The sequence below is a fragment of the Pseudomonadota bacterium genome, assembly GCA_039028155.1.
Lineage (GTDB): Bacteria > Pseudomonadota > Alphaproteobacteria > SP197 > SP197 > JANQGO01.
Map to the genome: position 1 here is coordinate 1 of JBCCIS010000042.1, position 44,458 is coordinate 44,458.

Below are 44,458 nucleotides of genomic sequence, written 5' to 3' on the forward strand. Positions count from 1 at the left end.
CCGATCGCGCTTACGTTGGGAACCAGGTCGACGACCTTGTCGATCATCAGGAACGGATAGCGGTGCGGGATCATCTGCATGATCCGCTCGACATCGATGGTCTCGATCGTGTCGCCTGTCTGTGGATTGATGTCCTTGGCCGGCTGCTTGTTCATGCCCCCATTCACCCTCTTTTCGTCAGGCGCCTGACGGCGGCGACCTGACGCCAGAAATCCTTGATCGGGATCGCCGGCTGCCCAAGATACGTACCGCCCGCCGCGAGGTCCTCGCTAGCCCCCGACAAAGCCCCGATCCGCACGCCATCGCCGATCTTAACATGGTTGGCGACACCCACCTTACCACCCAGCATGGCAAAGTCGCCGACCTGAACGCTCCCTGCCACGCCGACCTGGCCGGCCAGAATACAGCCACGCCCTATCTTCACGTTATGGGCGATCTGCACCTGATTATCAATCATCGTGCCGCGCCCGATCACCGTATCGCCGGTGGTGCCGCGATCGACGGTCGAGTTGGCGCCAATCTCGACATCATCCTCGACAATGACGCGGCCGGTATGGGGGATCCGGACCGGCCCCTCCGGTCCGACCGCAAAACCGAAGCCCTCGGTACCGACACGGGCGCCAGCATAAATGTTAACCCTGTTTCCAATCAGGCAACATTCCAGCGTCGCGCTCTGACCAACCCGGCAATCATCACCGAGCTTGACGCCCGGGCCCACATAGGCACCCACCCCGACATGACATCGCGCGCCCAGTTGGGCGCCGGAGGAGATGACCGCGAAGTGATCGATACGGCAGTCTTCGGGCACCGCGCAGCCGGGTTCGACGACCGCGGTCGGTGCAACACCGGGCTCAGGCGGCGCCGGCGCATAGAACATGCGCGCGGCAAGCGCGAAGCTCAGATAGGGCTCGCGGCACAGCACCAGGGCTGTCCCCGCTGGCGCCCGCTCGGCCATGGCGGGCGCAATCAGGCACGCACCGGCCGACGTCTCGGCAAGATCATCAAGGTATTTCTTGTTGTCCAGGAAGCTCAGATTGTCAGAGCCTGCCTCGTCAAGCGGCGCGATGTCCGCGATCATCAGCTCGCCGGCCGCACCATCGGCAAGTTCGCCACCAACCGCTTCGGCTATCTGGGACAACGAAAACGGTCCGGCACGCTCGAAGAACCGCGGATCGGACAAATCAGTTCTCTTCGACGCTGATGGTGATGGTCGGGACGCGCTGGTCCAGTTCGGACAACACATCATTCGTGATGTCTAGTTCCCGGCTTCCCACCAGGATCTGTGCCTGAGGCAAGATCAGATCATAGCCGCGCTCTTCGACCATCTGCTGCAGTATCTCGATGATCGCCACGCGGATCTGATCGAGTCCCTCGCCATAGGCTTCGTCCAGGGTGCGCTGGCGCTCGCGGACGTCACGCTGAAACTCGATTACCTCTTCCTCGAAGGCGCGCCGTCGCTCGGCAAACGTCTCCGGCGCCAGGATCGCGGACTGTTCCTGAAGCTCCTGTTCCTGCTGACGCAGCGCCTGCTCGCGCTCCGCCACCACGGCGGCGAGCGATGACCGCAGTTCCGTGAGCTGGCGCTCCAAACTCGCGCCCGCCGTTGACTCGCGCAACAGGCGTTGCACATCGGCGATGGCGATCACCGTGGGTTCGGCTTCCTGCGCCTGGGCAGACATAGTCACGGTGCCGGCGGCCAAGACAGCGCACACGATCACGAGACTGCAGGACTTCATGATCCTGGTCACCCGGGACATCAGAACGAGGTTCCGAAGCTGAACCTGAAGAATTCGGTCTTGTCATAGGGTTCGTCGACAACCGCTTGGGCAAAATCGAGGCGCAACGGGCCGAATGGAGATTGGTAGGCCAGGCCGACGCCGACGGAGCCGCGGACAGACTTGTCGTCGGCGACCTCAGGACCGGTCGAATCCGAATCATAAAGCGTGCCCCAGTCGGTGAAGACGCTTCCGGAGAGACCCAGTTCCTTGGGCAGTCCCAGCGGTACGGTCAGCTCCAGGGAGCCCGTCCAGAAGAAGTTACCGCCCAGGGCGTCGTCGGTTGTCAGGTCGCGAGGACCGATACCCGCCGGCTCAAAGCCACGCAGGCTGGCGCCACCGACAAAGAAACGATCGGTGATCCTGACATCTTCATCGTCCAAGCCGAAGATGTAGCCCGTTTCGGTCTTCACAATGCCCGTCCAGTCGACGGCGAACGGGTAGTAATACGTGAAGCCCAAGCGATTGCGTAGGTACTTCACATCGCCGCCTAGACCGGCGAGGTCCGTGCCTTGCTGCAACAGGTAGCCGCTAGTCGGATTCAACGGATCGTTGCGCCGGTCGTAGTCAAGCTGCTGGCCGATGGCCGATGTCAGCGCCGTGCCTTCCTGCTCGCGGATAAGGCGCGATGCGTCGGGCTCGACATCCTCGATCGTCACCTCGTTCAGCGTGTAGTACCAGGTGTTGTCCAGGTGTTCGGTGATCGGGAACTTCGTACGCAGAACGAAACCCAGGTTTTCCTGTGTGAACGACGCCTCGTCCTGCAGATCCAACCGGCGCCGGAAGATATCGAAGCCGGCCTCCAGTTCGCGATCCAGGAAGTAGGGCTCGGTGAAACTAAGATCGATATCTTGGCGGCGACCGGACAGCGCCAACGACAAGACGAGCGTCTGGCCTTCGCCCAGAAGGTTGCGTTCGCGCAGCGAGGCATTGAACAGCAGGTTATCGAACGTCGAGAAGCCCGCGCCCAGTGTCAGGTCACCAGTCGACTTTTCGACAACCTCGGTGTTGATGATCACCGTGTCGGGCTGCGTGCCCGGTTCGGTCGTGACGATGACTTCACTGAAGAAGTCCAGACCACGCACGCGGGTCTCAGAGCGGCGCAGGCGCGCAACGTTGAAGGCGTCGCCTTCGGCCAGTTTGAATTCGCGGCGGATGACCTCATCGTGCGTGCGCACATTGCCGAAGATGTTGATCCGCTCGACATATATGCGCGATCCCTCGCGAATCAGGTATTCGACGTCGATCAGCAGGTTCTCGCGATCACGTTCGGCGCGCGGCACGACGTCGACGAATGCGAAGCCCTTGGTGCCCAGGTCTTCCGTGATGCTGTCGACGACCTGTTCGACCTCATCGGCATCGTACCAGTCGCCGGGGTCGGTATCGACAAGGCCATCGACATCCTCGGCCTCGACACCACGCAGCTCACTCACCACCGTAACCTCGCCGAATTCGTAGCGGGGCCCCTCCTCGATCGTAAAGGTGATGAAGAAGTCCTCGCGGTCGGGAGTCAGATCGGCGACTACGGAGACGACGCGGAAATCGGCGAAACCCTCAGACAGGTAGAAACGACGCAAAAGCTCGCGGTCAAATGCCAGACGATCGGGATCATAGGTGTCGTCGCTCGACAGGAAACGGTACCACGCCGATTCCTTGGTGATGATCTGCTCGCGCAGCGTGCCGTCGGAGTACTCGTTGTTGCCGATGAAGTTGATCTCACGGATCAGCGTCGGCTCGCCCTCGTCGATCTCAAAGACCAGGTCCACGCGGTTCTGGTCCTGACGAATGACCTTGGGCTCGACCGTTGCGGAGAACCGGCCGTCGCGGCGATAGACCTCAAGAATACGCGCGACGTCGTTCTGGACCTTGGTCCGCGTATAGACCGTACGCGGACGCAGCTGGATTTCGGCTTCCAGCTCTTCGGAATCGATCGACTGATTTCCTTCAAAGGCGATGCGGTTGATGATCGGATTCTCAACCACGCGAACGACCAGATCGTTGCCTTCGCGGCGGATATTAATGTCGGCGAACAGACCGGTGGCGAACAGGCTTTTCAGGGATTCATCAATCCGGCGCAGATCGAATGGGTCGCCGGCCTGGATCGTCATGTAGCCGGCAATGGTCTCCGGCTCGATACGCTGGTTACCCTCAACGACCACCTGTTCGATGATCTGCGACGTCTGCGCGTTCGCGCCCATCGGCGCGGTGCCGGCCAAGACCAGCAGCGCCACGACCAGGCACAAGGCGCCTCGCAGAAATGATCCCCTCACCACGGCGAAAACCTAAGACACCAGATTGGCGAGGTAATCAACTAGGCCGAAGCGCGTCAGGTCGTTGAAGGTGACAAAAAGGAACAGGGCCCCAACCAGTCCTATACCCACCATAAAACCGTACTCCTGCGCTCGTTCACTAAGTGGCCGCCCCCTTACGGCCTCGATGATGTAGAACAGCAAATGGCCGCCGTCGAGCATCGGAATCGGAAATAGATTAATCAGACCCAGATTCACCGACAAAATGGCCATGAACATCACAAGATTAACAAACCCATACTCGGCCACCGTACCCGACATCTGCGCGATGCCCAGGGGCCCGGCCAGGTCTTGGGAGCTTTGATTGCCCGTGATCACCTGGCCCAGAAAATCAAAGATGCGGGAGACCCAGCGGATCGTTTCCTCAACACCGCCCCAGATCGCCTCGCCCAAGGGCACCTTCTCATAGATGACACTGGTGGTGCTGATGCCCAATCGGCCGACTTCGCGCTCGTTGCCCAGGTTATCAACCTCGATCACCGCGTCGGGCACGACCTCCAGCATCTGGGTTTCGCCGTCACGCAGGATCTCGACACTCAGCGGCACGCCTGGACGCGTGCTGATCACATATTGCAGGTCATCGAACCGCTCGATCGTCTGACCATCGATGGCGACGATCAGATCGCCGGCCTGGATGCCGGCACGCTCGGCCGCGCTGTCTTCCAGCACGACGCTTGCTTCAGGCAAGGTTTCGCTCTTGCCGACAAAGGCGAAGATTGCGGCGAACAAGACGATGGCGAGGATGAAATTGGCAAGTGGACCGCCCAAAACGACCCAAAAGCGCTGCATCACCGTTTTGTTCGGGAAGGCTTCGGCCTTTTGCTCGTCGGTCCACTCCTCAGAGCCGTCGCCGTCGGGGCCGACATCGCTTTGGCCAAACATCTTGACGTAGCCGCCTAGCGGCAGCAGCGCGACCTTCCAGCGCGTGCCGTGGCTGTCGGTCCAGCCGAACAGTTCACGTCCGAAGCCGATCGAGAACACCTCGACCCGAACGCCGTTCAGCCGCGCGAACAGATAGTGGCCGAGTTCGTGGAAGAACACGATGACCGTGATGACCACGATAAAGGGAACGGCGTATGACCAAACGGCCTCAAAGAGCTCCATCGTGAACCGCCGTTACCTTCAGTTTCACCGTCAACAACGTTTGCCGATTAGGGACCGCGCTACGCACCGTGCTTCTGCGTCGACCTCGCCCACATCGTCCAGAGATTCAAGGGGGCGAACACTCACACGCTCCAAGGTCTGGCTGACAATACTGATAATGTCCAGAAATCCTATGTTTCCCGCCAGAAATCCAGCCACCGCCACTTCATCAGCCGCGTTCAGGATAGTAGGAGCCGACCCCCCCAATTGCAAGGCTTGGCGCGCCAGCGACAAAGCGGGGAATCGTTCAATATCAGGTACTTCGAAAGTCAAGCTACCAATCTGAGCGAAATTGAGGCGCTCGCTCGGCCCCACCATGCGGGCCGGCCAGGCAAGCGTATAGGCGATCGGCGTGCGCATATCTGGCGTGCCGAGTTGCGCCAGCACCGAACCGTCGACGTAGCTGACCATGCTGTGGATAACTGACTGCGGATGCACGACAATCTCGATCTGGCGTTCGTCGACCGGAAACAGGTGATAGGCCTCGATCAGTTCCAGGCCCTTGTTCATCAGGGTCGCTGAGTCGACCGATATCTTGGCACCCATCTTCCAGTTTGGATGGGCGACCGCCTGTTCGGGCGTCGCGTCTTTCATTGCCTCCACGGTCCAGGTGCGGAACGGTCCGCCGGACGCAGTCAGGATCAAGGCATCGACCTTGGCGGTCTGGTCGAAATCAAAGACCTGATAGATCGCGTTGTGTTCTGAATCTACGGGTAGAAGGCGCGCGCCTGACGCAGCAACCTCGTCCATGACCAAATCGCCGGCACAAATCAGCGCTTCCTTGTTCGCCAGGGCAACAATGGCGCCCCGCCTGATCGCCGTCAGAAGCGGATCGAGCCCGGCGGCGCCGCTGATCGCGCCCATCAGCCAGTCAGAGGGTCGGTCTGCGGCCTCGACAATGGCCTCGGGTCCGGCCATCGCCTCGATACCCGACCCTTCCAAGGCGTCGCACAGGGGACCATAAAGCTCGCTCTTGCCGATCACGGCACAGCGGGCACCCAAATCGCGCGCCATCGACGCCAGTTCATTGACGCTCTCGTTGGCCGTCACGGCCTCGACGGTGAAGCGGTCGCGGTCACGTAGGATCAGATCGGCCGTGTTGCGGCCGACCGAGCCCGTCACGCCCAGTATCGTGACGCTGCGCCCCTCGCCCGTCATGGCGCCCCCGCAGCGGCGACCAAACTTGGGCTGAACGCGATAACGATGGCCAGGACCGGCGCCGCGGCGACCAGTCCGTCGACACGATCCATGACACCGCCGTGGCCAGGAATCAGCGTGCCGGAGTCTTTCTTGTCGAACCGGCGCTTGAACCATGACTCCGCCAGGTCGCCACACTGCGCGACGACCGACAGCGCAGCGGCCAGCAGCACGGCGTCCGTGCTCTCCATGGCCAGCATGTAGGGCGTCGCGAAGACCGCGACGACGACGGCGCCAATCAAGCCGCCAAGCGCGCCGGCCCAAGTCTTGCCGGGGCTGATCGCCGGCGCGAGCTTAGGCCCACCGATCAACCGGCCCGCTGTATAGGCCGCGATATCCGTCACCCAAACGACGACAAGAAGCCAAAGCACCACCCAGCTTCCGTTTGGCGTTTCGATCAACCAGATAAGCGCCACCATGGGAATCGAGATGTAGGCCAGGCCTATGGCCACCCACTTGGCCACCTCTTCACCACCGCGCACCAGGCAGATGAACGCGCTGCCAATGGATCCCATGATCAACAGGTAGATCGACAGGGCGACGCTGCCATGGGCAGCAATGGCAACCCAGATCGCGATGAGCGCCGCCGTGGCCGCCCACAGGGCCTTGGCGCCGGTCACACCGAACCATTCGTAGAGCATCATCGCGCTGATGATCAAAATCGCGCCGGCGAACCACCAACTGCCCAACAGCACGACGGCCACGGCCAACGGAATCAGAATCAGGGCAGAGATGATGCGTTTGAGGAGCACCGAAGCGATCGTCAGGCCGTGACCGCGCCATAGCGGCGCTCACGGCGTTGATACTCGTCGATGGCGCTCTTCAGAGCCTCTTGATCAAAATCCGGCCACATGACCTGGCTGAACACAAGCTCCGAATAGGCCGCCTGCCACAGCAAAAAGTTGCTCAGCCTCTGCTCGCCACTGGTCCTGATGATCAGGTCGGGATCGGGCATGCCCACCGTGTCGAGGCGCCGCGCAATAGCGTCTTCGTCAACATCACCAGGAGCCATGGTGCCATCGGCAACGTCCTTTGCGATCGACCGCGCGGCCCTGGCGAGTTCATCCCGGCTGCCGTAGTTCAACGCGACGGTAAGGATCAAGCTGTGGTTGTCGCGGGTAGCGCGTTCGGTATCGCGAATGAGTTTCAGAATGTCGTCGGGCAGACCAACATCGGCGCCGATAAAACGTATCGACACGCCCTGGCGGCCGAGTTCGTCGACTTCCTTGCGAATGTAAAACCGCAGGAGTCCCATCAGGTCGTCGACCTCGTCGGCCGGTCGTTTCCAGTTCTCCGATGAAAATGCGAAGAGTGTCAGGTGCGAAACACCGAGCACGCGGCAAGCCTTGATGGTCCGGCGCACCGCCTCGGCGCCAGCCTTGTGACCGGCTATCCGCGGCAAGCCGCGCGAACGTGCCCACCGGCCATTGCCATCCATGATGATGGCCACGTGCGCCGGGGCTTGGGTCTCCTCGCCGAGTTGGTGGACAGACTCCATGGTGACGATCAGACCTGCATGATCTCAGCTTGTTTGGTCTCCAGCAGACCGTCGACCTTCTCGGCTTCCTTGTCGGTGAGCTGTTGGATCTCGTCGGACCACAGATGGTGCTCGTCCTTCGACATCTCACCGTCCTTTTCCATGCGCTTCAGCAGGTCCATACCGTCGCGGCGCACGTTACGGATCGCGATCTTGGCCTGCTCGGCATACTTGGCGGCGACCTTCGACAGATCGCCACGTCGCTCCTCGTCAAGCTGGGGAATGGGGATGCGGACCAACTGGCCATCGGTCTGGGGGTTAAGGCCAAGATCGGAGTTGCGGATCGCGTTCTCAACTTTCTTGACCAAGTCCTTGTCCCACACCTGGACCGTCAGCAGGCGCGGTTCTGGCACACCGATGTTGCCGACCTGATTGATCGGCATTTCGCTGCCATAGGCCTCGACGGTTATCGGTTCCAACAGGCTGGCGGAAGCGCGCCCGGTTCGTAAGCCGGCGAACTCCCGCTTCAGTACCTCGACCGCGCCATCCATGCGTCGCTTCAGGTCTTTCAGATCAGGATCAGCCACCGTCTCCTCCCTCGGTAATCAAGGTATGGCGCCCGCTGCCGGTCAAGGCGTCGGCCAGGGCGCCGGATTCATGAATCGAAAAGACCACCACGGGCAGATGATTTTCTCGCGCCAGCGAAATCGCCGTCGCATCCATGACCTTCAGATCGCGGGTCAGCACCTCATGATAGGTTAGCCGGTCGAACCGCTCCGCCTGCGGGTTTTTCTTGGGGTCGTCAGAATAGACGCCATCGACCTGTGTCGCCTTCAAAAAGACGTCACAGTTGGTTTCAACAGCGCGTAGCGCTGCTGCCGTGTCGGTCGTGAAGAACGGATTTCCGGTGCCCGCCGCGAAGATCACGACGCGCCCGCTTTCCATGTGTTTGAGGGCACGGGGCCGGACGTAGGGTTCGCATACGGTGGGCATCGGAATCGCCGACTGGACACGGGCGTCCAGGCCAGCGCGCTCCAGCGCGTTTTCCAGGGCCAGCGCGTTGATCACGGTCGCCAGCATGCCCATGTAGTCGGCGGTCGAGCGCTCCATGCCCTGGGCCGCGCCGGCGACACCGCGAAAGATGTTGCCGCCGCCGACTACAAGCGCGACCTGGACACCCAGATCGCACGCCTTGGCCACGTCGGCCGCGATGCGGTCAGCCTGGGCCGTATCGACCCCATAGGGCTGATCGCCCATCAGAGCCTCGCCCGAAATCTTTATCAGCGCACGGCGATAGTCAGCGCCCACCCGCAGCCTCATTGTCCCATTGGTGACCCACAGGCCCGACCGTCGCGGCATAGCCGGAACGGCCAGGCGGGGCTGACCTTAACCGAATCGGACGTCGCCGCCTAGTTGGCAACCCCCATACGAGAATGGCGCTGGTCCTCGGGCTGGCAGGCTCAGGAACCGCTCGCCATCGCCGCCACTTCGGCGGCGAAATCGTCTTCTTTCTTGTCGATGCCCTCGCCCAGGCCGAAGCGCATGAATCCGGCGACTTTGACCGGCCCGCCGACGTCCTTGGCCGCGCCTTCCAGCACCTTGGCGATGCGGGTCTCGCCGTCGATGACGAAGGTCTGCTCGGCCAGCACTACTTCTTCGTAAAACTTCCTCAAGCGGCCCTCGACCATCTTGGCGATGATCTCTTCGGGCTTGCCGGACTCGCGCGCCTGCTCCGATAGGACGTTCCTCTCGCGCTCGACAAGTTCCTGATTCAGATCCTCGACACTCACCGCTTCCGGCTTGGTGGCGGCAACATGCATGGCGAGCTGCTTCCCGAGCGCGGCGAGTTTTTCGGGATCGCCGGTCGACTCAAGCGCGACCAGAACGCCGATCTTGCCGATACCGGGTGCCGCAGCCGAATGCATATAGCTGGCGACCACGCCGTTATCGACGCTGAGTGCACCGGCGCGGCGAAGCTGCATGTTCTCGCCGATCGTCGCGACCAGGTTGACCAGGTGATCCTGGACCGTGCCGTCGCCGCCCGGATAGGCCATGCCACCCAGGCGGTCGATGTCGCCGCCGCTCTCAAGCGCGAGCGTGGCGCACTGGCTGACGAACGCCTGGAATGTGTCGTTGCGGGCGACGAAGTCGGTCTCGGCGTTGATTTCGATCAGCGCGCCGGACTTGGCGTCATCGCTGACCGCGACGCCAACCAGCCCCTCGGATGCGACGCGGCCAGCCTTCTTCGCGGCTGCCGCCAGACCCTTGGTGCGCAGCCAGTCGACGGCGGCGTCGATGTCGCCATCGTTCTCGGCCAGCGCCTTCTTGCAATCCATCATTCCAGCGCCGGTCTTGTCGCGAAGTTGCTTGACCAGCGCAGCCGTAATCTCTGCCATCGGTATTCTCCGTTATCGTCGGGTTGGCGGTTCCCGGCCTGCACGAAAGGCGGCGGGATGGCCCGCCGACATCAGTCCTTCTTTTCTTCTTCCGCCGCTGCGGGGGCAGCTTCCGCTTCGGGCGCAGCCTCTTCAGCGGGAGCCGGCGCTTCTTCGGGAGCGGCCTCCGCCGCCTCTGCTGGCGCCTCAGGCGCCGCATCGGCTGCAGGCTGTTCAGCCGCCTCACTCGCGGCCGCCGCTTCGCCTTCAGCCTCCAGGGCCGGTTCGGCCACGGCGTCCAGTTCGCCCAGATCCGCGCCCGACTGCGACAGTTCTTCCTGGATGCCGTCGAGCACCGCATCGGCAATCAGATCGCAGTATAGGTTGATGGCGCGGATCGCATCGTCGTTGCCGGGGATCGGCAGTGCGATCCCATCCGGATCGGAGTTGCTGTCGATGATCGCCGCGATCGGAATGCCCAGCTTGTTGGCTTCCGCAATCGCGATGTCTTCCTTGTTCGTGTCGATCACGAACAGGATATCGGGCAGACCGCCCATGTCCTTGATGCCACCCAGCGCGCGCTCCAACTTGTCGCGTTCGCGGGTCATTTTCAGAATTTCTTTCTTGGTCAAGCCGGCGAGGTCGCCGTCAAGCTGCTCTTCCAGATCGCGCAGACGCTTGATCGAGTGCGAGATGGTTTTCCAGTTCGTCATCATGCCACCGAGCCAGCGATGGTTGACGAAGTACTGGCTGCAGCGTCGCGCGGAATCGGCGATCGGATCCTGGGCCTGGCGCTTGGTGCCGACGAACAGCACGCGGCCGCCGCCGGCCACCACGTCGCGGATGGTCTGCAGGGTGTGACGCAGCATCGGCACGGTCTGCTGCAGATCGATAATGTGGACGTCGTTGCGTTCGCCAAAGATGAACTGCTCCATCTTCGGGTTCCAACGGCGGGTCTGGTGTCCGAAATGCACGCCTGCTTCCAAAAGCTGGCGCATAGAAAATTGCGGCATCGCCATGGATGTCGTCTCCTTTACCGGTTGGGCCTCCGCGGACAGAACCGGCCGAAGCCGGCACCGGATGGCTGGGGCAAAGCCCTGGAGCCTTAGGTCCGCGTGCGGTTTAAGGCGCGGCTTTTAGCGCGCCGCGCCCGAGGTTTCAAGGGTTTGATGATCTCCGCGCCAGGCGGAATGCCAGCGCCCGGCGGGCTTTTCCTGGTCGATCACCTCACCGACGCCGTTTAGCGCCTCGATGGAGTTCCGAAGGCCCGGCGAAAGCGCATACCGGTCCGGCAAGGCGACCTCGATTTGGCGCGAATCCTGCCGGATCACCAGCAAAATGCGGCCTTGCCCGGAATCCGCGGTTTCCAGGAAGGTTTTGAGGCGCGGCAAGGCGCATGGATCGGTCACGCACACCCGAAACGCCGCCGAAGCACTGGCAGCAGCCCGATCGAGCGGCTCCAGCCGGTTGGCGGAGAACTTCACCGTATCGCCGTCGACCCTGGCGCTGGCGTCGATCAATACCGGCTTTTGGTCGTCCAGAAGGTCGCGGCTGGCGGAAAGAACCTCCGAAAACAGCACGATTTCATGGGATCCGCTGGTATCCGAAATCATCGCGAAGGCAAAGCGAGAGCCCTTCCCGCTGGTCCGCTCACGCCGCGACACCGGCACACCCGCCAGCTTGAAAACTGTGGCGCCCTGGTTTAGCGCGCGCTCTGTGGCCTGGAGAAAGGTCACCACGCCCATCCGGTCGAGCGCCTCAGCATAGGGTTCCAGGGGATGCGCCGTCAGGTGGAACCCGATCGCCTCGAACTCCTCGCGCAGCTGGTCACTCGGTAGCCAGTCCTCGACGTCCGCCAGGTTCGGCAGCGCGGGGCCCTCACCGCCGCCACCGCCGAAAAGGCTCTCCTGCTGGCTTTCGCGTTCCTCCGCTGCCACCGTGTTGAAGCGGACCAAGAGGTCGACATTGCCGACCACCTTGGCCCGGCGCGGCTCCAGACGGTCGAAGGCGCCGGCGCGCGCCAGGTTCTCGATCTGGCGCTTGTTCATGACCCGGCTTTCCAAGCGCTGGGCAAAGTCGAACAGATCGGTGAAGGGCCCATTGGCCTCGCGCTCGGCGACCAGATCCGCCATCGCCTGGGCGCCGACATTCTTGATCGCCGCCAGCGCATAACGCACGGCCCTGGTGCCATCCTCGCGCCGCTCCACCGTGAAGTCGACGCCAGATGCGTTGACGTCCGGCGGCAGCAGCTCGATCTCCAAACGGGTCAGTTCCTGGCGGAAGATGTTGAGCTTGTCGGTGTTGCCCATGTCGAGCGTCATCGACGCGGCCAGAAACTCGACGGGATGGTTGGCCTTCAGATAGGCCGTTTGATAGGCGATCAACGCGTAGGCGGCCGCATGGCTCTTGTTGAAGCCGTAACCCGCGAACTTGGCGACCAGATCGAAGATATAGCTTGCCTTGGACTCCTTGAGGTCGCGCTCCAGCGCGCCGGATACGAAACGCTCGCGCTGGGCGTCCATCTCCGCCTTGATCTTCTTGCCCATGGCGCGGCGCAACAGGTCGGCGTCGCCCAGGCTGTAGCCCGACAGGATCTTGGCGATCTCCATCACCTGTTCCTGATAGATGATGACGCCGTAGGTCTCGGTCAGCATCTCCTTCAGGCGCGGTTCCAGATAGTCGACCTCCTCGTCGCCATGCTTGCGGGCGATAAAGCTTGGGATGTTGTCCATCGGGCCCGGCCGGTAGAGCGCGACCATGGCGATGATGTCTTCAATCTTGTCGGCCTTGAGCTGGCGCAGCGCGTCACGCATGCCCTGGCCTTCCAGCTGGAAGATGCCGACCGTCTCGGCGCGGCCCAGCACCTCATAGGACGCCTGGTCATCCAATGGCAGGTTCGCGAGGTCGAGATCAAAGCCGCCCTCAGCCAGATAGCGGACCGCATATTGCAGGACCGTCAGCGTCTTGAGCCCCAGGAAGTCGAACTTGACCAGACCGGCCTTCTCGACATCTTTCATGTGGAACTGGGTGACCGGCATGTCCGAACGCGGATCGCGGTAGAGCGGCACCAGTTCGTCGAGCGGTCGGTCGCCGATCACGACACCGGCCGCATGGGTACTGGCGTGCCGATAGAGGCCTTCCAACTTCAAGGCGATATCGAGCAGTCGGGCGACCTGTTCGTCGCTGTCGCGCGCTTCCTGCAACTGCGGTTCGCCGGCGATCGCGTCAGCCAGCTTGACCGGGTTGGCCGGATTCGCCGGCACCAGCTTGGCCAACCGGTCGACCTGGCCATAGGGCATCTCCAACACACGGCCGACATCGCGCACCACGGCGCGCGCCTGCAAGGTGCCGAAGGTAATGATCTGGGCGACCTGGTCGTGGCCGTAGCGTTCCTGGACATAGCGGATGACCTCGTCGCGCCGGTCCTGGCAGAAGTCGATGTCGAAGTCCGGCATCGAGACGCGTTCGGGGTTCAAAAACCGCTCGAACAACAGGCCGAACCGAATGGGATCGAGATCAGTGATGGTGAGCGACCAGGCGACCACCGATCCGGCGCCCGAGCCACGCCCCGGCCCGACGGGGATATCCTGGTGCTTCGCCCACTTGATGAAGTCGGCAACGATCAGGAAATAGCCGGGGAACTCCATGCCGACGATGACGTCGAGCTCGTACTCCAGGCGCTCGCGGTAGACCGCCACGAGCTCCTCGCGCTTTGCTTCATCAAGCGCGCCGGTCGCGAAACAGGCGGCGAGCCTGTCGTCGAGCCCTTCGCGCGCCTGGTTGCGCAGTTCGTCGGCCTCGCTGATGCCATCGGCTGTCGGGAAACGCGGAAGGATGGGGTTGCGCTTGGGCGCCATCACGCCACAGCGCCGCGCGATCGCCAGCGTGTTCGCTGCTGCCTCCGGCAGGTCGGCGAAGCGGTGACACATCTCCTCCGCAGACTTGAAGTACTGCTGGGGCGAGGCATGGCGGCGCTGGGGCTGGTTCACGGTCGTGCCGCCGGCGATACACATCAAGGCGTCATGGGCCTGGTGCATGGCGACGTCCTTGAACATGACGTCGTTGGTGGCGACCAGCGGCAGGTCCCGCTCATAGGCGATCGCGACCAGGTCGGCCTCGGCCTGACGCTCGACTGCCAACTCGTGGCGCTGCAACTCGATATAGAGACGGTCCGGGAACATGGCCTGAAGCTGGGCAACCCGCTCGCGCGCCGCATCGAGCTGGCCGTTGACAATCAGGTTGTTGATCGGGCCGCCCGGGCCACCAGTCAGCGCGATGATCCCGCCGCTGTGCTCACCCAGGACCGCCCAGGAGACATGCGCGGTGTCGCCTGGTTCGCTCTCCAGGTACGACCGGCTGACCAGCTTCAAGAGGTTGGCATAACCGCTGTCGTCCTGGGCCAGCAGGAGGATCCGTTCGTCAGGCGCGTTGTGCGGCTGGTCGCCGTCGCTTAACGCCAGCAGCAGACCAATAATGGGCTGCACGCCCGCCTCCGCGCATTTGGCGGAGAACTCCAGCACGCCGAACATGTTGCCGGTATCCGTGATCGCCATGGCCGGCATGTCATGCCGGCCCGCCAAATCAACCAGTTCGGGTATCTTGACCGCGCCTTCCAACAGGGAATACGGGCTATGGACCCTCAGATGGATGAAGTCAGCGACCATGGCTTAGGATTCCATGTGGCCGCGGCCGCGCCAAGGAAAAGGCGCGGTCATGTCTTGTGGAAAACGCGGTCAACCCGCGTGCAGGACCCCGTCTTCGAGCCGAACGATGCGGTCCATGCTGGCGGCGAGCTCCAGGTTGTGGGTCGCGACCAGGGCCGCCAGGCCGCGTTCCTGGACCTGGCGGGCCAACACTGCCATGACCTCGAGCGCCGTTTCATGATCCAGATTGCCGGTCGGCTCGTCGGCCAGCAGCACGGCCGGGTTGTTGGCGAGCGCGCGGGCGATGGCGACGCGCTGCTGTTCGCCGCCTGATAGTTGGGCCGGGCGATGGGTTTCGCGCGCTTTGAGGCCCATTGACTCCAGCAGCCCGCGCGCCTGCTTGCGCGCTGCCCGCTTGCCGCTGCCGGCAATCATCTGCGGCAAGACGACGTTCTCCAGGGCGGAAAACTCCGGCAGCAAATGATGGAACTGGTAGACAAAGCCCAGATAGCGTCGGCGCAGTGCGGTGCGGGCGTCGTCGCGCATCACGTTGCAGACGTCGCCCGCGATGATGATCTCCCCGGCATCCGGGCGCTCCAGCAGGCCGGCGATATAGAGCAGGGTCGATTTGCCGGCCCCAGACGGGCCGACCAGGGCGGCGATCTCGCCCCGCTTCAGGGTCAGGTTCAGGCCGCGCAGCACATGCAGGTCCTGGCCGCCCTGATGAAACGTCCGCTCGATCCCTTTGAGCTGAAGTGCCGCGTCACTCATAGCGCAGCGCCTCCGCCGGATCGACGCGCGCGGCGCGCCACGCCGGATAGAGTGTCGCCAGGAAGGTCAGCACCAGCGCCATGACGACGATCGAGACAACCTCGACCCATTCGACGCGGGCCGGCAGCTGCGCCAGGAAGTAGACCTCCGCCGGGAACAGCTCTGTGCTGGTCAGGACCTGGATGAACTGGCGAATGCTTTCGATGTTGAGGCAGAAAATGATGCCGATGATCAGGCCGAGCGCCGTGCCGATGATGCCGATACTGGCCCCGGTCAGGAGGAAGATCCTGAGCAGCGCGCCGCGCGTCGCCCCCATGGTGCGCATGATGGCAATGTCGGCATTCTTGTCCTTCACCAGCATGATCAGGCTGGAGATGATGTTGAAAGCCGCAACCAGGATGATCAGGGTCAGGATCAAGAACATCACGTTGCGCTCGACCTGCAGCGCGCCATAGAGGTGCCGGTTGGTCTGCTGCCAGTCGACCACATAGAACGGGTTGGCGACCTGCTGGGCCTCGCGCCTGACGGCGAACGGTTCGTTCGGCGTATCGATGTTCAGCTCGACCTGGGTGACGGCCTCATCCAGGCGGAAATAGACCTGCGCCTGGTCGAGCGGCATGAAGACAACGCTGCTGTCGAACTCGTACATTCCGACTTCGAAGACACCAACGACCGGGTAAGAGACCGAGCGCGGCACAGTGCCGAAGGCGGTCGGCACGCCCTTAGGCGATATCAACGTGATGTTGTCGCCGTAGTTGAGGCCCAGTCGGTGCAGGAGTTGGGCGCCGACGATGACACCGGGTTCAGCGCCAAAGTCATCGACCGAACCGATCTTCACGCTGTCGGCGATCAATGTCTGCTGTTTGAAGTCCTCTGGCGTCAGGCCTCGCACGACGGCGCCGGTCTGCGCATTCGGCGATGTCGCCAGAACCTGCCCTTGGATCATCGGTGTCGCCATGACGACGCCGTCGATCTCACTGAGACGTATCGCAAGCTCGTCATAGTTGCCGATATTGAGGCCGCCCGTGCCGAGCACGGTGACATGGCCGTTGAAGCCCAGGATGCGCGTGATCAGTTCGTGGCGGAACCCGTTCATCACCGACATGACGATGATCAGCGCCGCCACGCCGAGGCAAATCCCGAGCAGCGAGAACGCCGCGGTGACGGAGATAAAGCCCTCCTGGCGCCGGGAGCGCAGGTAGCGGAACGCGACGGTGCGCTCGAAACCAGAGATCATAGGGCGCTGTCGATGATTTCAGCCAAAGCGGCGTCGGCCGCCAGTTCGCGCGATTCGCCGGTGGCGCGGCGCTTCAGCTCGACGACATTGTTCTTCAAGCCGCGCGGCCCGACCGTTAACTGCCAGGGCAAACCGATCAGATCCATCTCGGCGAACTTGACCCCTGCCCGCTCCTCGCGGTCGTCATACAGCACCTCGACGCCGGCGTCGTTGAGCTGGTTATAGAGATCATCGGCGGCCGCATCGCATTCCGGGCTGCCGGTCTTCAGGTTGATCAGGCCCACTGCGAACGGCGCGACGGCGTCGGGCCAGATGATGCCGGCGTCATCGTGGCTGGCCTCGATGATGGCGCCGACCAGGCGCGACACGCCGATGCCGTACGAACCGCCATGGATCGGCACACGCGCACCGTCGGGCAACGTGACCAAGCAGTTCATCGGTTCGGAGTACTTGGTGCCGAAATAGAATATCTGTCCGACCTCGATGCCACGGGCCTGAACAAGCTGGCTTTCATCGACCGGACACTGGGCGGGGTCGTGCTTCTCGTCGGTCGCGGCGTAACGCATTGTCCACGACCGCACGACCTCGTCGAGGTCGGCGTCCAAGTCGATCTCCTCGGCCATGGGATCGCGGTCGAGCAAGGCCTGCTCAGCAAAGACGCCGGTCTCGCCGGTATCGGCCAACACGATGAACTCGTGGCTGAGGTCACCGCCGATCGGTCCGGTATCGGCCGCCATCGGAATCGCGCGGATGCCCATGCGCGCGAAGGTCCGCAGGTAAGTCACAAACATGATGTTGTAGGAGCGCTTCGACGCCTCGAAGTCCAGATCGAAGGAATACGCATCCTTCATGTAGAACTCGCGCCCGCGCATGATGCCGAAACGCGGCCTGACCTCGTCTCGGAACTTCCACTGGATGTGATAGAGGTTCTTCGGCAGATCGCGATAGCTTCTGACGGAATCGCGGAAGATCTCCGTAATCTGATCCTCGTTGGTCGGCCCATAGAGCATTTCGCGGTCATGCCGATCGCGGATCCTCAGCATCTCCGGGCCATAAGCATCGTAGCGACCACTTTCGCGCCACAGATCGGCGGGCTGGATGGTCGGCATCAGGACTTCCTGGGCGCCGGCCGCGTCCATCTCCTCGCGCACGATGCGTTCGATGTTCTTGAGCACGCGAAAGCCCAACGGCAGCCAGGAATAGATGCCGGCGCTCGACTGGCGGATCATGCCGGCGCGCAGCATCAGCCTGTGCGAGGCGATCTGCGCCTCGGCAGGCGTCTCCTTCATGGTCGGCAGGAAGTAGTTCGATAGTCTCATGGTGATCCAGATGAATCGGGGCTGTAGCGGGGCGCCAATCTAGGCAAGGTGTCGCGGACAGTCTAGGCCCGCTCCTCATGCTCCAGGCCGGCGCGAAGCCAGGGCGGATTGGACGCCTTGATCCGGGCAAAAACAGGGCATGAGGTCGTATGCGCACCGGGAAGGTATCCCGTGCTGAGCAAAAATTCCTCGACCACCAGCGGGCCCATAAACTTGAACGTCTTGCGGAACAGCTTGGTCCAATCGTCCTGGGGCTGGGGGTTGTGCGCCTCGAGCCAGTCAGAGAACCCACCATGGCTCGACCTGAGTTCGATGATCCGTTGTGCGTTCCAGATCGCCGCATCGACCTTTAGCCGATTACGGATGATGGCGGCATCGTCCAGCAGACGCGCGCGATCCTTATCACCGAAACCGGCGACGGCATCGACATCAAACCGCGCATAGGCCGCGCGGAAGCCCTCACGTTTCTTCAGCATCAACTCCCACGACAGACCGGCCTGATTGATCTCCAGGACCAGCCGCTCAAACAACGCGGCCTCATCGTCGACCGGGAAGCCATACTCCGTATCGTGATAGCTGGCATGAATGGGGTTGCCGGGCGCATAGTTGCAGTAGCTAGCGCTCACCGTAGATCAGCTCCCTGAATACAACCCATTCGAGATCGTCGGCGAGATAGACCCCGCCGACCAAGACAGCGGCGATCACGGTCGCCGCGGCGGCCTTGCGCCACAGCATTGGCTTGTCCGGTGCGCCGGGATCGTGGCCTTCCTCGACGCCGCGGTCGTGGCGCACGCCAAACGGCAGCGACATGAAGAAGACGAGCCACCAGACGACCAGAAAGACAACGATGAGACCAAACGGGCCCATCGGTGATCAAACCTGCTCGATCTCGACCAACGTGCCGCAGAAGTCCTTGGGGTGCAGAAACAGCACCGGCTTGCCGTGCGCGCCGATCTTGGGCTCACCATCGCCGATCACCCGGGCGCCTTCGGCGACAATCTGGTCGCGCGCGGCGATGATGTCGTCGACCTCGTAGCAAACATGGTGCATGCCACCCGAAGGGTTACGCTCCAGGAACGAGGCAACGGGCGAATCCTCGCCCAATGGGGCCAACAGCTCGATCTTGGTGTTGGGCAGCGCAATAAAGACCGTCGTCACGCCGTGATCCGGCTGATCGACGGCCTCGGATACCTCGGCTCCCAATGTGTCGCGATAGAGGGCGCTCGCAGCCTCAAGATCTGGCACCACGATCGCCACATGGTTCAGCCGACCGATCATCGTCGTCTCCTTCAAACTCTAACCAACTGCACATCGACCACCGGGCGCCCGCCCAGTTCGTTGCGCAGGAAGCGTCGTGCGCTGATCCGCACCGCCTCGCCCAAAACGTCGTCGTCGCGGCGCTGCGGACGCGGCATGGCCTCGACCTTGTCTATCACCTCATCGACCACGCCATCCAGCACAGCTTCTTCCACCTCGTCGTCTTCCAGTAGGCCGTGGGCCGAGACGACGGGGTCGGCGACCAGCTCGCCGTCGCGGTCGACGACCACTGTGACGAAGGCAACGCCGTTGTGCATCAAACGCCGCCGCTCACGCACAATGTTGCCATCGACCGGCACGGTGCCGTTGCCGGACCAGGCGAGCCGGCCATGGTGCACGTGATCGATGATCTCTGGCGTGCCGGGCGCGAGGCGCACCATGGTGCCGTTCGCGACCGTGACCGCATCCGGCACCTGCAGCTCGCGGGCAAGCTTCGCGTGTTCGCGCAGGTGCCGCGCCTCACCGTGCACCGGCACCGCGATCTGCGGGCGAACCCATTGATACATCGCCGCCAATTCGTCGCGGTTGGGATGGCCGGAGACGTGCACGAAGTGCTCTTTTTCCGTGATCACGTGGATACCCAGGTCGATCAGGAGGTTGATGAGGTCGTAGATCGGCCGTTCGTTGCCAGGAATGATCTTCGACGAGAGAATCACCGTGTCACCGCGCTCCAGCTCAACCACCGGGTGGGTCCGGTTGGCGATTCGTGATAGCGCCGCATTCGGCTCCCCCTGGCAGCCGGTCGTCAGATAAAGAACCTTATCAGCAGGCAGATCGATGGCGTCGCGATCAGACAGGAAATGGACATCGCGCGGCAGGTAACCGGTTTCGCGCGCGCAATCCAGGATCCGCCACATGGAGCGGCCGACCACGGCGACGCTGCGGCTATTGTTGGCAGCGACCTCGAAGACGGTCAAAAGCCGCGCCAGGTTGCTTGCGAAGGTCGCGATGGCGACCCTCCCCGTCTGGCCGGCAACCAGGTTGTCAAGCCCCTTGCGAACCTCGGCCTCTGATCCGGACATCCCGGGTCGGAAGACGTTGGTCGAATCGCAGACCATAGCGAGCACGCCGTCGTCGCCCAGCGAACGGAGCGCGTTCTCGTCCGCCGCATCACCGACCAAGGGATCGGGATCAAGTTTCCAGTCACCGGTGTGCAGCACCGTGCCGGCCGGGGTCGTGACCGCCAGCGCGTTCGGCTCGGGGATAGAGTGGGTCAGCGAGATGAGTTCGATCTCGAAGGGATCAAGGTCGATGGTGCCGCCAAGCGGCACCTCGGTTATGACCATGTCCTCGATGCCTTCGGCGCCTTCGTCCAACTTGCGCCGCAGAAGGGCAGCGGCAAACGGTGTCGCGTAGACCGGGCATCGCAGCTCTGGCCACAGATAGGGCACCGCGCCCAGGTGATCTTCATGGGCATGGGTCAGCACCAGGCCGATCAGCTTCTCGCGCCGTTCGGCGATGAACGACAGGTCCGGCATGACGAGATCAATGCCCGGCAGGTCATCGCCGGCGAAGGTAACGCCCAGATCGCACATCAACCATGAACCCGCGTACTCATAGAGGTTCAGGTTCATGCCGATCTCGCCTGCCCCACCAAGGGGCAGGAAATGAAGCGCTTGGTTTTTTGTCATGCTAGGCGTTATCGGGCCTGTTCCGTCGATAGATTTCCAACAGGCCGCGTACGGTCACGTCGGGGTCATAACTATCAATGGTGTCGGTGGCCGCATCAAACAAGGGGCCCAGCCCGCCAGTCGCCACCACTTTCATGGGCTCGCCATACTCCCCGCGAATACGGGTGACGGTGCCCTCGATCAGACTCACATACCCCCAGTAAACACCTGATTCCATGGAGTTAACGGTGTTACGGCCGATCACCGTCGGCGGCCGCCGGACGCCGACCCGGGGTAGCCGCGCCGAGACGCGGTGCATGGCGTCAAGCGCCAGAGAGATACCCGGCGCCAAGACGCCGCCGCAAAAGTTGCCATCGGCATCGATGATGTCGAAGTTGGTCGCGGTGCCGAAATCGACAATGATCAGCGGGCCACCGAAGCGCACATATCCGCCAACGGCATTGGCCAGGCGGTCGGCGCCGGCCTCCGACGGTTCGTCGATCAGCACCTTGATACCAAGGTCGATGCCCTCGCCGATGACCAGCGGATCGGCATTGAAGTGCTTGCGGCAGAGCACCCGAAGTTCAAAAAGGCCACCCGGCACGACACTGGAGATGATCGCGGCATCAATCGCCGTCTCATCAATACCCTGCAAGCGAGTCAACTGGCTCAACCAGACAACGTACTCGTCGGCCGTGGTCTCGACCTTGGTCGACGTGCGCCAGTGGCCCTTCATGTCGGCGCCATCAAAGACGGCGAACTCCGTGTTGGAGTTGCCCTGATCGACCGCAAGAAGCAATCCTGGCATTACGCCGCCTCCGGAAAGAACACCGCGCCTGCCGTCACCTTACGGCATTCCCCCCCGTCCATGTCCAACAGGAGCGCACCATCTAGGTCGAGGTCACGGAACAGCCCGCAGAAGCTGGTGTCCTCCAGACGCACCTGGATTGGCTTACCGAGACCGGCAGCGCGCGCAAGCCATGCCTCGCGCAGACCCGCCATGCCGTCGCGCCGCCACACCTTCAGCCAGCGATCGAGATGGATGGTAAGGCGCTCCAGAAACCTGTCGGGTGTCAGGCCCGGCGCGCCGAGAGCAGCGAGATCGCCGGCCGGATAATCGGCAATCTCAGGATGGGCGGTCAGGTTCACACCCATGCCGACAACGAGCGAGTCGACGACACCTTGCGTCGACGATGCCTCTATCAGGATCGCGCCGACCTTCTTGCCATCCACGAGGACGTCGTTGGGCCACTTACACGTCGCCAACGGCACGTCCGGCGCCACGTCGTCGATCGTCTCGGCAATCGCCAGCGAGGCGGCGAAACCGGACAATGCTGCCAGGTCTGGCGCCATGTCCGGGCGCAAGATCAGACTGACAAAGAGATTGCCCGGCGTTGAGATATAGGACCGGCCGCGCCGCCCGCGGCCCGACGTCTGCCGGCGCGCCAAGACCATCGTGCCCTCCGGCGCGCCGTCTCTTGCGCGTGCAAGCGCCTCGTCGTTGGTACTGGTGGTGGTCTCCAGATCGACCAGCGAAAAGCCGGCCGGCAGCGCGATGGTCACGGCGATAGGGCCGCCTGCACGGCATCGCCTGTGGCGGGCATCAAGGCCGTGGCCGCCGCATCAGCGCCCGACAGAAGCGGGCCGGTATAGAGGAAGAAGAGCGCCGTAAACGCGGCGGTGATCAGAACGACATAGGTGATCTCGCGTCCCGCCGGGGAATCGAACTTTTCGGCGGGGTCGTCGAAATACATGATCTTGACGATGCGCAGATAGTAGAAGGCGCCGATCACGCTGGTCAGCACACCGACGACGGCGAGCGTATAGAGACCCGCATCGACCGCCGCCAGGAAGACGTAGAACTTACCGAAGAACCCGGCGAGCGGCGGAATGCCCGCCATCGAGAACATGAAAATGCCGATGGCAAGCGCCATGGCGGGATTGTTTGTCGACAGACCGGCGAGGTCATCGATGCTCTCGACCATGGAGTCCTGACGGCGCATGGCCAGGATGCATCCCCAGGTCCCCGCACCCATGGCGAGGTAGATCGCCATATAGATGACGACGCCGTTGATGCCGGCCTGGTTGCCGGCCGCCAGACCGACCAGTGCATAGCCGACATGGCCGATCGAGCTATAGGCCATCAGGCGTTTGATGTTGCGCTGTCCGATGGCGCCGAACGCGCCCAGCAGCATCGATGCGACGGCAAGCAGGAAGACGATCTGCTGCCACTGGTCGAACAAGGCCTCGAACGGCCCCATCATGACCCGGAGCAACAGCGCGATCGCGGCGATCTTGGGCGCGACTGAGAAGAAGGCGGTGACTGGCGTCGGCGCGCCTTCATAGACATCCGGCGTCCACATGTGGAACGGCACGGCCGAGACCTTGAACGCCAGGCCGGCGGCGATGAAGACCAGGCCGACGATCAGGCCGATCGAGACCTCGCTGGGCGGCATGCCATCAAGCAGGCCGGCCAGTTCATCGAACGACGTGGTACCGGAGAAGCCATAGACCATGGAACAGCCATAAAGCAGCATGCCCGAGGCGACCGCGCCGAGGACGAAGTACTTTAAGCCGGCCTCGGACGATCTCAGGCTGTCGCGCTTGAACGCCGCGCAGACATAGAGCGCCAGACTCTGCATCTCCAGGCCGACGTACAGCGACATGAAGTCGTTGGCCGAGATCATGATGAACATGCCGAGCGTCGCCAGCACGACCAGGATCGGGTACTCGAAACGCTCGATACCCTCGCGCCGCAGGTAGCCAAGGCTCAGGATCAGCGTCAGGCCGCCGCCGATCAGGACCAGGATCTTCATGAAGACGGAGAAGTCATCGTTGATGATGAGACCGTCAAACGCCTGCGATGGTCCCGGCACGACGCCGACCAGGAAACCCGCGACGACGAACGAGATGATCGTCAGCACCATGATCAACCGGGTCGCGCCGTTACCGGCAAAGGCGCCGACCATCAAAAGCGCCATGCCGATCACCGCGAACCACAGCTCGGGCAGAACCTGGATGACGTCGCTGGTTGCCAAATCGATCATCGCCGGCCCCTAGTTCGCGCCCACTTGGGCGAGAGACACCGTGCCCTGGGTCTGGCTGACCAGGTGCTCCACGGACGCGTGCATCGCCGACAGGAAGGCATCGGGATAGATACCCATGACCAGCACCACGATGATCATCGGCACGAAGTAAAGGAGTTCGCGGCGGTTGCAGTCCAGGATGTCGCGCAGGTCTTCACGCACCATCTCGCCAAAGACGACACGGCGGTAGAGCCAGAGCATGTAGGTCGCGCCGAGGATGATGCCGGTGGTGGCAAACAGAGCGACCCAGGTATTGGCCTCGAAGGTGCCGACCAGGACCAGGAATTCGCCCACGAAACCCGACGTACCGGGCAGACCGACCGACGCCATCATGAAAACCATGAAGATGAAAGCGTACTTCGGCATGCGGGAGACCAGGCCGCCATAGCGATCGATCAGGCGCGTGTGCATGCGGTCGTAGATCACGCCGACACACAGGAAGAGCGCGGCCGAAACGACGCCGTGACTCAGCATCTGGAAGATGCCGCCCTCAAGGCCCTGCTGGTTCATGGTGAAGATGCCGGCCGTGACGAAGCCCATATGGGCGACTGACGAATAGGCGATCAGCTTCTTCATGTCCTCCTGCATCAGCGCGACGAGCGAGGTATAGATGATCGCGATAATGCTGAGGACGAAAATGAAGGGCGCGAAGTACGCGGACGCGTCTGGCAGCATCGGCAGCGAGAAGCGCAGATAGCCATAGCCACCCATCTTCAACAACACGCCTGCCAGGATGACGGAGCCAGCGGTCGGCGCCTCGACATGAGCGTCAGGCAGCCAGGTATGGACCGGCCACATCGGCACCTTGACCGCGAAGGAGGCGAACATGGCAAGCCACAACCAGCGCTGCAGGTCCGGATCGAAACCCGCGTTCATCAGATCGGGGATGTTGGTCGTACCGGTCTCGAAATACATGACCAACAGCGCGATCAAGAGCAGCACCGAGCCGACCAGCGTATAGAGAAAGAACTTGAACGCCGAATAGATGCGACGCGGCCCGCCCCAGACACCGATGATCAGGAACATCGGGATCAGCATCGCTTCGAAGAAGAGGTAGAAGAGTACGAAGTCGAGCGCGCAGAAGACGCCGATCATCAGCGTTTCCATGACCAGGAACGCGATCATGTACTCCTTCACCCTGACCTTGACCGAGTCCCAGCTGCATAGGATGCAGACCGGCGTCAGGAACGCCGACAGAACGATCAGGAAGAGCGAGATGCCGTCGATGCCGAGGTAGTACTGAATACCGTAGGCGGGAATCCACGGCACTTGCTCGACAAACTGGAACTCATGGGTCGAAGGGTCGAACAAGACCCAGATCACGACCGTGACAATCAACGTCAGGAGCGATGTCCACAGCGCGACATAACGCGCATTGCGATTGACGATCTCTTCGTCCTCGCCGCGGATGGCAAGGATGAACGCCGCCCCGATCAGGGGCAGCACGATCGCCAGGGTCAAAAGGGGCCAGTCAGCCATGCTCGCTCACCCCTAACCCACGGTCCGGAACAGGAACCAGGTCACGACGACAGCGACGCCGATCAGCATGGCAAAGGCATAGTGGTAGACGTAGCCGGACTGCAGCACCTTCGCCTTTCTGGCGAGATCCAATGTTGCCGCCGCGATCCCGTCGGGTCCAAGGCCGTCGATCACCTTACCGTCAATCGCCTTCCACAACCCGTGACCGAGCCGTTTGGCGGGACGCACGAACATCCAATCGTAGAGCTCGTCGACGTAGTACTTGTTGAGCAGAAGCAGATAGATCGGGCGTGCCGCGCTGGCGATCCGGCCCGGCCATGCCGGCCGCCGCATGTAGCAGACAAAGGCGGCGAGAACACCGAGCAAGGCGCCGACCAGCGGCGTGAAGATGGCCCAGGACGGAATGTGATGAGCCTCGGTGATCACGTTATGGCCGAGCACTAGGATGGAATCACCGAAGAACGGTTCACCGCCATCGGCCACCATCACGCCGCCCAGGAACCCGAAGCCGCCAAAAATTGAACCCAGCGCCAGGATCAGAAGCGGCATCCACATGACCTTGGGCGCCTCGTGCACATGGTCCTCGGTCTCCTTGGACATGCGCGGGCGGCCGTGGAAGGTCATGAAGATTAGGCGCCAGGAATAAAGCGCGGTCAGGATCGCGCCGGCGACGCCCATCCAATAGGCGTAGAGGCCCATGTTGGTGTGCGCGGCAAAGGCGGACTCGATGATCAGGTCCTTGGAGAAGTAGCCGGCGAAGAACGGTATACCCGCAAGCGCCAGGCTACCGATCCACATATAGGCATAGGTGATCGGTATCTTGCGCCACAGCCCGCCCATGCGCCGCATGTCCTGTTCGTCGTGCATGGCGTGGATGACCTGGCCGGAGCCCAGGAACAGAAGCGCCTTGAAACAGGCGTGGGTCGCCAAATGGAACAGAGCGGCGGCATAGGCCCCGACGCCGCAGGCGAAGAACATGTAGCCGAGCTGGCTGCACGTGGAATAGGCGATGACCCGTTTGATGTCGTTCTGAGCGATGCCGATAGTCGCCGCGAAGAACGCCGTCGTCGCACCGATGAAACAGACGAACATCAGGGCATAGGGCGCGTACTCGAACATCGGCGACAGGCGCACGACCATGAAGACGCCGGCGGTCACCATGGTTGCGGCATGGATTAGCGCAGAGACCGGGGTCGGACCTTCCATGGCGTCCGGCAGCCAGGTGTGCAGCGGCACCTGCGCCGACTTGCCCATGGCGCCGACGAAGAGCAGCAGACACAGCGTGGTCAGCGTGTCGACTTCCCAATTCAGGAAGGTGAAGGTCGAACCGGCGACATCGGGCGTGGCGTTGAACACCGCGTCGAACGAGACGGCGTTATAGACCAGAAAGACACCCATGATGCCGAGTGCGAAGCCGAAATCGCCGACGCGGTTGACGACGAACGCCTTGATCGCCGCGGCGTTCGCGCTGGGCCGCTTGTACCAGAAGCCGATCAGGAGATAGCTGCAGAGACCGACGCCTTCCCAACCGAAGAAGAGCTGCACGAAGTTGTCGGCGGTCACCAGCATCAGCATGGAGAACGTGAAGAGCGACAGATAGGCGAAAAACCGCTGGCGGTGCGGATCGTGCTCCATGTAGCCGATCGAATAGATATGAACGACCATCGAGACGGTCGTCACAACGATCAACATCACCGCCGTGACCTGGTCGAAGTAGAGCGCCCAGTCGACCTCGAATGCACCGGAATCGATCCAGGTAAAGAGCTGTACCTCGCGCACGTTGCCGGCCACGGTGATGTCGAAGAAGACGATCCAGGCCAGCACACAGCACGCGACCATCAGGACACATGTCGTAATGGGCGCCCATTTGGGGCCAAGCTGCCGGCCGAACAGGCCCGACAAGATGGCGCCTATCAAGGGCAGGAAAACAATTGCGGCGTGCAACGCTCAGCCCTTCATCATGTTGATGTCCTCAACCGCGATCGAGCCGCGATTGCGGAAATAGACGACCAGGATGGCAAGGCCAATGGCGGCCTCCGCCGCCGCAACGGTCAAGACCAGCATGGCGAAGATCTGACCGACGAGGTCACCGAGCTCGGCCGAAAACGCCACCAGGTTGATATTGACGGCAAGCAACATCAGCTCGACCGACATCAAGATGATGATGACGTTCTTGCGGTTCAGGAAGATGCCGAGAATGCCGAGCGTGAACAGAATCGCGCCGACGGTGAGGTAGTGGGCCAGACCGACTTCCATATCAGATGCCCTCCCCCGGCCGCACCTTGCGAACCTCGACCGCATCCTCCGGGCGCCGCGCGACCTGATCGCGGATGACCTGGCGTCGCACCGTTCGGTGGCGCAGCGTCAGCACAATGGCGCCGATCATCGCAATCAGCAGTACCATGCCGGCGCCCTGGAACAGGAAGACATAGCGGGTGTACATCAAGTCACCGATTGCCGCGGTGTTGGAGCGTATCGCCGGGTTGGGCATCGGCGCCTGCGCCGCGCCGAACAGCTCGGGGTGCAGGACCCAGCCACCGCCGACCAGGATCAACTCGATCAACAGGATCAGGCCTATAAGTCCGCCGATCGGCAGGTATTGCAGGAAACCTTGGCGCAGCTCGGTGATGTTGATGTCGAGCATCATGACGACGAACAGGAACAACACCGCGACCGCGCCGACATAGACAACGACCAGAACCATTGCCAGGAACTCCGCGCCCAGAAGTACGAACAGGCCGGCGGAGTTGAAGAAGGCCAGGATCAGGAACAGGACAGAGTGCACGGGGTTGCGCGCGGAAATGACCATCACAGCCGAGGCGACAGTGATTGCCGCGAAGACATAAAATGCCAAGGTCTGAATGATCATGTCTTGTGCCCCTTTTAGATCCGACTAACGGTAGGGCGCATCGGCAGCGAGGCGCGCGGCGATTTCCTGTTCCCAGCGGTCGCCGTTGTCGAGCAGCTTCTGCTTGTCATAGAACAGTTCTTCGCGCGTTTCCGTCGCGTATTCAAAGTTCGGACCTTCAACAATGGCATCGACCGGACAGGCCTCCTCGCAGAAGCCGCAATAGATGCACTTGGTCATGTCGATGTCGTAGCGGGTCGTACGCCGGCTGCCGTCTTCGCGCGGCTCCGCTTCGATGTGGATCGCCTGTGCCGGACAGATCGCCTCGCACAACTTGCAGGCGATGCAGCGCTCCTCGCCATTGGGATAACGCCGCAGCGCATGCTCGCCCCGGAACCGGGGCGACAGCGGTCCCTTTTCGTAAGGGTAGTTCACGGTCGCGCGACGCCGAAACATGTAACGGAACGTCAGCGACATGCCGGAGACCAGTTCGGCCAGCAGCAGCGAGCGCGCGGTGCGATCGAGAAACGCCATATCAGAAGTCTCCCCGGAACGGGTCGCGCCTTAGCATGATGGGCTTCATCGCGGCAACCAATCGAAGACAAGGAGTGCGCCCGAAACGATCACGACGGCGGCCAGCGAGATGGGCAGGAAGACCTTCCAGCCCAGGCGCATCAGTTGATCGTAGCGGTAGCGCGGGAATGTCGCGCGCACCCAAAGGAAGAAGAAAAGACACAAGAAGACCTTCAGGATGAACCAGATCGGCCCTGGGATCCATGTGAACGGCTCGACCCCGAACGGCGCCAGCCAACCGCCGAGGAACAGGGTGGTCGCCAAGGCGCTCATCAGAATCATGTTCGCGTATTCGCCAAGGAAGAAGAGCGCGAAGGTCATCGCCGAATACTCGACGTTGAAGCCGGCGACCAATTCCGATTCGGCTTCCGGCAGGTCGAACGGCGCCCGATTGGTCTCGGCGAGCGCGGAGATAATGAAGATGACGAACATCGGGAACAACGGGATGAAGAACCAAACACCCTCGTCCTGGGCCCGAACGATATCGGAGAGGTTCAGCGATCCCACGCAGACCAGAACAGTGATCAGGACGAAGCCGATCGCGACTTCATAAGACACCATCTGGGCCGCCGAACGCAGCGCACCCAGGAACGCGTACTTCGAATTCGACGCCCAGCCGGCCATGATGATGCCGTAGACACCGAGCGAGGAGACCGCGAACAGGTAGAGGATACCGACATTGATATCCGCCAAGACCCAACCGTCATCGAACGGGATCACCGCCCAACCGATCATCGCTAGGATGAAGGTGATCATCGGCGCCAGAACAAAGACCACCTTGTTGGCGCCTGTCGGAACAATGGTCTCCTTCAGGAACAGTTTCAGACCGTCAGCGAACGGCTGCCACAGCCCAAACGGCCCGACGACATTGGGGCCCATGCGAAGCTGCATGGCCGCCATGACCTTGCGCTCGGCATAGGTCAGGTAAGCGACCGCAATCAACACCGGCACAATGATCGCGATGATCGACAAGACGATCAGGATGAACGGCCACAGGTAGCCGGTTACGAAGGGCGACTGAATGAACTCAGCCATCGGTTCCCGTCGCCTCCCCGCTCGCGTTGACAAAGGCCTCGGTGCACTGGGCCATGGTCGGCGACGCCCGGCTGATCGGGCACGTCATATAGAAGTTGTCGACGGCCGCGCTGAACGCCGTATCGTCGAGCGTGCCGGCCGTCCCAAAGGCCTGCCACGCCGCCGCAACGATCTCGTCGCTGGCACCAAGATGAGGCGCAATCTCGAACATACGCGTACGCACGTCGTCGATCGTATCCATCGGCACGGCGGCACCCATGGCGCCGGATAGCGCCCGGATGATCTTCCAATCCTCGCGCGCTTCACCCGGCGGAAAGACGGCGCGCGCGGCCTGCTGCGGACGGCCTTCCATGTTGACGTAGATTGCGTCCTTTTCCGTATAGGCCGCGCCGGGCAGGATGATGTCCGCGACACGGGCGCCGTGGTCGCCGTGGTGGCCCTGATAGATTACAAAGCTATTGGCCAACCGCTCGATACCCGGTCCGTCGGCATCAAGCAGATAGACGACCTCGATGGCGCCGTCTTCGGCGCCGGCCAGAATACCCGCGGTGTCGCGCCCGCCCTCGCCCGGCACGAAGCCAAGGTCAAGGCCGCCGACACGCGATGCCGCCGTGTGCAGAACGTTCACACCATTCCAGTCGTCGCTTCCGGCACCACTGGCCTCAGCGATCTGGCGTACCAACGCGAGGACGGCCGCGCCGTCATCGCGCGCCAGCGCGCCGGCACCGACGATGATCATCGGTCGTTCGGCGCGTTTCAGGACACCGGCAAAGGTGCTACTGCCCTCGGCGATCTCCTGCAGGGTACGCGGTCCGGCGCCCAGATAACTTGAGGGATAGGTCAGATCGACCTGCGGGCCGACAACGCCGACCTCAAATCCGCCCATCAACCAACGCTTGCGCAGCCGCGCGTTGATCAGCGCAGCTTCCTTGCGCGGGTTGGCGCCGACGATCAGGCAGGCATCTGCCTGCTCGATGCCGGCAATCGTTGTGTTGAAGAGATAGGAGGTCCGCACGGCGGGATCGACCTTCATGCCGTCCAGGCGGCAATCGCGATGGGGTGAGCCCTTCTGGTCAAGCAGCGCCAGCAGCGCGGTCATCGCCTCGCAGTCGACCTGATCGCCCGCCAACGCGGCAATCTTCGCGCCGTCGGTCCGGTTCAGCTTGTCGGCGGCAGCCTGTAACGCCTCTTCCCACGATACCGGCTCCAGCTTGCCAGCCTTGCGGACATAGGGCGTGTCGAGGCGGCGGCGCATCAGACCGTCGACGGCAAAGCGCGACTTGTCGGAGAGCCATTCCTCGTTGATGTCTTCGTGCAGGCGCGGCAGGACGCGCAGCACCTCGCGGCCGCGCGCATCGACACGGATGTTGCTGCCAACGCCATCCAGCACATCGACGGAATCAGTTTTCTTGAGCTCCCACGGCCGCGCGACAAAGGCATAGGGTTTGGACGTCAACGCGCCGACCGGGCATAGATCGATCACATTGCCGCTGAGCTCAGAATTGATGCCGTTCTCTATATAGGTCGTGATCTCCATGTCCTCGCCACGACCGGTCGCGCCCAGGCTGGGCACGCCGGCGATCTCGTCCATGAAGCGGATACAGCGCGTGCAATGGATGCAGCGCGTCATGTAGGTCTTGATCAGCGGCCCGAACTCTTTCTCCTGGACGGAGCGCTTGTGTTCGTGGAACCGACTGATGCCGAGCCCGTAGCCCATCGCCTGGTCCTGCAGATCGCATTCACCGCCCTGATCGCAGATCGGGCAGTCGAGTGGATGGTTGATCAGCAGGAACTCCATGGCGCCACGCTGGGCACCACCGGCAACATCGCCACGGGTATGCACGACCATGCCGTCAGCCACGGGCTGTGCGCAGGACGCCACCGGCTTCGGCGCCTTCTCGACCTGAACCAGGCACATCCGGCAGTTGCCGGCGATCGTCAGGCGGTCATGGAAACAGAAGCGCGGCACCTCGGCACCGGCCAGTTCGCAGGCCTGCAGCAGGGTCAACCGCTTGTCGACCTCGATCTCCACCCCGTCGATGGTGAGCTTGACGGTGTCGGTCATCGCCCGCCCCTATTCCGCCGCGACCGGCGTCGCGCCGCCACGCTCTTGGATACGCCGTTCAAGCTCGGGCCGGAAATGGCGGATCAGTCCTTGGATCGGCCAGGCCGCCGCGTCGCCAAGCGCGCAGATCGTGTGGCCCTCGACCTGTTTGGTGACGGCCTGCAGCATGTCGATCTCTTCGACCGATGCATCGCCGTCGATCAGGCGCTTCATGATCCGCATCATCCAACCGGTTCCTTCCCGGCACGGCGTGCACTGACCGCAGCTCTCGTGTTTATAGAACTTCGACAAGCGCCAGATCGCCCGCACGATATCGGTGGACTTGTCCATGACGATGACGGCGGCGGTCCCCAGGCCCGACTTCACTTCCATCAGCGCGTCGAAATCCATCAGGACCTCGTCACATACCGATTTCGGGATCACCGGCACCGACGAACCGCCGGGAATGATGGCCAGCAGGTTATCCCAACCGCCACGCACGCCGCCGGCATGCTTTTCGATGAGCTCCTTCAACGGAATGCTCATCTCCTCTTCGACGTTGCACGGCTCGTTCACATGGCCGGAGATGCAGAAGAGCTTGGTGCCGGAGTTCTTGGGCCGCCCGAACGAGGCAAACCAGTCGCCGCCGCGCCGCATGATGGTCGGCGACACCGCGACGGTCTCCACATTGGTCACCGTCGACGGGCAACCATAGAGGCCCGCCATGGCGGGGAACGGCGGTTTCAGGCGCGGCTGGCCCTTCTTGCCTTCCAGGCTTTCCAGAAGTGCGGTTTCCTCGCCACAGATATAGGCGCCGGCGCCGCGGTGCAGGAAGACATCGAAATCGTAGCCGGAGCCGCAGGCATTCTTGCCGATCAGACCGGCCTCGTAGGCCTCGTCGATCGCGATCTGCAATGCCACGGACTCGTTATAGAACTCGCCGCGGATATAGATGTAGGCGGCGTTGGCGCGCATGGCGAAGCCGGCGAGCAGGCAGCCCTCGACCAGCTTGTGCGGGTCATGGCGCATGATGTCGCGGTCCTTGCAGGTACCGGGCTCGCTCTCGTCAGCGTTGACGACCAGATAGGCGGGTTGCCCCTCGGGCCGTTCCTTGGGCATGAACGACCACTTCAGACCCGACGGGAAACCGGCGCCGCCGCGGCCCCTGAGGCCCGACGTCTTGATCTCCTCGACGATGGCGTCCGGCCCCTTGGCCAGGATCGCCGCCGTGCCATCCCAGTCACCACGCCGGCGCGCGGCGTCCAGGCCGGGGCTCTCGAAGCCATAGAGGTTGGTAAAGATGCGGTCCTTGTCCTGCAGCATGTTCAGACCTCGCCTTGCAAGACTTTGGCGCCGGAAACCGGCTCGGACGAATGGCGGCCGTTCTGGGGGCCGATCTTGGGTTTCTCGCCGCGGCTCAGCGCTTCCAGCAGCGCGATCGTTTTCTCCGCGTCCAGGTCCTCATAGTAGTCGTCGTTGACTTGCACCATCGGCGCGTTGACGCAGGCGCCCAGACACTCAACTTCTTTTAGGGTGAACTTGCCGTCGGCCGTCGTCTCGTCCCAATCGATGCCCAGGTATTTGCGGCATGCCCCGACCACGTCGTCGGACCCGCGCAGCATACAGGGCGTGGTCGTGCAGACCTGAACCAGGTACTCGCCCACCGGTTCCAGGTTGAACATGGTATAGAAGGTCGCGACCTCGTAGACATGGATCGGCGGGATATCCAGGACTTCGGCGATATGGTCCATGGCCGCGACCGGCACCCAGCCTGTCTGGCGCTGGGCCAGGTCCAGAAGCGGCAGGACGGCGCTCCGCTGGCGTCCCTCAGGGTACTTCGCCACGATCGCGTTGACCTTCTCCACGTTCTCAGCGGAGAACGCGAAACTCTCCGGCTGCTTGTCCAGGGCCACGGGGCGTCCGCGCGCCATACTCATCGGTCGATCTCCCCGAACACGATATCCATGCTGCCAATGATGGCAGCGGCATCCGCCAGCATATGTCCCTTGCACAGGAAGTCGCTGGACTGAAGGTGCAAGAAGCCGGGCGCCTTGATGCGGCATCGATAGGGTTTGTTGGTGCCGTCGGACACCAGGAACACGCCGAATTCGCCCTTGGGCGCCTCGACCGCCGCGTAAGCCTCGCCGGCTGGGACGTGATAGCCCTCGGTATAGAGCTTGAAGTGATGGATCAACGCTTCCATCGACTGTTTCATCAGCGCCCGGCGCGGCGGCGATACCTTCGGGTCTTCGGAATGGACGGGACCGTCGGGCATGGTCTCCAGGCACTGCTTGATGATGCGCACGCTTTGGCGCATCTCCTCGAGCCGCACCATGTAGCGCTCGTAACAGTCACCCTGCTTGCCGACCGGAATGTCGAAGTTGAACTGGGCATAGGAGTCATAGGGTTGCGCCTTGCGCAGATCCCATGGCACCCCGGCGCCACGCAGCATCGGACCGGTGAAACCCCAGTCCAATGCATCCTCGGCCGATACAATACCAATATCGACCGTGCGCTGCTTGAAGATGCGGTTCTCGTTCAACAGGTGTTCGATATCGTCGATGACGTTGAGGAAGGTCTCGAAGTAGGCGCCGATCTCGTCTTCCATACCGGCCGGCAGATCACGATGGACGCCCCCGGGGCGGAAGTAGGCCGAATGGAGCCTGGCACCGGAAACGCCCTCGTAGAACTCCATCAGTTTCTCGCGCTCTTCGAACGCCCATAGCGATGGCGTGATCGCGCCAACGTCCAGCGCGAACGTCGTGATGTTCAGCAGATGGTTCAGGACGCGGGTGATCTCGGAGAACAACACCCGGACATGCTGGCCGCGCGGCGGCACTTCGATGCCCAACAACGTCTCGACGGCCAGCGCATAGGCATGCTCCTGACACATGGGCGACACGTAATCGAGACGGTCGAAATAGGGCACCGCCTGCAGATAGGTCTTGTACTCGATCAGTTTCTCGGTGCCGCGGTGCAAGAGACCGATATGCGGATCGGCCCGCTCGACGACCTCGCCGTCCATCTCCAGCACCAGGCGCAGCACGCCATGGGCGGCCGGATGCTGGGGCCCGAAGTTCAGCGTCGTCGTCTTGATCTGGACTTCAGCCATTTTCGCCGGCCTCTTTCTCGTCCGCTTCGGCCTTTTCGTCGCCCGGCAAGACGTCGAACGACCCTTCCCACGGCGACAGATAGTCGAAGTTGCGGTAGGCCTGGGTCAGTTTGACGGGCTCGTAGACTACACGCTTCTGATCCTCGTCATAGCGCATCTCAACATAGCCGGTCAGCGGGAAGTCCTTCCGTTGCGGATGCCCCTCGAACCCATAATCGGTCAGAATGCGGCGCAGATCCGGGTGGCTGGCGAAATAGATGCCGTACATGTCCCAGACCTCGCGCTCGAGCCAGTTGGCGGAGCTATAGATCCCCGTAGCGGACGGCACCGCGACATCATCGCCGACCACGAGCTTGACCCGAAGGCGCATGTTCAGGCGCAGGCTCAAGAGATTGTAGATGACGTCGAAGCGATCCGGCCTCTCAGGGTAATCAACCGCCGTGACATCAACCAGTTGCTTGAAAAGGCAGTTGGAATCATCCCTCAGCCAAGTCAGCAGCGGGATCAGCGCGTCAACCGTCGCGGCCAGCGTTGCCTGACCGCGGTCAAGTGTCAGTGGTCCTGCCTGACCACCGAACCTGGCCTCGGCGGCGTGACCGATCTCAAGCAAGGCTTCTGTCATGGCGGCGGCGATCCCGAACCCGGCCTAGCGCCTGATCGTGCCGGTGCGACGGATCTTCTTCTGCAACTGCAGAATGCCGTAGACCAGCGCTTCGGCCGTCGGCGGACAACCGGGCACGTAGATATCCACAGGCACGATCCGGTCGCAGCCTCTGACGACCGAATAGGAGTAGTGATAGTAGCCACCGCCATTCGCGCACGAACCCATGGAAATCACCCAGCGCGGCTCGGGCATCTGGTCATAGAGTTTGCGCAACGCTGGTGCCATCTTGTTGCACAGCGTGCCCGCGACGATCATCACGTCAGACTGACGCGGGCTGGCGCGCGGAATAACGCCGAAGCGGTCGAGGTCATAACGACTCATATAGGCGTGGATCATCTCCACACCGCAACACGCCAGACCGAACGTCATCGGCCAAAGGCTTCCGGTGCGCGCCCAGTTGACCAGCTTGTCGACATGGGACAGCACATAGCCCTTGTCTTGAACTTCCTCGGCAACCTTTCTCAGCAGTGCGTCCTGATCGGGTCCGGGGGGAATGTTGGCGATGCCGGTTGGTTCTACTCCCATTCGAGAGCTCCCTTACGCCATTCATAAATGAAACCGATGGTCAGCACGCCGAGGAAAACGACCATCGACCAGAAGCCGAACAATCCGATCTCGCTGAGCGACACCGCCCAGGGAAACAGGAAGGCGACCTCTAGATCAAAAATGATGAAGAGGATGGCGACCAGATAGAACCGGACGTCGAACTGCTGCCGCGCATCGTCGAAAGCATCGAACCCACATTCATAGGATGACAGCTTTTCTGGATCCGGTTTCTGCTGCCCCAACATATAGGACATCCCGATCATTACGCTGGCCATGGCTATGGCCAGGCCCAGGAAAATCAGAATCGGCAGATATTCCAGAAGCAGTTCGTTCATGGATCTCTCTCTATCGCGCGCCCCCTTATATTGCCCCTCACCTGACCTGTGAAGGCTGTTGTGAGACAACATTTCGAGCACGAAGCCCGGTCACGGACGCTTTGGCGGCCGGCCCGAACGGAGACGGGCTATTGCCGCCCTAACGTGCTCAAATTTAAGGGGAAATGGCGGGAGTGACGGGACTCGAACCCGCGACCTCTGGCGTGACAGGCCAGCGCTCTAACCGGACTGAGCTACACCCCCTTAAGGGGCCATTCGCGAAGGCGCATCATCTACGTTAGCGCCATTAGGGCGTCAAGGAAAATACAGGCTTTCGACCAATGCCCCATTTGACGCCCATGGAGTGTATCAGCGACCGGACAGACGTGGCCACACTGTCAGATCGGGAGACCGGGTCGGCAGCACCAGGTTCAGGGCATCGGGGCATGGTGGGCGATGACGGGATCGAACCGCCGACCTACTCGGTGTAAACGAGTTGCTCTCCCAGCTGAGCTAATCGCCCCCAAAGGTTCTTGTCGCAACAAAGCCGACAAACGCGGCCCGTCTAATCCGTCACATTGTCTTGTGCAACCGCCATCGTTCTCAAGACGAGCAGCATGACATCACGGCGGCGTCGTTGAACGTCCAAACGAAAACTGCCGGCACCCACGAGAGGCAACCGGCAGCTCGAAAACTTATCGTCGGTCAACTCGGTTAGTTGACAGCTTCCTTCAGGGCTTTACCGGCCTTGAACTTCGGCTGCTTCGACGCCGGGATTTTAATACGCTCGCCGGTGCGCGGATTGCGACCTTCGCTGGCTGCACGATTGGCAACCGAGAAGGTGCCGAAACCGACAAGACGAACTTCGCTGCCCGACGCAAGCGACGATGAAATACAATCAAACACGCAATCGACGGCACGACCGGCATCGGCTTTCGTCAAACCAGACTCGTCCGCCACTTTGGCAATCAGATCGTTCTTGTTCACAGTAAGGCCCCCTCCCACGATTCGGCTGTTGGTGATTGGATCAACATAGACAGGCATCCCCAGAGCATTGTCAGTCTATCGTTCCGCTCGCGATGGCGTCAACGCAGACAAACAGTAACGCGCGGATTAACGCCATTTGATGTGGATGACAAGTGCTCGTTCAGTGCGTGATGACATCGCCGACATCATCGTCGGAACGCTTGCTCATTTTCTCGGCCGCCTCGGCATCGTCCTCGGTCCACTCGATCGGCACGGGCTTGTCCACAAGCACGCGCTCCAGGACTTCCTCGACCGACGCAACGGGCACGATCTCAATTCCGCGTTTAACGTTGTCGGGTATGTCCGCGAGATCCTTTTCGTTATCGCGTGGGATCAGCACCGTCTTGATGCCGCCGCGATGGGCCGCGAGGAGCTTTTCCTTCAACCCGCCGATCGGCAAAACGCGTCCGCGCAAGGTGATCTCGCCGGTCATCGCGACCGTGCACTTGACCGGAATGCCGGTCAGCGCGGAGAGGATCGACGTGAACATGGCGATACCGGCCGACGGTCCATCCTTGGGCGTTGCGCCCTCGGGCACGTGAACGTGAATGTCGCGACGATCGAAAATCGTCGGCTTCAAGCCCAGTTCAGGCGCCTGCGAGCGGACATAGCTCTTTGCCGCCTGCACCGATTCTTGCATGACGTCGCCCAGCTTGCCGGTGATCGTCATCTTGCCGCGGCCGGGCAGCACCACCGCCTCGATCGACAGCAATTCACCGCCGACTTCAGTCCAGGCCAGGCCGGTCGTAACGCCAACCATGTCCTCGCGCTCGGCCTCGCCATAGCGGAACTGGCGCACGCCGGCATACTTGCCGAGATTGCGGCTGGTCACCTTCACGTCCTTGACGCCGTCGGCGACGATATCGCGGACCGCCTTACGCTGTAGATTGGCGAGCTGACGTTCGAGGTTCCGGACGCCGGCCTCTCGGGTGTAGTAGCGCACGAGGTCGCGCAATGCGCCCTCGGAGATCGACCACTCTTCAGCCTTCAAGCCATGCGCTTGCAACTGCTTAGGGATCAGATGTTCCTGCGCGATGTGAACTTTCTCGTCTTCGGTGTAACCGGAGATACGGATCAGCTCCATGCGATCCATCAACGGCTGCGGAATACGAGTCGAGTTCGCCGTCGTCACGAACATCACGTCTGAGAGGTCGTAGTCGACTTCCAGATAGTGATCGTTGAACGTCGAGTTCTGTTCGGGGTCAAGGACCTCAAGCAGCGCCGACGACGGATCGCCGCGCCAATCAGCACCCAGCTTGTCGATCTCGTCGAGCAGGAAGAGCGGGTTCGATGACTTCGCCTTCTTCATGCCCTGGATGATCTTGCCGGGCATCGAACCGATATAGGTTCGGCGATGACCACGCACCTCGGCCTCGTCGCGAACGCCGCCTAGCGACATGCGAACGAAATTGCGACCGGTCGCGCGCGCGATGGACTTGCCCAGTGACGTCTTGCCGACACCCGGCGGTCCGACCAGACACAGGATCGGTCCCTTCAGCTTCGAACGGCGCAGTTGCACCGCCAGATACTCAACGATCCGTTCCTTGACCTTCTCCAGACCATAATGGTCGTTATCCAGCACATGCTGGGCGTGCTTCAGGTCCTTCTTCAGGCGCGTGCGTTTCTTCCACGGGATGGTCAGCATCCAGTCGAGGTAGTTCCGGACCACCGTCGCCTCGGCCGACATCGGGCTCATGGTCCGAAGCTTCTTGACCTCGGCCAGCGCCTTTTCTCGCGCTTCCTTCGAGAGTTTGGTGTTGGCGATCTTCTCTTCGTACTCGCCGGCCTCGTCGCGGCCGTCTTCGCCTTCGCCCAACTCCTTCTGGATCGCCTTCATCTGTTCGTTCAGATAGTACTCGCGCTGGGTCTTCTCCATCTGGCGCTTGACCCGGCCGCGAATACGTTTCTCGACCTGCAGCACGCCGATCTCGCCTTCGATCAGCGAATAGACCTTTTCGAGCCGCTCGAGCACCGAATCGATCTCCAGAAGCGCCTGCTTGTCGGAGACCTTGATGGTCAGGTGCGACGCGACCGTGTCGACCAGCTTGCCGTAGTTCTCGATCTGGTTGAGCGAGACCAGGACCTCTGGCGGGATCTTTTTGTTGAGTTTGACGTATTCCTCGAACTGGCTGATCACCGCGCGGGCAAGCGCCTGGAGCTCACGTTCGTCGGATTCCTTGTCGTCCAGGACTTCGGCATAGGCCTGGAAGAACGCCTCGTTGGGCGTGTGCTCGACGATTTTTGCGCGAGAACCGCCTTCGACCAGCACCTTGACGGTGCCATCGGGCAGTTTCAGCAGCTGCAGAACCGTCGAGACGGTGCCGATATCGTAGATGTCGTCGGCGCCAGGATCGTCCTGGGAGCCGTCTTTTTGGGCGACCAACAGGATCTGCTTGTCGTCCTTCATGACATCTTCAAGCGCCTTCACCGATTTCTCTCGGCCGACAAACAGCGGCACGATCATGTGCGGGAAGACAACGATGTCGCGTAACGGCAGAACGGAATAGAGAGCGCCTTGAGTCAAGCTCACGTAACAATACCTCCGTACTCAAAAATGCATCGGATCGGCCTGCGTCCTAGCCCGACCGGACCCGACCTAACGGAAACCTTGGAACAGATGGTCCGCCCACCGGGACGGATCAAGAGCGGTTCGCTCACGAGGCCGGTGCGACCTCGTCTTCGCGTTCCGCGTAGATCATCAACGGCTGGCTGCCATGGTCGACGACCTCGCGGTTGATTACGACCTCTTCGACACCTTCAAGGCTGGGAAGCTCAAACATGGTGTCGAGAAGGATCCCTTCCAGAATAGAGCGCAGACCGCGCGCGCCGGTCTTGCGTGCGATCGCCTTCTGGGCGATGCCGCGCAGCGCGTCATCGGTGAACGCCAGCTTGATTTCCTCCATCTCAAACAGCTTCTGGTACTGCTTGATCAGGGCGTTCTTCGGCTCGGCCAGGATCTTGACCAGGGACCCCTCGTCCAGATCGTCGAGCGTCGCGATCACGGGCAAGCGGCCGACAAACTCGGGGATCAGACCAAACTTCAGAAGATCTTCCGGCTCGACACCGCGCAGGATCTCGCCCGTGCGCCGCTCGTCAGGCGAGCGCACGTCGGCGCCGAAACCGATCGAGGTCGTCTTGCCGCGATCGGAGATAATCTTCTCCAGCCCGGCATAGGCACCGCCGCAGATGAACAGAATGTTCGTCGTGTCGACCTGCAGGAACTCCTGCTGCGGGTGCTTGCGGCCACCCTGGGGCGGCACCGAGGCGATGGTGCCTTCCATGATCTTGAGCAAGGCCTGCTGCACGCCCTCGCCCGACACGTCGCGGGTGATCGACGGGTTGTCGGACTTGCGCGCGATCTTGTCGACCTCGTCAATGAAGACGATGCCGCGCTGGGCGCGCTCGACATTGTAGTCGGCGGCCTGCACCAGCTTCAGAATGATATTCTCGACGTCCTCGCCGACATAACCGGCCTCGGTCAGGGTCGTCGCGTCGGCCATGGTGAACGGCACGTCCAGGATGCGCGCCAGCGTCTGGGCCAGCAGCGTCTTGCCACAGCCGGTCGGGCCGATCAGCAGGATGTTGGACTTGGCCAGTTCAACCTGATCCTGGCGCCCGCCGTTGTTCAGGCGCTTGTAGTGGTTGTGGACCGCGACCGACAGGATGCGCTTGGCGTAGTCCTGGCCAATCACATAGTCGTTGAGGACCTGATTGATCTCGCGCGGCGTCGGCACACCGTCGCGCGACTTCACGATGGAGCTCTTGTTCTCCTCGCGGATGATATCCATGCACAGTTCGACGCATTCATCGCAAATGAACACCGTCGGACCGGCAATCAGCTTACGAACCTCATGCTGACTCTTGCCGCAGAAAGAGCAGTAGAGCGTGTTCTTGGATTCGCCGCCGCCTTTTGTCATAGCACGAGGTCCTTCTGGGCCTATCGCTGGCGCATGTTAACTAGAAGCCGCAACGCGGCACAACTGCGTACCCGGGTAGATGTTGTACATATGTCGTAGCACTGTGGACAATTGGCAACACTATACGGGTACACGTTCCTGTCAGCGAAAAGGCCCGACACCTCCCTATTCGCTACTCTGATCGGTGGGATCAGCCGAATTTTCCGCTTCCGTCATGGTCTCAGTACGCGATTCAACCACCTGGTCGATCAGTCCGAACTCCTGAGCCTGAACCGGCGTCATAAAGGTGTCACGCTCCATGTTCTCTTCCACGACCTCGATGTCTTGACCAGTGTGGCGCGCGAAGATCTCGTTAAGGCGCTGACGCACAAAGAGAATTTCACGGGCATGGATCTCGATATCCGAGGCCTGGCCGCGCGCGCCGCCCGAGGGCTGGTGAATCATGATCCGCGACTGGGGCAGTGCGAAACGGTGCTCTTTCTCCCCGGCACATAACAGCAACGCGCCCATCGAGGCGGCCTGACCGATGCACAGCGTCGAGACCTTGGGGCGGATGTACTGCATGGTGTCATACATCGCCAATCCAGCGGTCACCATGCCGCCGGGTGAGTTGATGTAGAGCGCGATGTCCTTGGTCGGATTGTCGGCCTCCAGATAGAGCATCTGGGCGCAGATCAGGCTGGCCACGGCATCGTTGACACCGCCGGTAAGGAAAATGATGCGTTCCTTCAACAGGCGCGAGAAAATGTCATAGGCCCGCTCACCCCGGGAGGTCTGCTCGACCACCATGGGCACCAGGGTGTTGGCGTAGATTTCAAGCGGATCCCGCATTTCGGGTTCGCCGAGACCGGTCACCAGGTTGCGCGTCATGCGTCCGTATCATCCTTCTTTGTGGCCGCCTTCTTGGCTGGCGCTTTTTTCGCTGCGGTCTTCTTGGCCGGAGATTTCTTTGCCGCGGCCTTTTTGGCTGGTGCCTTCTTGGCCGCTGTCTTTTTGGCGGCCTTCTTCGCCGGCGCCTTCTTCTTGGCCGCGGCCTTCTTCGCTGGCTTGGCCTCGCCACTGGCGGCCGGATTGGCCTCTTCGGCGTCTTCCTGCTCGACCTTCATCAGCTCATCCGGGGTGATCGACCGCTCCGTCACCTCGACCTGGCTCAAGATATGGTCGATGACGCGGTCTTCCAGAATCGGCGCCGTCAATTCCTGTATAGCCTGCGGGTTGGACTGGAAGTGCTGGACGATCTGCGCTTCCTGACCGGGGAACTGGCGCGCCCGGTCGATCACCGCCTGCTGCATATCATCCTGGGTGATCTGAATGTTGTTCTGGGTGCCAACATCGCTAAGCAACAAACCCAGACGCACACGACGCTCCGCGATCTTGCGGTACTCGTCGCGCATTTCCTCGCGACGCTCCTCGCTAACCGGCTCACCCTGGCCTTGATCCTGGTCTGGGTTTTGCCCGCGGTCGAGCTCACCCTCGATTTGCTGCCAAATCGCCTCGAACTCGCCGTCGACGAGGCCGGTGGGCACATCGAAATCGTAGGTATCGGCGAGCTGGTCCAGCAACAGGCGTTTTGTGCGTTGGCGTGCAAGCTCGTTGTACTCCTGGCTCAGGCGCTCGCGCAGCTTGTCGCGCAGGTCGGCAACGTTCTCAGCGCCCTGGGCGGCGGCGAACTCATCGCTCAACTCCGCTGCCTTTGCCTTGCGTACCTCATGGACCTTGATCTCGAACTGGGCGGTCTTGCCGGCCAGGTTCTCAGCGCCGTAGTCGTTCGGGAAGGTCACGTCGATCGTGAAACTCTCGCCGGCTTTCTTGCCCATCAACCCGGCTTCAAACTCCGGCAAAAGCCGGCCTGCGCCCAGCTCGACGGTTTGATCTTCCGCGGTGCCGCCCTCGAAGGCCTCGCCGTCGATCCGGCCCGTGAAGTCGATACGCGCCGAATCGCCATCGGCCGCCTTGTAGCCCTCGTCGGTATCCTCAAAGTCTTTGTTGGCCTTGAGTAAACGATCCATCGCTTCGTCGACCTCGGCGTCGGACACATCGACGGAAAGCTGCTCGACCTTGTAGCCGGAGAAATCGTCGGTATTGATCTCCGGCAGGATCTCCACCGCGATGACAAACTCCAGGTCCTTGCCCTCGTCATAGGACATGTCCTCGATCGTCGGCTGCATGGCGGGGCGTACGCCCTGATCGGAAATGACGCGGCCGGAACTGTCCTGCAGAGTCTGCTGGATCACCTCGTTGACGACCGAAGGGCCGAACTGGCGTTTGAGAAGCTGAACCGGCACCTTTCCGGGGCGGAACCCCTTCATGTTGACGGTTTTCTGGAGCTCGGCGAGCTTGCCATCGATACGCGCGGCAATGTCGTCGGCTTCAATGGTGACCTTGTACTCGCGCTTCAGACCTTCGGCGAGTTGCTCGGTGACGTTCATGATAGGGGCACCGTGGTTCCGGGGTTTAACGGCAGGCAGCGGGTTGATCGCGCGGCGCGATGAGGCTTCAGCGTGGTGCGGGCGGAGGGACTTGAACCCCCACGACTTTCGTCACCAGATTCTAAGTCTGGCGTGTCTACCAATTCCACCACGCCCGCAGCCTTACGCGGCCGTCGCGGCCAGATAGCCGCCCGGGCGGGACCATATAGTCG

Annotated in this window: 41 protein-coding genes and 3 tRNA genes; all 44 read right to left on the reverse strand. The window is 61.9% G+C overall.

Annotated elements, in window-relative coordinates; all coding sequences use genetic code 11:
* On the reverse strand, positions 1–155 hold a 155-nt coding region (locus AAF563_18740; protein ID MEM7123324.1), incomplete at its 3' end, for a 3-hydroxyacyl-[acyl-carrier-protein] dehydratase FabZ.
* An 8-nt stretch (positions 156–163) separates the two neighbouring features.
* Positions 164–1,180 (reverse strand): UDP-3-O-(3-hydroxymyristoyl)glucosamine N-acyltransferase, encoded by a 1,017-nt coding sequence (gene lpxD / locus AAF563_18745; protein ID MEM7123325.1) that lies wholly within the window; start codon positions 1,178–1,180, stop codon positions 164–166.
* Position 1,181: 1 nt separating this feature from the next.
* On the reverse strand, positions 1,182–1,736 hold the full coding sequence (locus tag AAF563_18750; protein ID MEM7123326.1) for an OmpH family outer membrane protein: 555 nt from the start codon (positions 1,734–1,736) through the stop codon (positions 1,182–1,184).
* A 20-nt stretch (positions 1,737–1,756) separates the two neighbouring features.
* Positions 1,757–4,048 carry an outer membrane protein assembly factor BamA gene (gene bamA, locus AAF563_18755; GenBank protein MEM7123327.1) on the reverse strand — a complete coding sequence of 764 codons (2,292 nt, stop codon included), beginning with the start codon at positions 4,046–4,048 and terminating at the stop codon, positions 1,757–1,759.
* Between the two features lie 9 nt (positions 4,049–4,057).
* Complete coding sequence (rseP, locus tag AAF563_18760; GenBank protein ID MEM7123328.1) at positions 4,058–5,188, reverse strand: RIP metalloprotease RseP; 1,131 nt, start codon at positions 5,186–5,188, stop codon at positions 4,058–4,060.
* A gap of 30 nt (positions 5,189–5,218) precedes the next feature.
* Positions 5,219–6,385: a 1-deoxy-D-xylulose-5-phosphate reductoisomerase gene (gene dxr / locus AAF563_18765; GenBank protein MEM7123329.1), complete on the reverse strand. Its 1,167-nt coding sequence runs from the start codon at positions 6,383–6,385 to the stop codon at positions 5,219–5,221.
* The gene (locus tag AAF563_18770) at positions 6,382–7,176 is read right to left on the reverse strand and encodes a CDP-archaeol synthase (protein MEM7123330.1); all 795 of its coding nucleotides are present in this window, start codon (positions 7,174–7,176) and stop codon (positions 6,382–6,384) included. Before AAF563_18770 ends, dxr begins: the two co-directional genes overlap by 4 nt.
* Before the next feature lie 11 nt (positions 7,177–7,187).
* A complete protein-coding gene (locus tag AAF563_18775) occupies positions 7,188–7,922 on the reverse strand; it encodes an isoprenyl transferase (GenBank protein ID MEM7123331.1) in 735 nt (244 codons plus the stop codon).
* 8 nt (positions 7,923–7,930) lie between these two features.
* Entirely contained in the window at positions 7,931–8,488 is a 558-nt protein-coding gene (gene frr / locus AAF563_18780) for a ribosome recycling factor (protein MEM7123332.1), read from the reverse strand.
* Entirely contained in the window at positions 8,481–9,221 is a 741-nt protein-coding gene (gene pyrH, locus AAF563_18785; protein MEM7123333.1) for a UMP kinase, read from the reverse strand. Before pyrH ends, frr begins: the two co-directional genes overlap by 8 nt.
* Before the next feature lie 140 nt (positions 9,222–9,361).
* On the reverse strand, positions 9,362–10,297 hold the full coding sequence (tsf, locus tag AAF563_18790; protein MEM7123334.1) for a translation elongation factor Ts: 936 nt from the start codon (positions 10,295–10,297) through the stop codon (positions 9,362–9,364).
* Positions 10,298–10,368: 71 nt separating this feature from the next.
* Positions 10,369–11,295 (reverse strand): 30S ribosomal protein S2, encoded by a 927-nt coding sequence (gene rpsB, locus AAF563_18795; GenBank protein ID MEM7123335.1) that lies wholly within the window; start codon positions 11,293–11,295, stop codon positions 10,369–10,371.
* Positions 11,296–11,412: 117 nt separating this feature from the next.
* The gene (dnaE, locus tag AAF563_18800; protein ID MEM7123336.1) at positions 11,413–14,940 is read right to left on the reverse strand and encodes a DNA polymerase III subunit alpha; all 3,528 of its coding nucleotides are present in this window, start codon (positions 14,938–14,940) and stop codon (positions 11,413–11,415) included.
* A gap of 69 nt (positions 14,941–15,009) precedes the next feature.
* Positions 15,010–15,690, reverse strand: coding sequence for an ABC transporter ATP-binding protein (locus AAF563_18805; protein ID MEM7123337.1), 681 nt, complete (start codon positions 15,688–15,690; stop codon positions 15,010–15,012).
* Positions 15,683–16,927 (reverse strand): lipoprotein-releasing ABC transporter permease subunit, encoded by a 1,245-nt coding sequence (locus AAF563_18810; protein ID MEM7123338.1) that lies wholly within the window; start codon positions 16,925–16,927, stop codon positions 15,683–15,685. Before AAF563_18810 ends, AAF563_18805 begins: the two co-directional genes overlap by 8 nt.
* Positions 16,924–18,246 (reverse strand): proline--tRNA ligase, encoded by a 1,323-nt coding sequence (gene proS, locus AAF563_18815; protein ID MEM7123339.1) that lies wholly within the window; start codon positions 18,244–18,246, stop codon positions 16,924–16,926. The genes AAF563_18810 and proS overlap by 4 nt, the downstream gene beginning before the upstream one ends.
* Before the next feature lie 62 nt (positions 18,247–18,308).
* Complete coding sequence (locus tag AAF563_18820) at positions 18,309–18,872, reverse strand: DNA-3-methyladenine glycosylase I (protein ID MEM7123340.1); 564 nt, start codon at positions 18,870–18,872, stop codon at positions 18,309–18,311.
* On the reverse strand, positions 18,862–19,113 hold the full coding sequence (locus AAF563_18825; protein ID MEM7123341.1) for a DUF1467 family protein: 252 nt from the start codon (positions 19,111–19,113) through the stop codon (positions 18,862–18,864). Before AAF563_18825 ends, AAF563_18820 begins: the two co-directional genes overlap by 11 nt.
* Before the next feature lie 6 nt (positions 19,114–19,119).
* Positions 19,120–19,524, reverse strand: coding sequence for a methylmalonyl-CoA epimerase (mce, locus tag AAF563_18830; protein MEM7123342.1), 405 nt, complete (start codon positions 19,522–19,524; stop codon positions 19,120–19,122).
* 11 nt (positions 19,525–19,535) lie between these two features.
* Positions 19,536–21,194 carry a ribonuclease J gene (locus AAF563_18835; GenBank protein ID MEM7123343.1) on the reverse strand — a complete coding sequence of 553 codons (1,659 nt, stop codon included), beginning with the start codon at positions 21,192–21,194 and terminating at the stop codon, positions 19,536–19,538.
* A 1-nt stretch (position 21,195) separates the two neighbouring features.
* Positions 21,196–21,972 carry a type III pantothenate kinase gene (locus AAF563_18840; protein ID MEM7123344.1) on the reverse strand — a complete coding sequence of 259 codons (777 nt, stop codon included), beginning with the start codon at positions 21,970–21,972 and terminating at the stop codon, positions 21,196–21,198.
* 8 nt (positions 21,973–21,980) lie between these two features.
* The gene (locus AAF563_18845; protein ID MEM7123345.1) at positions 21,981–22,736 is read right to left on the reverse strand and encodes a biotin--[acetyl-CoA-carboxylase] ligase; all 756 of its coding nucleotides are present in this window, start codon (positions 22,734–22,736) and stop codon (positions 21,981–21,983) included.
* Positions 22,733–24,220: an NADH-quinone oxidoreductase subunit NuoN gene (gene nuoN / locus AAF563_18850; GenBank protein MEM7123346.1), complete on the reverse strand. Its 1,488-nt coding sequence runs from the start codon at positions 24,218–24,220 to the stop codon at positions 22,733–22,735. Before nuoN ends, AAF563_18845 begins: the two co-directional genes overlap by 4 nt.
* Positions 24,221–24,229: 9 nt before the next feature.
* Positions 24,230–25,738, reverse strand: a complete 1,509-nt coding sequence (locus AAF563_18855) for an NADH-quinone oxidoreductase subunit M (protein MEM7123347.1) — start codon at positions 25,736–25,738, stop codon at positions 24,230–24,232.
* A 12-nt stretch (positions 25,739–25,750) separates the two neighbouring features.
* The gene (gene nuoL / locus AAF563_18860; protein MEM7123348.1) at positions 25,751–27,682 is read right to left on the reverse strand and encodes an NADH-quinone oxidoreductase subunit L; all 1,932 of its coding nucleotides are present in this window, start codon (positions 27,680–27,682) and stop codon (positions 25,751–25,753) included.
* 3 nt (positions 27,683–27,685) lie between these two features.
* Positions 27,686–27,994, reverse strand: a complete 309-nt coding sequence (gene nuoK / locus AAF563_18865) for an NADH-quinone oxidoreductase subunit NuoK (protein MEM7123349.1) — start codon at positions 27,992–27,994, stop codon at positions 27,686–27,688.
* Between the two features lies 1 nt (position 27,995).
* Positions 27,996–28,607 (reverse strand): NADH-quinone oxidoreductase subunit J, encoded by a 612-nt coding sequence (locus AAF563_18870; protein MEM7123350.1) that lies wholly within the window; start codon positions 28,605–28,607, stop codon positions 27,996–27,998.
* Between the two features lie 24 nt (positions 28,608–28,631).
* A complete protein-coding gene (nuoI, locus tag AAF563_18875) occupies positions 28,632–29,120 on the reverse strand; it encodes an NADH-quinone oxidoreductase subunit NuoI (GenBank protein ID MEM7123351.1) in 489 nt (162 codons plus the stop codon).
* Between the two features lie 45 nt (positions 29,121–29,165).
* Positions 29,166–30,194, reverse strand: a complete 1,029-nt coding sequence (gene nuoH / locus AAF563_18880; protein MEM7123352.1) for an NADH-quinone oxidoreductase subunit NuoH — start codon at positions 30,192–30,194, stop codon at positions 29,166–29,168.
* The gene (gene nuoG / locus AAF563_18885) at positions 30,187–32,259 is read right to left on the reverse strand and encodes an NADH-quinone oxidoreductase subunit NuoG (GenBank protein MEM7123353.1); all 2,073 of its coding nucleotides are present in this window, start codon (positions 32,257–32,259) and stop codon (positions 30,187–30,189) included. The genes nuoH and nuoG overlap by 8 nt, the downstream gene beginning before the upstream one ends.
* 9 nt (positions 32,260–32,268) lie before the next feature.
* Positions 32,269–33,561, reverse strand: coding sequence for an NADH-quinone oxidoreductase subunit NuoF (nuoF, locus tag AAF563_18890; protein MEM7123354.1), 1,293 nt, complete (start codon positions 33,559–33,561; stop codon positions 32,269–32,271).
* Positions 33,562–33,563: 2 nt separating this feature from the next.
* Positions 33,564–34,175, reverse strand: coding sequence for an NADH-quinone oxidoreductase subunit NuoE (gene nuoE / locus AAF563_18895; GenBank protein MEM7123355.1), 612 nt, complete (start codon positions 34,173–34,175; stop codon positions 33,564–33,566).
* The gene (locus tag AAF563_18900) at positions 34,172–35,350 is read right to left on the reverse strand and encodes an NADH-quinone oxidoreductase subunit D (protein MEM7123356.1); all 1,179 of its coding nucleotides are present in this window, start codon (positions 35,348–35,350) and stop codon (positions 34,172–34,174) included. The genes nuoE and AAF563_18900 overlap by 4 nt, the downstream gene beginning before the upstream one ends.
* The gene (locus AAF563_18905) at positions 35,343–35,972 is read right to left on the reverse strand and encodes an NADH-quinone oxidoreductase subunit C (protein MEM7123357.1); all 630 of its coding nucleotides are present in this window, start codon (positions 35,970–35,972) and stop codon (positions 35,343–35,345) included. The genes AAF563_18900 and AAF563_18905 overlap by 8 nt, the downstream gene beginning before the upstream one ends.
* Positions 35,973–35,996: 24 nt before the next feature.
* Positions 35,997–36,539, reverse strand: a complete 543-nt coding sequence (locus AAF563_18910) for an NADH-quinone oxidoreductase subunit B family protein (protein ID MEM7123358.1) — start codon at positions 36,537–36,539, stop codon at positions 35,997–35,999.
* Complete coding sequence (locus AAF563_18915; GenBank protein ID MEM7123359.1) at positions 36,530–36,895, reverse strand: NADH-quinone oxidoreductase subunit A; 366 nt, start codon at positions 36,893–36,895, stop codon at positions 36,530–36,532. Before AAF563_18915 ends, AAF563_18910 begins: the two co-directional genes overlap by 10 nt.
* Before the next feature lie 165 nt (positions 36,896–37,060).
* Positions 37,061–37,138: transfer RNA gene (locus tag AAF563_18920), tRNA-Asp, on the reverse strand.
* 183 nt (positions 37,139–37,321) lie between these two features.
* Positions 37,322–37,397 (reverse strand) — tRNA-Val (locus AAF563_18925).
* A gap of 191 nt (positions 37,398–37,588) precedes the next feature.
* The gene (locus AAF563_18930) at positions 37,589–37,861 is read right to left on the reverse strand and encodes an HU family DNA-binding protein (GenBank protein MEM7123360.1); all 273 of its coding nucleotides are present in this window, start codon (positions 37,859–37,861) and stop codon (positions 37,589–37,591) included.
* 160 nt (positions 37,862–38,021) lie between these two features.
* Positions 38,022–40,430 carry an endopeptidase La gene (lon, locus tag AAF563_18935; GenBank protein MEM7123361.1) on the reverse strand — a complete coding sequence of 803 codons (2,409 nt, stop codon included), beginning with the start codon at positions 40,428–40,430 and terminating at the stop codon, positions 38,022–38,024.
* A 124-nt stretch (positions 40,431–40,554) separates the two neighbouring features.
* Positions 40,555–41,817: an ATP-dependent Clp protease ATP-binding subunit ClpX gene (gene clpX / locus AAF563_18940; GenBank protein MEM7123362.1), complete on the reverse strand. Its 1,263-nt coding sequence runs from the start codon at positions 41,815–41,817 to the stop codon at positions 40,555–40,557.
* Between the two features lie 165 nt (positions 41,818–41,982).
* On the reverse strand, positions 41,983–42,648 hold the full coding sequence (gene clpP, locus AAF563_18945) for an ATP-dependent Clp endopeptidase proteolytic subunit ClpP (GenBank protein ID MEM7123363.1): 666 nt from the start codon (positions 42,646–42,648) through the stop codon (positions 41,983–41,985).
* A gap of 35 nt (positions 42,649–42,683) precedes the next feature.
* A complete protein-coding gene (tig, locus tag AAF563_18950; protein MEM7123364.1) occupies positions 42,684–44,246 on the reverse strand; it encodes a trigger factor in 1,563 nt (520 codons plus the stop codon).
* A 73-nt stretch (positions 44,247–44,319) separates the two neighbouring features.
* Positions 44,320–44,404, reverse strand: a tRNA-Leu gene (locus AAF563_18955).
* Positions 44,405–44,458: the final 54 nt, after the last annotated feature.

Bases quoted from the DNA above. Each gene is read 5' to 3' on its own strand.
- AAF563_18775 (MEM7123331.1), bottom strand. From the start codon at position 7,922: ATGGAGTCTGTCCACCAACTCGGCGAGGAGACCCAAGCCCCGGCGCAC.
- AAF563_18810 (MEM7123338.1), bottom strand. From the start codon at position 16,927: ATGATCTCTGGTTTCGAGCGCACCGTCGCGTTCCGCTACCTGCGCTCC.
- nuoI (MEM7123351.1), bottom strand. From the start codon at position 29,120: ATGGCGTTTCTCGATCGCACCGCGCGCTCGCTGCTGCTGGCCGAACTG.
- AAF563_18915 (MEM7123359.1), bottom strand. From the start codon at position 36,895: ATGAACGAACTGCTTCTGGAATATCTGCCGATTCTGATTTTCCTGGGC.
- proS (MEM7123339.1), bottom strand. From the start codon at position 18,246: ATGAGACTATCGAACTACTTCCTGCCGACCATGAAGGAGACGCCTGCC.
- nuoH (MEM7123352.1), bottom strand. From the start codon at position 30,194: ATGGCTGAGTTCATTCAGTCGCCCTTCGTAACCGGCTACCTGTGGCCG.
- dnaE (MEM7123336.1), bottom strand. From the start codon at position 14,940: ATGGTCGCTGACTTCATCCATCTGAGGGTCCATAGCCCGTATTCCCTG.
- nuoG (MEM7123353.1), bottom strand. From the start codon at position 32,259: ATGACCGACACCGTCAAGCTCACCATCGACGGGGTGGAGATCGAGGTC.
- AAF563_18825 (MEM7123341.1), bottom strand. From the start codon at position 19,113: ATGGGCCCGTTTGGTCTCATCGTTGTCTTTCTGGTCGTCTGGTGGCTC.
- AAF563_18910 (MEM7123358.1), bottom strand. From the start codon at position 36,539: ATGGGAGTAGAACCAACCGGCATCGCCAACATTCCCCCCGGACCCGAT.
- clpX (MEM7123362.1), bottom strand. From the start codon at position 41,817: ATGACAAAAGGCGGCGGCGAATCCAAGAACACGCTCTACTGCTCTTTC.
- pyrH (MEM7123333.1), bottom strand. From the start codon at position 9,221: ATGAGGCTGCGGGTGGGCGCTGACTATCGCCGTGCGCTGATAAAGATT.
- dxr (MEM7123329.1), bottom strand. From the start codon at position 6,385: ATGACGGGCGAGGGGCGCAGCGTCACGATACTGGGCGTGACGGGCTCG.
- nuoN (MEM7123346.1), bottom strand. From the start codon at position 24,220: ATGATCGATTTGGCAACCAGCGACGTCATCCAGGTTCTGCCCGAGCTG.
- tsf (MEM7123334.1), bottom strand. From the start codon at position 10,297: ATGGCAGAGATTACGGCTGCGCTGGTCAAGCAACTTCGCGACAAGACC.
- AAF563_18905 (MEM7123357.1), bottom strand. From the start codon at position 35,972: ATGACAGAAGCCTTGCTTGAGATCGGTCACGCCGCCGAGGCCAGGTTC.
- nuoK (MEM7123349.1), bottom strand. From the start codon at position 27,994: ATGGAAGTCGGTCTGGCCCACTACCTCACCGTCGGCGCGATTCTGTTC.
- nuoE (MEM7123355.1), bottom strand. From the start codon at position 34,175: ATGAGTATGGCGCGCGGACGCCCCGTGGCCCTGGACAAGCAGCCGGAG.
- AAF563_18805 (MEM7123337.1), bottom strand. From the start codon at position 15,690: ATGAGTGACGCGGCACTTCAGCTCAAAGGGATCGAGCGGACGTTTCAT.
- AAF563_18900 (MEM7123356.1), bottom strand. From the start codon at position 35,350: ATGGCTGAAGTCCAGATCAAGACGACGACGCTGAACTTCGGGCCCCAG.
- clpP (MEM7123363.1), bottom strand. From the start codon at position 42,648: ATGCGGGATCCGCTTGAAATCTACGCCAACACCCTGGTGCCCATGGTG.
- rpsB (MEM7123335.1), bottom strand. From the start codon at position 11,295: ATGGCGATGCCGCAATTTTCTATGCGCCAGCTTTTGGAAGCAGGCGTG.
- AAF563_18855 (MEM7123347.1), bottom strand. From the start codon at position 25,738: ATGGCTGACTGGCCCCTTTTGACCCTGGCGATCGTGCTGCCCCTGATC.
- tig (MEM7123364.1), bottom strand. From the start codon at position 44,246: ATGAACGTCACCGAGCAACTCGCCGAAGGTCTGAAGCGCGAGTACAAG.
- nuoF (MEM7123354.1), bottom strand. From the start codon at position 33,561: ATGCTGCAGGACAAGGACCGCATCTTTACCAACCTCTATGGCTTCGAG.
- mce (MEM7123342.1), bottom strand. From the start codon at position 19,524: ATGATCGGTCGGCTGAACCATGTGGCGATCGTGGTGCCAGATCTTGAG.
- AAF563_18835 (MEM7123343.1), bottom strand. From the start codon at position 21,194: ATGACAAAAAACCAAGCGCTTCATTTCCTGCCCCTTGGTGGGGCAGGC.
- AAF563_18870 (MEM7123350.1), bottom strand. From the start codon at position 28,607: ATGATCATTCAGACCTTGGCATTTTATGTCTTCGCGGCAATCACTGTC.
- rseP (MEM7123328.1), bottom strand. From the start codon at position 5,188: ATGGAGCTCTTTGAGGCCGTTTGGTCATACGCCGTTCCCTTTATCGTG.
- AAF563_18750 (MEM7123326.1), bottom strand. From the start codon at position 1,736: ATGAAGTCCTGCAGTCTCGTGATCGTGTGCGCTGTCTTGGCCGCCGGC.